The following is a 57,671-nucleotide window of genomic DNA, read 5'->3' as shown; positions in this document are numbered from 1 at the left end:
GCTGGCGTGAGAGCTGCTCATCCTTTTTCATCCTTCGCAGCCGGGATGGCTTATATTGCAGCTGCTCGGCAATGCTAAATATACGTGTCCGTGTTTCCTCACTTACCGCCAAGGTCACGTCATTATTCAAAACCCTGGATACAGTAGTAGATGAAACACCCGCCTCCTGCGCAATATCTTTGATCGTCGCCATACCACACTCCGAATTTAGTTAATATTTTTACTAAATAACAATTACAGTTTACCAGACGCTCCGCCCATCTACAAGCACTAATGCGACATTTGATTAAACTTTCCGTCTGTTTGGGTAATATGAATGCAAAGAATACAAAAGAGGTGACCGAATTTTGAAAAAAGGAATAGTATTCTTATTGCTATTGCTGCTTCTGTCCGCCTGCGGCTCAACTGTCAATCCAGACGATCCTTCAACAGATGGCGGAACAGCTGTGCCCTCCTCTCCAAGCACAAATCCGACTGAGCCTTCGCCAAGCGGAAATAGCGGCACTAAGCAACCTACTGACCCCATTGCCGCAGCTACGTCAGAGGAAGCGGCAGCGACAATCCTTTTAGCTTTAAAGCAGAGTGATATGACCACATTAAACGCGTATATCCACCCGGAGAAAGGCTTATTATTCTCACCTTACGCTCACATTGATACGAGTTCTGCCAAAGTTTTTCAAGCCAGTGGCTTGCCGCCATTTACCGATTCTACCGTATATAATTGGGGAGCCTATGATGGCTCCGGAGAACCTATTTCCCTAACTTTTAAGCAATATTACGAGAAATTTGTTTATGATAAAGACTTTCTTGCCTCAGAGAGCGTCGGCGCTGACGAAATAAAAGGAGAAGGAAATATGCTTGTTAATATTAAGGAGATTTTTCCGGGCAGCTTCGTGATGGATTATTATTTCAGCGGGTTTGACGAGCAAGATGCGGGGATGGACTGGGAGAGCCTCATTCTTGTACTTGAAGAATTAAACGGAGCTTGGTACTTGAGCGCCATTGTCCACTCGCAGTGGACAATCTAAATAGCAAGTGCTGCCTCCGGGGACGGGGGCAGCACTGCTTAAAAGTCTTTACGCACCATAACGGTCATGGCGCCAACAAATAATATCGCTGTATATACCGCACAATAGATTAAGAAAGAATTAGACGGAACATCGCTGATTGAGAAAACGCTTAGGTCCCTATTTAAATTAATCAGTCCATTTAGTTCCGACATGGAAAACAGCTCGCTCAGCATGCGCTGCTGCAATGTATCTGCCGGCATCACTAGCTTAATTAGCCCAGTAATGGTCTCCAGCGTCTGAAGTCCCTCCAGCTGTATTTTCCCAAGTCCCATAAACCGACCAATCGTGCTGCCGAGCCACCCCATGCCAAACAGCATCGTCATACCGATTCCATTGCCCAAAGGAGATAGGAAGCAAGAGCCAAACATCGTTAAGGATACGAGTAGCGGTACGACGGAAGCAAATAGCAGGTAGGCTTTCAGCAGGACAAGCAGGTTGTAAATGACGCCTGTTTCCATCCAGCATATTAGTATAATCGCAACAAATAAGACAAGAGCGTACATAGCTCCATAAGAGACAAAGCCCATCCATCTCCCCATAAACCATTTCCAGCGTGGAATCGGTCTAGCGAGCACCGATTGCAGCACGCCCTGCTCAGCTTCCCCCGTTACGGCAGCCACGGAGCTGAAGATAGCTAAAAATGCTATAGCAAACGCCCCAAAGAAAAAACCGAGCGTCAATACCATCGCGCTGCTAATAAATTTGCTAAATAAACCAATCGACAGATCGCCTGGGAAAGTCTGCGGCTCGCTTGCGATCGCATTCGCAACAAACCAATAAGCGACCAGAAAAACAACAGTCATCAAAGCCGCCATAAGCGTCACGCGCTTGCGGATAAGCTCTCTCCAGGTTAATCCCCATACCGCATTCATCGGCGTTCCCCCCTGTGTTCAAGGCCCGATACAGCCTGCAGAAACCATTCATCCAAACGCGAGGTTACTTTGCCAACTTCATAGAGCGTCAGTCCCAGCTCAATGAGAATATAATTTACTAAGCCTATCTGCTCATCATCCTCCAGCTCGATCTCCAGCCACACCGGATCATCGTCAGATGGTTGTTCACTTACAACGACATTCAAGCCCAATACTTGCTTTATCCGCTCGGCCGCTATTGAAGTATAGCCTCCGACCCTCAATCGCCAATTGGACTTGGATCGCAGCACGTCGGATACATGCCCTTCCATTAGAACTTGCCCATTGTTGAGCAGCGCTACCTTGTCGCATAGCAGCTCGACATCCTCCAGCAAATGGGAGTTGAGAAAAATTGTTTTCCCCTGCCCTCTCAGCCTTGCAAGCAGCTCGCGCACCTCATGCCTGCCCACGGGATCCAGCGCCGAGGCTGGCTCATCCAGAAAAACAATATCGGGATTACCAAGCAAAGCGCAGGCAAGCCCCAGCCTTTGCTGCATCCCTTTGGAATAGCCCTTCAGGCGATCCCTGCCACGGCTGCCAATGCCGACCTCATCCAGAAGCAGATGAATCCGCTGCCTTGAGGCAATACGATCCAGACCGCATAATTTAGCGTGAAAAGCTAAGACTTCTTCTCCGGTCAGCCAGTCCGGATAACGGAACAACTCAGGCAAATAGCCCAGTCTTCGGTTAGCCTCCATCGTTCCTGAAGCATGACCGAATATCTGAGCTTCACCTGAGGTTGGTGTAATTAATCCCGTCAGCATTTTGACGATCGTGCTTTTGCCTGCCCCATTAGGCCCGAGGAAGCCGAAGGCTTCCCCTTTCCTAATCGTTAAGGTGACATCGCGGCAGCCGCGTCCGTCGCCGTAATCTTTGCTTAAGTTTATCGTCTCAACAGCTGGAGTCGTCATGAACGGATCAGCTCCGCAATGACGGATTTCACGTTGGCTTCATTCCCATAATTGGAGAAATTAGCAGTCACGACATAGCCATGCTCCAGCCAGGTAGCCGCTGCATATTGATCATCCTGCCGCTCGACATAAACGTCTATTCCTTTTATTGCGACCTTCTCAGGATGGCCTCTCGTGATGAGCGGCATGGGGATTTCACCATCCTCCAGGCTGGACGCCTGTAATAGCGAGGTACGGATATGATCGGGCAAGGCCGGGAACCGAATAACCGCATCAAAGGCATCCTTAACCTCTACTGACGGATCAACGTTAACGGTTGGAACCTCCATATAGTTGACCATCACTCCCCTCCTTAAGGAATTGGCGTCTGTGCCTGCCGTTTGATAGGAAATTTGCGTCTGCTTGCCGGTATCAAAGTTAATTTTTTTGCCATCCACTGATAAGGGCAGCAGCTTATCCGCGCCGAGCTTGCTCATCGTACGGTTAATTTCGTTCACCTTCAGGCGGAAGGTAAACGTTTGGGTCGCGCTGGATGAGATATAAACCACCTGATTGTCGGCAACCTTTATGGAAGGAATATCGAAGCCCAATGCTTTCGCTGCGCCCTCTGGCGTAATCCTGTTCCATTGCCCGTGAGCGGTTTGCTCAAAATCACCAAATCGATTCGACAGCTCCAGCGTTTCGCCATCGTTCATAAAACTGTTCATTAGCGTAACCAGATCATTCTCTTGGACAACCATCACCTTATCCATACGGAATGTATTTAACCATGCGGCCAATGCCTGGTTCGTTGAAGGAGTCGCAATAACGACCGTCAAAAACACGGCTGCGCATACAGCTATGGTTTTCCCCATATTCTTCTTCATCCAGCGTCGCGCCGCTCCCCTCTGCGCAGGCTTGCATGCGGACTCGCTTGGCATGCTGCGCACCCGCCCGAGTGGCACGGCATTGCCTTGATCAAGTGCCGGCACCGGAAGAAGAGCATGCCCTTGCGTCGTTGTGCTCGCCTTGCTTCCTAATGCCGGCTCATCTGCGTTACCCCGTGCCGACCACCGCGCTGCCCCTTCTGCTTCCCATTGCTCCCAAAGGGGAGATGGCTCCACCTCTTGCAGCCTCGTCTGGAGCCGTGCCCAAGCGGCTTCTGTCTGCTCTTGTTCTTTCTTGCTCGACCTCTCGCTTGTTGTCATTTGGATTTCCTCCTCAAAGGTATTGACCTTGCACAACTAATCGTTGAACCGCCAAATGCCCTATTCCTGCGTGATTGCGCTCTCTGACTTTAAAGCCTGCCGCTTTAGACGCTCTCCCGCCCTGCGCAGCATGGTGCCGACTTGCGGCTGCCTCACTTGCAATTGCTGTGCGATCTCTGCATAGCTGTAACCCTCATATCGAAGCAGCAGCATCTGCTTATCCCGTTCCGGCAGCGTATCGAGCCAGCCTCGTACCCGTTCCTGCTCGTCCTTGTCGATAAGCTGTTGTTCATTCGAATCTATCGCCTGCGGCTGAGCGAGGACGTTTTGTTCCTGCTTTTGTGTTAGTGCGCGCTCACGCGCTTTCTTATCCATATAGTCATACGCTAATCTCGTCAGTACCCGGTGCAGCCAACCACCAATAGCTTCAGGCTGATCGGGTGGATTCCGGTAAAGCCTCAGGAAGGTTTCCTGCGCAAGGTCCTCAGCCGCTGCTTCATCGCGAATAAGCGCGATAAGTTTGCGTCTGACTGACGGATAATGCTGATTAAATTGCTGACGAAACAAATCCGGCGCCGAATGTTCCATTCCGTTCTCCTCCTTACCTATTTTGCTCAAGCTATAGGAAAGACGTAGCCATTCGCCATTTTGTAGCACCTTTGCCTAAATATTATTGTACCATTTGCAAAAAAACCGTCTCTCCGTTAGACGGGAGACGGTTCATTATTTAGGTTTCTTCTTTATTATGCTCCATGTAAAGCTGTACGAATTTTGGCGCCGGCACCGGAGGACTGTAAATATAGCCTTGAACAGCATCGCAATTATGATCGGTTATGATATCCAGTTCCTCTTGCGTTTCCACGCCTTCGGTCACCACTCTCAGGTTCAAGTTATGCGCAATGACGATAACCGACTTAAAGATCATTTGTTTCTTAATATCGCCAACGATTCCGCTAATAAACGACTTATCCAGCTTAAGCGTATGCAGCGGAATATTTTGCAAATAACTGAGCGAGGAATACCCTGTTCCAAAATCATCCAGAGAAAGCTTCACGCCGAGCTGCTGCAGCTCATGCAATATTTTAAGCGTATGCCCCGGATTTTCCATAAAGATCGACTCTGTGATTTCAAGCTCGATTTGCGCTGGACGAATACCGGCATCCGAAATAATCCGCTCGATTGTATGAACGATTTGCTTTTGCTGGAATTGGATCATCGACATGTTGACACTCACCGAAAGGGATGGCAGCCCCATCCGCTCCCACTCCCTGATTTGCTGGCATGCCGTGTAAAGAACCCACTCTCCAAGAGGGATGATGAATCCTGTTTTCTCCGCTATCGGAATAAAATCAAGCGGCGAGACCATCCCAAGCTCCGGGTGCTTCCAACGGATCAACGCTTCTGCTCCGTAAATGCTGCCGGTAGACATATCAATCTTAGGCTGGTAATACAGAACAAACTGGCCAAGCTCAAGCGCTTTGAACAAGCTGTTCTCCAGTATGAGCTCTTTCTTTGTCACATCATTCATCGATGGCGAATAAACCTTGCACGTATTTCTTTCTTTCTTGGCTACATACATCGCGATGTCGGATTCCTTCACAAGCTGATTCGCAACATCGGGAGTCCATTCATGAAGAACGCTCATTCCAATACTGGCCGTTATGTAAAAAATCCGGTCCTTCAGCTGAATCGGCTCAGCAATGACATTCAAAATCTCTTCTGCGATATGAAAGGCCTGATGCAAATGGGCCACGTTCTCAAGCAAAGCGATGTACTCGTCCCCGCCAAATCGAAAAACCTTCCCATAAACGCCAACCTTGGCTGCAATCCGCTCGGCCATTTGCTTTAGCAGTTGATCGCCCATAGCGTGATCAAGCTTATCATTTATCATTTTGAACCGATCGAGATCGATGAAGAGCAAGGCCAAGTGGCTCGGCCCCGTATGACCAGCTATCGACTTTCCTTCCATATACCGATGATAGGCGTAGCGATTGGGCAGGCCTGTCAATAAATCATGCGTAGACTGATATTCAATTAACTGCTCGGCTTCCTTACGCTGGTTAAGCATATTATTGAAGTGGTTCGCCATCGATTCGAACTCATCGTTCGTATAAATATTTAGCTGCTGGCCTTCGTTGCCGGCTGCGACCGCCGAAGTTGCCTGGATGACCTTATGGATGTTGACCAATATTATTTTCCGAACCAGCAAGCCCATAATGGCCGCCATAAAGAGCAGAGCAAGCCCTGTAATCAACAAGGATTCCCATAAACTTTTATAGTAATTCGACAGCATGTTTTTCTTCGGTATCACCGTCTCCATATGCCATAGAACATTATGGACAAGAATGGGATTAAACAACCGCAGTACGGTCCCTTCACCTCCGGGGTCTGACGTGTAGTTAAGACGCGGCTGAGTCCCCTTCATAGCTTCAAGCTCATCGGTGTTCGACCACATTTGGTACGTATGATTAACTAGCTCCGGATTCCGTCCGTTGGCGAGATATTTATTTTCCGTTGTTATAATGTTTGCGTAGCCGCCTAACGGCCGGAAGGTCTCAATATGCTTCTGAACCGACTCTAGCGAAATATCAGCGCCTACGACGCCTGTAAATTCGCCGTTTTCATCCAAAATAGGCAGCACAAGCGAGGTCATAAGCACGGAATTGCCGTCTACATCATAATAATAAGGCTCAATTAAGGAGAAGGACTTTGTCACCTTCGGAATTTGATAAAAGCTGCCCAACACTTTATCTTCGTAAAATTGGATCGGTAAGCTCTCAATGGCATTACCTTTGCGGAACACATACGGAATGAAACGTCCTGTAGCATCATCGTAGCTATTTTTGTTGCGATTAAGCTCGTCCTTGCCGTCATAGGCATTTGGCTCCCATATCGTGTAGACGCCTATGACTCCCGGATGGTTCTCCATCACCTGCTTCAGGAGGTCGACGATAAACTCACGATTTTGCAAATGCTCTTTATTCATCTGCTTCATCGTGGCTTCAAGCGTATCCAGCATGGTCACCGTCTGGTCCATAAGCAGGGAAAAAGGATGTATATTAGAAATCGATTGGGTTTGCGCAAGAAGCTCACTCTCTCGCAGATTCGACTGATAGAGCTTGATGAGGTGGCCGGATACCAAGATTACAAAGGAAAGGGTAACCAGCAGGCCAAGTGAAAATATTAATTTTTGTGCAATGCTTAGCCTAATCTTTCTCATCTCATCTATCAGCCCCTTGTTGTAGAGAAAGCAAAAATCGACGTATTCCGCCAAATTATGATTTGGTTCTAGTATACTTGACATTTTGCTCAAAGCACAATGATAAAGATAGGTTGAAAACACTATATCTTTCGACAAAAAACTACTTTAGGCACCTCCTGTTTTCCACTGCAAGAGTCGAGCGCCTCTATTTCTCTTTTATTCCTTTTGTAATATATCCCAAATACAGTTTTGAATTTATTTTTCATATGTATTACTACCCGTTTTGGAAGCTAATCATGCTGGTTTTAGGATCGCTTATCAGCAAAAAAAAGCTGTCCTCAAAGGGGGTTAGCCCGTGGGACAGCTTCGTTATCGTTATACCTGATTTTTCTTTTCGGTTCGCTGCTCTTTGTTGTTTTCATTAGCCCGGTCATGATCCTCGAGGCGATGAGGACGTTTGCCTTTGCCGCCATGCAGCAGGTAGAGCTCCTCGCGCAGTTGATCAGACGTTTTGCCTTCCGTCTTAATGCCATGCTCCTCCGCAATTTCGCGCAAATGCTCCAGCCGCTTCGCTTGATGCTCCGCTTTAAAGGCTTCCCACTTGTCCTTATTGGCCACCTTCGCAGACTCGACTTCCTTCTTCAGCTGTTCCGATGTTTTGCCATCGGTTTGGATGCCAAAATAGGTTGCCAGTTCCTTCAGCTTCTCCAGTCTGTACGCTTCAAAATCCTTGCGGGTCATTTGGCCTTTGTGATGCTTATGCTCGCTGTCCGCATCGGACTCGTTTGGGTGCTGAACCGCTAGTGAAGCATTGGCCATCGCTGACACCTGATTCGCTGCTCCAACGGGAGCTGACGAAAGCAATAGCACAAGCGTAGTGGCGGGTATGAACCATTTTCTAAACATTTGCTGCCACACCTTTCTATTCCAACGTGATGCAAGGCCATATAAGCCTTATCTGGATTATTTTGCCCAAGCACACACTTGAATAGACATAAAGACGGCAATTTTCGACATTTGCCTACAAGAGGCAGCCTACTGCTCTTTCCCCTCCGCCGCAGTCTGCTCAAGCAGCTTCAACTCATCTAGCAGCCAAGCCTTTGAGAAATGTTCCCCGATAAATACAGCAACATCATTCACATGACCTTGCGGATCGATTCTCATGAAATCGGATTCCTTAAACGCATATTGAAAAAGAAAGCGGCTGGGCGCATCCGTAAACGTAACGATCCCTTTCGCCCTGTAGATGTTGGACGGCAATCGCTGGAGCAGCGATTCGAATGCCTCACTGCTTACTGGATTGCTCCAGTAGTGAGTGACGACCATGACATGCTCATGCGAATGGTGGTGACCATTGTTATGGTCGTGATTGAGCTCTTCGTGATTGTGGTCATGAGCACTCTCATCCTCATGTGAACAGCCGTCTACTGAACAGGCTTTGCCTTCGCTAGATAAATGTCCCGTCGCAAGGTGAACGTCTGGTGATTGCAAAGCTGGTTTATTTTCTGGCGCATGCTTTCCAGTATCCGTAGCTTCCGTCTCATCGAGCCAGCTCCAATCGTCAATGGCACAGCGAACCGTCGCTATTATTTGAGCATGGGCATTCAGCTCCCGAAGCTGCTGCTGCGCTTCTACAAGTTGCTCTGGCTCAAGCTTATCCACCTTGTTGAGCAGCAGTATCGTTGCGCAGCGAATCTGCTCCTGCATCAGCTTGAAGGTTCTTCCTTTGCTCTCGCGGCTGCGCTCGAGCAGTGCCGGTCCATCTACGACCGTAATGACGCTGCGAAGGTCGATGGCTTTGTACATCGCCGCCTCCGTTACCCCGTCCAGCGTCTCCATCGGATTCGCAGCGCCCGTAGATTCAATAAAAATAACGTCCGGTTGATGCTCATTAATCAGTGTACTGATTTCCAAGCCCAAGTCCCCACGCATTGTGCAGCAAATACAGCCGCTAAGCATTTCGGCCATCGGAACTTCATCCTGAACGAGCTGGCCATCGAGGTTGATTTCGCCGAGTTCATTCATAATGACCGCTGGTTTTTTTCCTTGAGCGGTGTAATAGTCAAGCAATCTTCCAAGCAGCGTCGTCTTACCGCTTCCGAGAAACCCGGATAGCAAATGTACAGGTATATTTTGTTCTCTATTCGTCATCATTCGGTCTCCTGTGTAACTATATTTTAAGCAGGATGCTACTCTGCTATTATATCGTAATTGTTACGTTCTTTCACCTATTAAACATTTAATACATTTGTAAGATATCGATTTCATTTTTAATAATAGTTTATATTCCCTTAAGCTTTCCTTAATTACCCTGCAGGAATTATTTGCTACGATTTTAATAGACAGAAAAGGGGAGGCTTACAACATGAAAAACATGAAAATTTCACGAAAAATTGCGATGATCGTAGCCGCTGCTTTATTTTTTATTATTGCCGTAGGAGCAGGAGGTAATCTCTCCATTCGCCAGATGGCTAACTTGTCTAATGATATGTACGATGACAGCTTGCTGCCGCTTTCCTGGATTAAACAAGTTTCAGCTAACAACTATAAACATAATGCCTTGTTCTTAGAACTTATGTTCAATGAGGATAACACTCGCATCGATAGTCTAGTCGAGCAAATACATAGCAATTCAGATGAATCCAACGCGCTCCTTCAGCAATATCGCTCTACGGCGCGTACCGATAATGAAACTGCTTTATTGAAAGAATATGATGGACTGCTCGCTCAGTATAACGAACAAGAACAGCAAATTGTAGACCTCATGATGAACAGAAAAGTCGATGAAGCCTATACCCTTTATACAGGCCAAACGGCTAGCCTACGCGCAAGCATGACTGAACTCCTCACTAAACTGGCCGACTCTGCGGAGGAAACCGCTGCTTCAATGAATCTGGCAAGCGAAACGCGTGCTGCAAACAGCAACCTCATTACATTGCTCGGTACACTCGCAGCCCTGCTGCTGCTCATTCCGATTGCTATCGTTATGACTAAGCTGATTACAAAGCCGGTCAAATCGCTTCAGCAGCTCATGAAGCAAGCAGAAAATGGCGATCTTACCGTGAAAGGCAGCTACTTCTCCCGGGATGAGATTGGACAATTAACCGAATCGTTTAATACGATGATTGGCGGCATCCATGCTCTCCTTCAACAGGTTAGTCAAAGTGCGCAGACACTTACCGCCTCATCCGAGGAGCTCACGGCGAGCGTTCATCAAACCTCTGGTGCCGCAGAGCAGATGGCCGTAGAAGCATCGGGGCTGGCAGCTGGCTTCGAGCAGCAGACTGAAACCATCAATAGCCTGAGCTCGGCAGCAGACCATATGGTGAACCAGCTCGCCCACGTCGAGGTAAACGGTAAGGAAATGAAGCAGCTCGCTCACGACGCAGAGATAGCTAATCATACTGGAGCAGACGCTGCCTCGCAAATCCATGAACAGATGCTCGAAATTAAACAAACCGTGGAAGAAACCGAAGCGGATATCAATGCCCTTTATGAAGCCTCATCCACAATTGGCTCCATCGTAACTGCCATAAACGAAATCGCCGGACAAACGAACCTACTCTCCCTAAACGCTTCAATTGAAGCTGCAAGAGCAGGCGATGCCGGACGCGGGTTCACGGTAGTTGCGAGTGAGATTCGCAAGCTCGCGGATGATTCGGCGGCATCCTCAAGGCAAATTGCAGAACTCGTCGCACATATGCAGGCCAAAACCGAGGCAGCCGTTCATTCGATGCGCAAAGGGGCTGAGCGTGTCGATGCTGGCATACAGCGCAGCCTGCACGCCTCCGCTTCCTTTGTTCAAATTGAAGCCTCCATCTCCAAAACGGTAGATAAGGTCAATGAAACCGAGGCAGCGATTGCACAGGCTGCGGTTGAATCCCGCTCCGTCTCCTCTTCGATGATCATGGTGAATCGTATCACTAATGAGGGCAGCGGGCGCATTCAGGAAATATCTGCTGCTTCCGAGGAGCAAGCGGCCGTCATGGAGGATGTTCTGCACTCGGCGCAAAGCCTGGCCGAGCTCGCCGATGATCTTCATGCCTCCCTCTCCCGCTTCACGTTATGTCACTTGAAATAATTAAAACATCTTACCATACTTTTTTTTAGGTTAACAGATTTTTTGTTTGATTTTTCACAAAAGCCGTAGTACGATGTGGGCAATAAGTCAACAAGGAAAGCGGGACATTCATGGAATCAATAGCACAGGAGTTACTGTTTTTGACGGAGATGGCGAAAGGCATAACGGCGCAATTCGGCGATAATTGTGAGGTCGTCGTGCATGACTGGTCGAAGCCGGTGGACAGTACCATTGTCGTCATCGAGAACGGCCATGTTACGGGCAGAAAAATTGGAGACCCCGGCACCAATCTTGGCCTGGAAATTATGCGCGGCACGTCCGCGGGCGATAACCGCCACAATTACGTGACACAAACGAAGGACGGACGCATCCTCCGCTCTACCTCGATGTATGTCAAGAATAACGCCGGAACCGTTATAGGTGCGATGTGCATTAATTTCGACATCACCGATTTAATGGTGGCTGAGAGGACGCTGCAAACATTAACCGCGAGTGGGCTTCAGCCCGTGCGCGAATCCTTCGTCAGCAACGTAAATGATCTGCTGAATACGCTCATCCAGGAAGCGCAGGAGCTAATCGGCAAGCCGCCAGCAGCAATGAACAAAGAAGAGAAAATCAGAATTATTCAATTGCTGGATCATAAGGGTGCTTTTCTAATTAAAAAGTCTGGAGAGAAAATATGCAGTTATTTAAGCATTTCCAAATTCACGCTATATAGCTATCTGGAGGAATCCAAAGGCGGGGTAGGCGAAGAAGGAGCGGCGGAATGAGCGAGCAGGATGAAAAAGAGACAGACGCGACGTTAATAGGTGGAGTTCGAGAAAAGGAAACAAGGACTAAGAGGATTTGGGAAGATGATAGCGCGGAAAATGGAACACTCACAGATAGAAGCTTGGAGCTCGAAACCCCATGCGTAGTCATCAATAGCAGCATCGTCAACGCGAATATTGCTGCCATGGCAGAAGCGGTGGGCCGCTTAGGGGTCGCACTTCGCCCGCATGCAAAAACACATAAGCTGCCTCAGATGGCAGACAGGCAGCTCGCCGCTGGGGCAACGGGCATTACTGTAGCTAAAATCTCTGAAGCAGAAGTGATGGCAAGCGGTGGGATCCGCAATATCTTCATCGCTTATCCCCTCATTGCATGGTCCAAGCTTGAGCGGGCTGCACGCTTAAGCCGCTCCGGCGTTCGCTTGATCATCGGCGTCGATAGCTTGCAAGGGGCGCGTCGCATTTCCGAGGTGGCTGTCCGCGAAGGCGTGCAGCTGGAGGTCCGTCTGGAGCTCGATACCGGACTGCGGCGTACCGGCATTTCCTTAGGGCACGCCGTTAGATTGGCTGTACAAATTCATGCGCTTGACGGGATTAAGCTTAGCGGAATTTTCACCTATCGGGGTGCAATGCTTGGCGGCGCGGCTACACTTGATCTCAAAGCTGCTGGTCATGAGGAAGGCCTCCTGATGGCTAGTACGGCTGCAGCACTAAGAAGCGCCGGGATTCCCATTGAAGACGTTAGTGTCGGCTCTTCTCCTACAGCAAGGTTTGCCGCTGAAATTGAGGGCATCACCGAGGTACGGCCCGGCAGTTACATTTATCAGGACCGAATGCAGACTGCTTTTGGCCTATGTGCTCTAGAAGACTGCGCTGGCGTCGTGCTTGCGACCGTCATCAGCCGCCCATCCGACGACTTAATCGTTATCGATGGCGGAAGCAAAACGTTCGCCACGGATGTACAGCCGGGTACCGCTCCGCTATTTCTGAAGGGCTTCGGGCATATCCTCGGAGATCCAGACGCGGTGCTGGAGCGTATGAACGAAGAGCATGGCATGATTCGGATTCAACCCGATGCGCCATATAAGATCGGGGACGGCATTCAAATTATACCCAATCACATTTGCAGTACAATCAACCTGCACAGCTTCGTTTATATTAGCGATTCGTCAAGCCAGCTGGTCAAAACACCCGTAGCTGCGCGCGGCATGCTCGAATAACTCGCATAGGGAGGCATGTCACAAGCTCCATTTCCCTGTACGGCGCCTCAAATTTGGCAAGCGCGCGCTTCTTGTCTCTGGCTATGCGGAGGATAATACCGTGTTCGATCCTGCCTCCATTCGGGCAGGATATAATGACCTTTGAAGAGCCGCGTCGATCCCCTTCCGGTATCTCGCATGTTATCGTTGCCAGCCATCTTGCGCTGCAGCATGGCATGCATACACATAAGCGCAAGGCTTATCTTATTCGCACGCAGCGCTGCTGCACCCACTAATTGATTGATTAAAAAGGAGCCATCATCATATGTCATTAATCGAAAAACGTCTCGCTGAGCTAGGCATTGTTTTGCCCGAAACGACAAAACCAAAATTCTCCTACATTCCCGTGAACCAAACCGGCAACCTCATCTATACGTCCGGCTTTGACTGCCGCATCGACGGCATACTTATGTATGAAGGCAAAATCGGCTCTGATCTAACAATCGAGCAGGGCCAAGAAGCTGCACGCCAAGTGGTTATTAACCTGCTAGCCGCGATGAAAACCTATTTAGGCGACCTTGACCGCGTTGTCAAAATCGTAAAAATTCTTGGCTTTATCAACAGCGCACCCGGCTTTGGAGATCAACCTTACGTACTGAATGGTGCCTCTGATCTCTTAATTGAAGTGTTTGGCGAGAATGGACGCCATGCCCGTTCTGCGATTGGAACGAGTGACCTTCCGTTCCATACCCCTGTTGAAATCGAGCTGATTGCAGAGGTCCGCGACTAGCATAGGCATGCAAAACCCCCAGGGCTCAGGCACCTGGGGGCTCCCATACTATTTTAGTTTAGTGGAAACGCTAATGTTGACGATTTACAAGTAAGCGTATTTGCCTAGCACCAAGAGCGGGATATGATGACAAGCAAAATGAAAAGTACTAATATAATGCCAATTCCAGTACCTACTCCGCCAACTCCGCAACTAGCGCCTGCAACCGGATAAACGGGGCCGCAGTTTCCTGGACCTACGTTCGCACCTGCTACTCCATAGCTCATTTGTTCATCTCCTTTTTGTTAAGGTACAGTATCCTATGTCTCAGGAACAAAAGCGTATAGGCGATTGAACAAAATGTGCTCCTGCTCATTTTTTGTACTTCCCGCACAATCGAACGAGATGCTGGGCTGATGCTAGTGAAGTCTGGCTGCTTGTCTTTTTTCGGAAAATGAGAATCCCCAAGTGCCTACAGCCTTGGGGATTCTCATTTTATTTTTAGTTAGTGGACATCATAGGCGTCCGACTTGTTTGTAAGCTCCCGTGTGGTGATTACAACCAAGAACGAGAAATGATGACAAGTAGGATAAAGAGAACGAGGATAAATCCAATGCTGGAAAATCCACCGCCGCCGCAATTACTTACACCTGCAACCGGGTAAGGTGCGCAATTTCCTGGACCCACGTTTGCTCCTGCTACTCCATAGCTCATTTGGCCATCTCCTTTTGTTAAGGTACACTGTATCCTATGACTCAGGGGCAAAAGTGCATGGGCTTTAGGAGGAAATGAGCAGATGCCTAAGCAGGGGTATAGGTCTATTTTTGAACGGCTTAACCTGTTGTTAAGAAAGATACGTCTAATATAATCGCAACTCTCAATGCATCTCCTGCATGAAGCTTGGGCTAATACAGAATAAACATGATTCCCGCAGACTAATCGTCCGTGAGGATTTGCTATTTTCGCGAAAGAATAATCGTATTTAACCACGCCAGCTCGGATAAGGTTAAGGATCCCTGCTCCGCTTTTTCCTTCCACTTGGCATCTTGGAGCAGCTTTTGCTCCGTAAAACGACCAAGCGTCTCAACCAATAATTTATGCTCCCCGTCAGTTAGGATTAAATCCGATTTTGGGATGTCCATTTTCATTTGCATATTCTCCGATACCTTTATTTTAAAAGCAGCCCAGCCCGTCCATTTGCCTGCATCGTACATTAATCTCGGACAGATCTTCCCGCTCCAGTCATAATGCCGAAATAGACGCTCCGTCCCCCAGCCAAACTGCTTCAGCAGCTTCGCCGCTAGTTCAGTCGCATTGGCTAATGCTTTCGAGTAATCTCCGCTCTCGCAAATCTCGATGCCAATCGATGTACGGTTGCCGCTAGCCGTTCCGCTACCATCGCCAGCATGCCAAGCGTTTTCGTTTAGTGGCAAGCACTCGATCACCTCATGCTCGTCCACGACAAGATGATAGGATGCGGTCCGATTATTCGCTGGATTAGTCAGCCAGGCTCGCTCATTTTGCGCCGTGCTTGCCGAATTGCCCGTGTTGTGAATCGTTATCGATTGAGGAATTAGCAGGTGGCCAGGGCGACGGTTGCAGGGGGTTGTTTTGGGGATGTGGTTGATGGTGTATTTAAACATTATTTATTTTTCCTTTTTCAGTTGTGTCATGATTACCAAGTTCCTCATTAAATTCTGTTTTTGTTTCAGTACTCGCCCCCCTCTTGATTGACCGTTCCATTTTCGCTTTCAATTCACTATCAATATGTTCAATAACTGAATTAGGAATCCATTTCCCCCAACCCGCTCTATAGGCATTTGCAGTCAATGATTGCCAAGTATGATAAATAAGCCCTAATGTAATAGCATAAAAGAAAAGACCTGGCATCCCTAGCATGGAATCCAATAGATTTGCAAAAGCAGGTAGCGCCATAAGAAAAAAGGTGCGAAAAATACCAAACTTACCATATTCAGAAGAATATATTTTATCTTTATGTGCAACAGCTATCCCAGTTACCCAATCCAAAATTATTACGCATAATAAAAGAGCAACAGGTATTAAGCGTCCTGAACCATAAATTGAATCAATAATTGGGGCAAAAAAAGCCCCTAAACCTATGGCAACTATTTTTCCTTCTGAAAAGTAGTTAGAAAACAATTGTTTACTCATGGTAACCTCCTTATTTTATTTATTATTAAAAAAGAAAAGCACAAACAACCCATTTCTTGGCTAGAAATGGGTTGTTTGTTATTGTACTAATCTCACGGTTTATGAACTATTTTAATAATGCTCGTGTTCCTTGGTTGGTTCTGATTCGTAAAGGAGAAGCCTTAGCATCTGTAATTAGGCCTGTTTCAATTAAACCATACTCAAAAGTGTTGTCGATCTTAATTCTTAACTGCTTGTTAGCTAATAAAGAAACATCTGGAGGATAGACTGGAATATTTAAGATTCCTTTAGTTGTATTAACTTTAAGAGTGCGATAGGGAATTTTATTATGAACAAAAATCCGATCATAAAATACGTATTGTTGGTAGATATCGCTAATAAAAACAGGAAGATACGGTGCAAATCCATTTGTGGGAATGGAAACCTTAGACGAATAAATATAACCCGGGTGCATTTGAATAGGAGTTCCCCATACGCCACCATAAGGTTTTTTATTCATCCATATCTCTTGATACTGCCCTTTGTATACGATATAGGTATCATTTGTGTTCAAATCAGTGTACAAATGTCCATCTGAAAGAGCTTTACTACCATCCGTTTCCCCTCTTTGTACAACTAAAGCAGCACTAAGACTACTACCATCCCAGATCCTTGTATACGTATTTTGTAATGTTTCAGATCTTCTATATAATAACTCAACCTGACCCAAATTGTTAGATGTAATTGAGACTATGTCAGCCATTACTTGATTGTCGACCTGAAAATCACTACTCCATACGCCCGAAGTCCACATTTTAATTACTGCTAAGCCATTAAATACACTAAATACAGCGATTTGCCCATTAGAAAGGGCCGTAATTCCCGATGTAGTATTATAAATAGGAGGTAAAGATGGGGTTAACGTCCAATTTTCTAACGTCTCAGATGATTTATACAAATGACGCAGTCTCCAACTAGTAAAATCACCACCACTTTCATTTATATTAATAACAACATGTATACCACCATTTGTGTCTATAACTGCTCCTCTCAACCTTGTCATGGATCCCCCATCAATACTCCCATTCGAAGTTGACCAAGTATTTGAAAAAGGATTATAGACCTTGTATCTGATAACTACAGTAGCCACAGAGTCTACCCAAAAACAATGAATTTTGCCATCAGGAGCTGCCGTAATATTAATATTGTTAGCTGTTGCCGTTGCTGAACCCGCCGAAGTACCGCTAGAAGAATTAGAAATAGCTTGATATGTCTGGCCGTTATCTGTACTCTTCCATAATTGAATTGCTCCGTAATAAGGAGCAATATTATAAGACGTTGCTGTATAAACGGTACCATCTTGGGCAATACAGCTAGCTCTGCTACCGCTAAAGGTAATAAAGTTTGCCGATATTGGGCCTGAAATTAAAGGGTTAAACATTTATTTCCCTCCTTATAAATCTGTTCTAAGCCACATTTGCCCTACAACTGGGCTTACTGGATCAGAGCCAAATCGAGCCTCAATTAAAGATTTTCCTGCATGACTCACTGCATAAGAAGCCAAACCTGGTATTGTAAATATTAAATCACCTAAATTACTAACCTCTATTTTACGTTGTGTTTTAACATTTGAAGAATTTACATAATTTAAAACTAAACCAAGCGACCATGCATTCGCCGTATTGCTTTGTGCATCTAATGTTAAGTTTTGTGGCAATGCGTCTGATAGTGTATTTCTAACAAATGCTGTTGTGGCTAACTGCGTTGTGCTACTTCCAACTACCGCGGTTGGAGCAGTAGGTACACCAGTAAAATTAGGACTTGTTAAGTTCGCTTTTAAATTAACCGCACCATTAACAAATGATGTTGTGGCAATTTGTGTAGTATTCGTTCCCGCCACTGCGGTTGGTGCAGTCGGCGTTCCTGTTAACACAGGCGACACAAGAGGTGCACGCGTAGTGTCTATTGGAATATTTGCCCATGACACTGAGCCAGAGGTACTACCGGCTGTCAATACTCTTCCGGTATTGGTTGTCCCGGTTGCTGGAATATGAAGATTACCATCACCTGTAGGGTGCACATAAGCATTGGCACCCGCAGCCACTCCGGCCAGCTTAGTTTTCTCAGCCGCAGTATAATCATTTGCCGATAGTCCTTTTCCAGCCTCTTTATCCACCTTGCCCGCTACGGCCGTATCAATGATATCCGCATTGCCGTTCAGATCCGCAATATCTACTACATCTGTTCCTTCTGGCTTTTTCAAGCCTAAGTTTCCTGTTGTTTGCATAAAATCACACTCCCTCGTAAACTCTTAATTCACTCCACGTCTTGCCTTTGGCTTGATTCCACGTCAAAGCTTTTATCTGATTCCACACCGTGTAGGTGTATTTCAAGCTGTAGGCCAAATGAGCCGGCTTGATATCCTCCAGCATCCGGATAAAACCTGCCATATTCGGTGGAATACCCTTGGTCCCGACAAACACAACCTCAAATCGGCTCTCCGCCGGATACTCGACGACGTTTACTTCCCCGCCCGAAAAAGCAATTGCCGTTTGAATTATCTTGACTCTCGTTGTCGTTCCCGCACCGCGCATTTTGGCAATAATGCTTTCCCTGCGGCGGGCATTCGGCAGAGAAGGATCGCTGGCAAGCCCCATCATTTTTTCCCAGCGCGCTAGCCCCCAAGTCGAGGAATGAACATAATATTGTGCCAACATATCCTCAAAAGCTGCTGCCTGCTTCCCGATCTCCTCGCCTAACTGTCCCTGAATCAAACGCATCTCCAGCACCTGATGGTAATAAAGCGGCAAATACTTCATCAAATCGATTTCAGTAGGAGCGGTTTCTTCCCCACCTTCGTTGTCTGCCCCGTAGGCTTGAACTCCATATAACGTTAAACCATACGACAAAACCTACACCCCCTTTAGCTGGTTCCAGGTGACGCCCGGGCTCAGCTTCCCGCTTGCAAAATCATAGGTTAGCTTCACCGCATTCGCTGTAGCAGCCTGAACCGTACTGGTGCTGTTAACCGCATTATTGAGCTGAGCAACGCCAGCAGCGGTTATCGAAGCGGCAGGCAACCGGGATACAGCCACCGTCCCCGAAGTTATATCGGAAGCGGCATGCGCATGTGCAGCAGGGGCAAAGGTAGCAGGCTTTCCACTTACACCTGCCCAAGGCACCGCATCAGCCGCTTCCGCGCTGTCCACTCTCCCGTTATTGTTCGTGTCGTAAATGCTTTTGAGCATATCGCCCGTAGCCTGCTGCGCGGCGGCAAGCAGGATATTCCCGCTTGCCGTCCCGATATACAGTTTTTGAGTATCGGTACAATACCCCAGCTCACCTATCTCCAGCGAACCGATGCTTGCTTCGACTCCCCGCCTCAATTGAATGAGTACTTTTCGTGGCATCTGCTCACCTCCTTAGAACGTGCCGCCATCAATAACGGCAACCTTCAAGCTATTTCCGGCAGCCGTATCGTACACAATGCTCACACCATCAATATTAGCTTCAATACCTGTCGCATTGACCAAAACCCCTTTACCTGCCTTAGCGCTAACCGCTGAAGCAGCAACAGTAATTCCGTTCCCCGCGCCAACGCTGAGGGTAACCGAATCGGCTTGTCCCCCGCCCGTTAAGCCGTTCCCGGCTGTGATCGTTTGAAGAGCACCTCCGGTTCGAACCCATGCGGAACCATTCCAGCTATAAATTTTCTGCTCGTCATCCACATAGCAGGTCCATCCGACCTGCGGCGTATAAAAATCCCAAGCTACCCCGTTCCATTCCGCGATCTTGTTCAATTGCGATGCCCAAGCACCCGTCGCCCCTGCCGGAATAATGAAACGGTCAAAGGGTAAAGGCGTTGCTGGCGGAGAAGCCAGATCCTTATCCATGACCGACGCTTGTGGCTCAATATTACGTTTGGCGAGTTCAATTTCGTTACGAATCTTTTGCGCAGACCATAAGTCTGTTACAGAAGTGCTCGTATCGTTAATCAGGCGATGCTTGGTCGCATCGTCCAGATGCGTTTTGATTTCGGCTGCGGTATTAACGTTTACGCCATCGGAAACCTTATTCACGTGGCCAGAGGTAATATCTGCTTTTACCACCTTGGCGTACACAGTTCCTTCGGCTACATCGTCCAGCGTCCCGGTTAAATCGGTCAGCTTTTGGGCATTGATTCGTTTCCAAACTGCGCCATCGTCAAAATACAAATAGCCAACATTCGTGCCGCTGCTAACGTAATATAGCCTTCCCAACATCGCTGCGGCAGGCCTCGCTGCTTCCGTTCCCGACAGCGCCCGCCCTACGAAGCTATTCGCCGTTCCATCGCCAATATAAACTTCCTTCGTATCAGTGCAAAATCCCATCTCTCCTGGCAATAAAACACCATAAACCGCTAATTGCACCTTTGTTCCGCGCTTGATTTGAATCGTCTGCGCCATATAAGCCTCCCCTAAAATGTTCCTCCATCGATGTTTCCATTCGTTTTGTAACGTTCCACTTCCATTTGAATGGCCTCAATGCTTCTCTGCAATACGTTGATATCCCCAGCTTCCACCCGGTCGCCAGGCGTTTCATAAGTGACGAAAACCTCATTCACCTGTGAAAAAAGCTTTAAGCTAAGCTTCCATGGGGTTTCTAGCGAGGAAGACAAAAAATAATTCACTACTCTTTCTCCGCTTAGGCCCGCTCCCGTATAGATTTGGATGCTTTCCTTCCGGATATCGTCATGGGCCAGCTCGCCCTCGAATACGCCGCTCATGACAGCAAGCTTTTCTTCGATAACGTATAGCTCATTGTTATCCTTCTTGTTCAGTTTTTCCGTAAAACGATCCAGCTTGTCAGGGTATGGCATTCGCTACACCTCCAATTCCACAAGCCCTGCAACGGGCACTTCATCAATGTCTAACCCAATGTTGGCAGTACCGCCATTTAGCAAAAGCTCGGCGTAATCAATTACCCCAGGAATGTCTAGAAGCAAAGTGCCAAGCTTGGCGATGCTTACATAATTAATTTGAAACGCCGTTTCTTCCAAATAAGCGCTGACCACAGCGGTGAAAGCGGATTTGACCTGCTGAATCGTATAGCCCGCAGCGAGGGTAACGCTGGCGGCTACTGCAATTGGCACACTGATAGCAGAAACAACCGAAACATCTGCTCCAATTGGCCGTTGCTCGTTTAAATACGCTAGTACCTCTTGCTGTAGCAATTCGCTAGCTGGCTGCTTGTCGGCATTTACAATGACGACTTTTACGGTACCCGGGCCATCCCATAAAGGGAGCACCCTCGCCCCTCCCACACCAGCAACCGACGTCGTCCATTTCATATAATCGGACACATTGCCACTTGTACCCGGATTTTGCACCTCTGCCAAAAAACGCCGACGAAGCTGATTATCCGATTCTTCATCCTCGCCGGGCACCAGCACATCAACCAGCTCGGCACGCTCAAGCGAAGGAACATAATCAATTGGAAGCATGTCGCCGAACTGCTGATTCCCGGCTTCGCCTTCCAACTCGCTTTCGAGTATAAAAGAACCGGCGCTTAGCCGTTCTTTGACGACAAAATTAACCATGCTAACCGAATATCGGCTGCCAATGGGGACATCCACAGCCGTTCCGCCAGAGCCATAAAACTTGCCTAGCCGCTTTGCTCGCGTAGCCGCCTGCCTGTTAATACCAAAATCTGAGGTTCGCCTGGTCAGATATTCTCCGCTCGAGGTGTCAGCAAACGCGAGATTCATATTCACGTCGAGCTGGGCATACAGCTCAGACAGCTCTGCGGCTGCCGGGGCCAGCGCATCGTAAATGATGCTCCCCTCTCGCTTGTCCACCTCGCCAGCTACCCGGTCCAGCATCTGCTGCAGCAAATAACTATAGGTCATCTGTTCATACACGTTCCATTACCTCCTCTCCAAAACTTCCGAATTCCGATACGACGGTAAATTGAATGGTCGCAAAATCCTCCGTGACCTCGAATTGAAAATCAGTCACAGCGCTTATGCGGTCATCCTGCATCAAGGCCTCGCGGATTCTACGCTCCATCTCGGAGCGAACAAAGGAAGGAGCCTCGCCAACCAAGCCCTGCAGCTCAGCTCCATAATCCGCACTGTAAATGAAAAAATCGAAGCGCTCCGTCTGCAAAATTTTGAATACGGCTTGTTTAACCGCATCCAGACTATCCGTTTTGCCTACAATCCGGTTGTTGATCATATCGAGCTTGTAGGTGACGCTTGTCTCCGTGCCTTCATTCTCCACGTTCTCTGTCAGTCTTGCCCCTTGAGGAATCATGGCTTGACCACCTTATCCAGCACCACGAATTGCTGCCCGCCTTGCACGCGAAGCATAAGCACGGCATCTCCCGCTTCAAGGCCGCTCCGAATAAGCAGCTTCTCCGAGGAGGGCAGCACCGCTTCAAATCGCGTCAGGCTTTCTGGCACAATTAAAAAATCCTCTGTCAAGGTAAAACGTTGATCCACGTTTACCTCCAGAGGATTAATCTTCGTTACTTTTCCGATCATGACGGCCATCGGATTGCCAGCGGCATGAGCCGCAGCGCCTGCTTTTTTAATTGAGTCCAGCAATGCCATTAAATCACCCTCAATTCCAGCTTCATCGTATGCGAATCCGCATCAAACTTATGCGTGCATTCGTCCACGAGAAAATATTGATTGATATCCAATTCTTCAATAATGACCGGAACGTAGCTGCCCGCCCTGACCCGCAAGTCGCCAATCGCGTCAATGCTGATGCTTCGGCTCTCCCGGTTTTTCAAAGTCATGAGCTGAGTGAGCTGTTCCCCGATCTGCGCCTCATTCATTTTCTCGTCTGCCTGCTTGTACAACTGCAGCCGTCCCCACTTCGCCACATTCGCACTGTCCTGTGCACTATGAATATCGCGTTTGCCAGTTTCCTTATTGTCCTGATAAATTTTAATTTTGTTGTACGTGTCTCCGTCAATCGAACGCTTTAATCCATAATCGTACAAAAGGCTATAATCCCCAATCACAAAATCGACCTTCATATCCTGAATGTTCCGAACGGAAAGCTTGCCAAAATCATCAAAGAGCATAAAATTCCCGCCTTTATGGATCAGCGTCAAATCCAGTGCCTTGCAAATGATATCCAGCAGCTTCTGATTGTCCTCGACCATCTTCGGAATTTTATATTCCGTATCGGCAAGCAGCCCCGTCTTCAGCTCAAAATCATCCGCGATTTGCTTCACAATCTGTGAGGCGGTGACGTCTTTAAAAACATAAGTATCGTTCATAAGCAGGTAACGAATCTGATCATAGGCTTTAATCGACACACTCTCGTCCTTGCCAGAGCTGATTTCAAATACATAGCCATAAAAGACATCAAGATTATCATTTCTCACCGTGATGACATCGCCGCTATTCACTTCAAACGAAGCACTCTGGAACAAGCTTCCTCTAATAAACGTCAGATCAAGACTGGATGCAGATCCGATCCGTTTCGTCTTGTATGTGAGGGACGGGACCAGACTCGTTATATTCCACACCTTGCCGTTTCGATTATCGATTAAAATTTCCAGCATCTCATCACCCCGGCAGCTTGAGCAGCATTCCAATCGGCAGCTTCTTCAACTGCGAATCCTTAATGCCGTTCAGCTTCTGAATTTCTTTCCAGCGCCCTTCATTGCCAAGCTGGACCCTAGCCACTTTGATAAGTGAATCTCCAGCGACTAGCTTGTAAGTCTTAGGCTTTGTTTTGTCTGAAGGACGAGCCTGTGGCTTTACGCTGGCTTTGTCATTCTTGATAATGACTGGCCTAGCACCGTAGAAAGCAAATTCCTTTAGCGAGATACTATACTCAATATCGCCGGAGCCTGCGGCTTCCATCCATTCCAATTTTTCAATGCTCATCGGCAAATTGATATCGAATGTCGGTCCCGTGTAAATAAAACGGATGGGATATTTTTTCTCCATCCAGTCCTTAATGACGATGACATAAAAGACAGGGTCAATCCACGTTTTACTAGCTAAGAACGGATAGGCCTCCGCAGGAAAAAAACTCTCGAACGATATAGTCGTAAGCTTCGGATTTTGCAGTACGTTGATTTCTCCCAAACCCGATACCTCGTACGTTTTCCCGCTCGCTCCATCCCCAATCTTGATTTCCGGCGGATTCACTGGTATCCGAAGGTTTTGCTTCTGATCGCTGTAGCTCAGCCATATACTGTGTTCATGATTCCGATTCGTAATCATACGCTATACGTCCTTTCTGCAGAAGAGGCGATTTCCTCGTTGAGAGAGCGCTCAATTCGTCCAATGATGGTATCAATATCATAGCCGTTATTGATATCGCCAGTTTGCACACTAACCGTTGGCTGCAGTGAGACGAAATTCTGAATGTTCTTCATCTCCGCCAGCTCCCGCATCGTCTTTAGATCCTCACTGGAAATATCGACGGTTTCGTTAATGGAGCCCACCTCATTTACTCGGTTGATGTCTGGGGCTACACTCCCCATGCCGCCAGCGCCAGCGCCACCGAATCCGCCTGTCCCTGCGGCTGCCCCTACCTCCTCTATCGCTGGTTTTTTAAAGCCGGATTCCTTATTAAGAAAGCCACCCAATGCCCCCTCTTTCATATTAAATTTGTCCGTTAAACCCGCACCAAAATCATAACCTTTTTTGGAATAATCCCCGATATCCGTTTGTTCCATTTTATACTTTGAAAAGTCAACAACAGCCTTATCTGTTTGGGGCTCGAAGCTATCCAGTTTGCTTGTATCGACCTTTCCAATCATCTTAAACTCTGTACCCGTTATACTATTCACTTTCTCTAGAACCCAATTTAGTCCGTCAATAAAGGTGTCCATCATACCGCCAAAGAAACCAATCACATTTTTAGTAAGATCAAAAAACAATTTTTGAATCGCATAAACCGGATCATTAAAAATATTGACCAAAAATTCAGCAACGGAGACGACAATATTCCAAAAATAAGCAAATCCATTTTTCAGTGCCGCAAACAATCCAAAAAACAACCCCATGACAAATCCCACAACCTGCTCAACAGTTCCTCCAAAGTGTAAAAAGATGCCTACTAATACTCCGATAACAGCTATAATGAGCAAGATCGGCCAGAAAGCAAGTAACCACGCTCCAGCTTGTGCCAATATAGGAGCAACCATTGTCCATAAATAACCAAGGATAGTCGGAAGCAACACCAAACCAGTCAGCATCAAGATCGACAAAATTAAAGGCCAATTGTCGAGGAAGACACTGAATAACCAGAGTGCTGCCTCACCGACCACAGCAAGCTGGCTAGCCGCAAACGTCAGCCCTTGTTCAAACAAAGCAAAAAACGCTTGGAATCTCTCACTGGCTACGAGCTCGTTTAGCTTTTCAAGTAGCGGAGACATCGCTTCCACCGCGCCCATCCCCGCTGCAGCAAAGCCAGCTTTTATCGTATTTTGCAAGGTAGCAATTTGATTCAAAGGACTGCTTCCTACCGTTTTGAGTGCTTCCGCACCCATATTTGCTTTTTCTCGCATCGTATCAAGAGCATCAAGAAAACCATCCATGTCGTTAGCCTGTTCGAAACCTACGTTTTGAAAGGCTTCCTCGCTAATGTTGAACTGCTCCATCAAGCCCGAATAGTCTCCAGTCATCGCCGATTTAATTGAACCGGCTGCATCTTCAGAGCTTCCTCCATTCGGATCCAAAATCGACATCTCCATCGCCATTGTCGTCATCCGGTCAAGTTGAGTCGTATCCTGAGCAGTTGGCATGAGCGATAATGCGGTTTTGATAGCCTCATTAACATCAACGCCATTTTTAACTGCATTCCCTCTTATATTCTCATATAGGGGTTCTCCAATCTTCTCCCCTCCAGACCTTGCAATGAGCAGCGCTTTGGATTGATGCTCCTCCATGGCACCGGATATCGCCATAACAATCATATCTTTCAGTTTTTCTCCCGCACCTAGAATGGCAGATTGCCAAAGCGCGGCTTTTCGCTCAGCGGGATCTGTTATAGACCCGGGATCAGAGCCAGAATCAGAATTGGATTCTGAACAACATTTGGACGGATCAGAGGAGTTTCCTGAACCTGAATTATTGTTTTGCAATAATCCCTTAGCCGCTATAAAGAATTGCAAAGCAGTATGACATGCAGTTACAACATTTTTCAAAATCGTAGATATTTTCAAAACATCATCTAATCCACCACCTGGACCACCACCTGGACCTGGACCTCCGCCACCATCGGCTGCTTCTCTTAACCTTTTAACTGAGTCAGTCAGTTCGTTCATTGATATTGTTGCCCGTTTCAATCCATTGTCCAATTGCACTGATTCAACCCGCATCTGGTCAAATGTATTAATCAATTTTTCGCCTTGCTTCGTTGCTTCTATGAAACGAGCATTCAGACGATTCAAAAATTGAATAAAGGCAGTCGCTGATCCACTATTGGGACCCGAGTCAGAAGGCCCTCCATTCACAATAATTGGGGATCCACTCGCCATCTTTCCACCCCCTTCACACGGGCAAGAGCGCCCCCTCATGGGAGCGCTGCCCGTCCTTATTTTCGTTTTACTTTGGCGCGCTGCTTCTTCTCGTTCTCGATGCGGACATCGATCATCGCGTAGATAGCCGCTTTTTCGCGCTTGGTCATGGCCATCAGCACATGCGGCAGTATGCCGAGCTCGTGGAGGGCGTAGTAAGCGTAATTCGCTTCCCCGTCGCCCTCTTTAATTAGTTTTTTACTTCTTCGGCCAGCTCGTTCAGGCTTTGGTTGAAGCCGTTAATTTCCTGTACGCGCTGAACGAGGGACGCATACTCGCCTGGCAGCAGCATTTTGCGCAGCAGGTTTTCGGCGCCTAATGTACCGTACGATTTTTGCAAATCGGCATCCTTCAAGTTAGGAAACTGAATGCTGCTCACGACGAGCTTGGCGAGGTATTCATCGGTATTAGTTTCCGGTACGAAAACGCCGTTTTTCCCCTTCACCTTGCGGGTGGAGGACTTGCGGCATTCCTCGTTCTCAGCCTCAGTCATGCTGCGCAGCTCCCAAGCCACGGCTTGTCCTTCGGCGTCCTTGAACCGATCGGATACGATAAACGGCTGCGTCGACTCGACTGCCGCATTTTGTGCAAAAAATACGCTTAAATCACCCATTGATAAAGCCTCCATTTCAATCTATGTTAAATTAGCCCAACGAAAGCGCTGTAAAGTGGTCCTGAATATCTACGCCCTCGAAGGTAAACTCGATCTCTTCCTCAAGCGCTTCGCTCTCGGTATCCAGCTTGCCGATGATGACCTTGTTCAAGTTGACCTTATTCAGGACAACCGTTTGCTTGCCCGTCGCAGAGGAGGAATCCTCATTCATAATGACGATGTCAAAATAAGCATCCACGCCGGTTTTCACGTAATCGAGCATCATTTGGCGGAATTTCGTCGTTACATAATAGATGGTCATCGTCCCTGTACCTGACCAGCCTGTTGCTTTGTGCTGCAAGCCCCGGTGGCCAAGCGTCTTGATTTCCGCCTTTTGCTTCTCGATGCTGGCTTCCAGCGTCTTCACGTAAAACATTTCTTCCTGCGAGTTGTTAATTACCGTAAAAGCCCGGCCTTCGCGGCCCGAAATCGTATCTCCTGCGTTCAAAAATGCCATATTACTTCACCGTCACTTTCATATATACTTTTTCTACGCTATCTACTGGTTGAATATGAACGTCAATCACAAGGCTATCGGAATCCGTGCCGGCAAGCACCGACAAATCCGCCTGCGAGTCGAAATTTTGAATCGCGCCAAGCGCCTGAATACTATTCAAATACTTCGTGCACTCATTGCGAAATAGACTGCGGCCATCAGCGTTATTATCCACTTTGCCGATATAAAAGGTTTCGAAAATTCGTTTGAAGTCATTAGCAATGCCGTCCAACACGCGAATGACCCGATTTTTCGAGAAAGCTTTTCCTTTTTCGAGCGTATAGCCGGTAAACGTATTGATATCCTGCTCGACAATGACACGTCCGCCGCTAACGGTAAACAGAAGCTCACCAGCCTGCAGCGCCGCAACCGTCTGCGAATTCGTATAACGAACATCGGCATCGACTGCCTCCTCATAAGCCTCGTACGTCAGCGATTGATTGATCGCTGCGCCCGCCGTAGCAGCGGCCACCCATACTGTCGCTTTTTGTGCATCGATAACGGTGCCATCCTGCAGCTTCACACCATTTTTGACGCTAATGACGCCCTCATGGTCGGCAGACGGATAGTTTGCAAGCACAATCTGGATTTTTCGGCCTTCCTCCTCGCGCAAGCGGCGAGCAAAGGCAGCATAGACCGCCTTTAGCGAAGCATCACCGGATACAAGCGCAACCGTGTTAAAATCCTGCAGCTCGATCTGAGTCAAATAATCGGTGTGGTCCTGATTCGTCACCGTACCGTTAGCGCCGCCTGCAAGGGGAACGCCTGCTGCTGCAGTCAATACCCCTGTACCGCCAAAATCAACATAAGCATTACCGCTTAGTGCTGCAATAGCAGCTACCGACTGCGTATCTACCTCTGCATCAGCAACATAAGTGATGACATCAAACAGCTCAACGTCGTCAACGTTTTGCTTCACGGCAACCTTGATATCATTGCCTCGAACGCCGCCATATTTGGCTGTAAGCGTCAGGCCGCCAATTGTTGCTGCTGCCTTCGTCCCTTCATTAAGACGATATAGTAGCAAGGTTTTGGCTTTCTTGAGCGCTTCACGCACCAGCAAGAGCTCCGGTGTGCTCACTTCATAGCCGAGCAATCCGCTAAGATCATCGCCCGCCTGAATCGCGATCACCGATTTTGATTTTCCCCAATTCAGGGTCAGCGCCGCTGCTACCGTTCCGCGCTCGCCGATACTGCCCACCGTTTGTTTTTCTCCTACCAGATTAATATATACGCCTGGACGCACCTTATTTTGTGATGTATAAGTTCCTCCTGCCATGTTCTACATGACCTCCTTTTTCAAATAGGCTGTTATCCGAGATAACGCTTGTTCATGAGTGCATTTGTCTTGCTCATCCATTACCGCTGAGAGCACATCCTTCTGTGCTGGCGTATACCGCCTCGCTGCGAGCAATTGCTGCTTGCTGAAGCCGGCCTCTTTCCCATTAGCATCCTGCCATGCTTTCTGCTTCATCCCATCCATCCTCCGGCTTCCTTCTTCGTTTGAAGCGGCTAGCCCATCTTGCGATCAGCCTTGCCGCCTGCGCACTTTCACCTCTGCACCTACATCTCAACCACCTCCTTTCCTTGGCAAAACAAAAGGGACGCTCGGTATAGTCCACCGCTCGTCCCCGGTTATGATCTCTTGCACAATATCATAATATCACGGTTATTTGAGCAAAAACGGACATTAGGCGGACAGAAAGCGGACAACTTCCGCAAGAGCCTTTTGCTTCCATCTTCGAAACGTCCGATCGACGATTCCAAGCTCCGAAGCAACAAACTCTGTAGGCTTTCCTTCTATAAAGCGCAGTCTCAGCAGCCGCGCATAATCGGGCTCATAAGCCTCCAATGCCTCCAGCGCTTGGTCAACGGTTTGCAGCTGCTTCTCGATATCCTGAAGCTCGCTAATTTTATCGATCACGCCCATGTAGCCTTCGTAGCCTCTGGAGCCGGTACGGGCTTCAAGCACTTTTTCTATCTTTAGCTCCAGCTCTCGCAGCAGATGTTCATCCTCCGGGCTTGCCGCTGCCCGGCTTTTGATGACCTCGCTGAGCTGCGCCCTCGTTCCAAGCGGATATTTGGACAGGTTGGCGTGTGCGGCTGCTTCAATTCGCTGCTCTTGTTCATCTAAGTACATCGATGAGGGCAGCTTGCGCAGCTCCCGGTGTAGCTCCTGCAAATGATCATCCTCGGACATATTGCTTAATCTAACTCCGGGCCCTACTGAAATTCCCTCTAGCTGTTTCTTTCTAGCCTTTAACCGTTTATAAGCTGTTAATTGATCAATAATGTGCTGTTCTTCTTTCATCGCAATACCCTCCTGTTGGTTATCATTTAAGGTTGAGTATTTAAAATACCGTTCTAATCAAAAAAATATAATGGAGTTCTCGGTATTGACAATACTCTCGAACAAAAATATACTAGCTTTGAAGTATCTAAAATAGCGAATCAACTTTACTGATAAATAGTGATACTGTTCGTCTGATGAATCTCATTGTATTCGGTATTTTAATTACCGTCAAGTATTTTAAATACCGATACTAAAAATGGAGGGTATTTATAATGTCATTAGGAACGAGAATAAAACAGCTGAGGATAGAGCGCGGGTTAACGCAGCAGGACGTCGCCTCTAAGCTTGAGATGGGCCGGTCAAATTTCGGGCATATCGAGAATGACCGGGTAACGCCAACCAGCGAAGATCTGCAAAAAATGGCCGATATTTTAAATACGACCACAGATTATTTGCTCGGACGCGAGGTTTCTACGGCAACAATACCCGATTGGGCGACGTATAAGGATAAACGGGATTTTAAGAAGCTGCTGGAGGAAGACGGGGAAATTATGTTTGACGGCGTACCGATGAGCGGAGCCGATCGCCAAAGAGTGATGGACGTACTGACAGGCCTGTTCTGGGAAGCTAAGCAAATGAATAAGCACAAAAAAAATACCGAGCCGAAGGATGCGACTCCTGATGATGCCAAAGGGTAGGTGCTGCTATGGATAAAATGATTTTGAAGCTCATCCGCAAATACAAAACCAATGATCCTTTCACCATTGCAGAAGGCCTTGGCATCCATATCCGGTATGCGGATCTCGGCGAAGGCACGCGCGGACTTTACTTCAAAAAGCTGCGAAGGCGATTTATCGTCATCCATGAGACGCTGCCAGACAACTGGCGGCGGTTCGTCTGCGCTCATGAGCTTGGACATGATCGATTGCATCCTGGATTCAACCGTTTTTGGATGGATGAACAATCGTTCTTTAACGTGGGAAAGTATGAGCGGCAAGCGAGCAAATTTGCCGTTCGCCTGTTAACGGCAGGCGATGCCCCTGCTCGCAGCGAGACGCTGGAGCAGCTGCTCACACGCAACGGCGTGCCTGCGGAGATGCAGAAGTTTTATTTTTAAGGTTTTTTATGGATGCTAGCTGCCTTCTTATAACAAGCAGTCTGGAGCGCTCTGTGCGTTTCAGACTGCTTGTTTTTTTGCAGTAAACAAAGTAAACCCGTTTTCGCCTTCACAATAGCGTTCAAATCCGCCAACCAATTAAGCTTATTTGGAAACTTTTCCAATTAAAAGACGTCTCATAGTAGAGGAGAGTGAAAAATGCACAGAAATCAGAGCAGGTTCATAAAAAATGTTAAATGGATGATTTTATCGATTCTATCCCTATCGTTAATTGCACTATGGCAACCGCCACATCAAGTGCAGGCCGCCGCTTCCGCTGGCAAGCTACTGGATTCCATCGTAAACATTTCTGGAAACATGGCGCTTGATAAAAATGGCATATTATGGCGTTGGAATGACGAAAAATACCAAGCTAAGCCTATCCTTGATCAAGTAAAATCATTTTCTGGGTTTAACTCCAATACTAACTATGCGGCCGTCAAAAAAGATGGAAGTGTTTGGATCGGCGGCTACTTTACCAAAAACGTGCTGAACAGCAAGACCAATGAGTTTGAGTTTACTGGCTATACACATGAAGAGCCTGTAAAAGTAGAAGGGCTTCCACCTGCTCAAGCGGCTAACAGTAAGTATGCGCTGGATACCTCCGGAAATGTCTGGGCCATCGATTCACAAAAACTGACCGCATCTAAAATGGCCGGCTTGTCTAACATCGTATCGCTGGACAGTTATGACTATGACAGCGCACTCGATAAAGACGGAAACGTCTGGGTATGGGAATTCACACCCGCAGGACGGACTGTATTTAAACCGGAAATCTTTTATACGAAAGTAAAACAGCTATCGGGAGGTGTCGCCATAGACAGCGAGTGGAATGGATATTTACTGAGCGGCAGCATTTATATGTATAAGCACGGCGGACCTAATAATTATCCCCATTTCAATGTTACGGCGTATTCCAGTGAAATAAAAGCCTTATCCGGTGCGAATGTAGACATGGGTATCGATTTCTCCCTTCTTTTGAAAAAGGACGGTTCGGTCTGGTCTTGGAGTTTCAGCAATGACTTCAACAGAAAGATTCAGCAAATCAAAGGAATCTCCCAAGTTTCGCAAATTTCCGCGAAGGCCTATGGCGGCACAGCGCTCCATGCAGACGGCACTGTTTCATCCTGGAAGGTAAAGGAAGGAGCTTTATTAGACAAGCCTCCTGCTTCTGTAAAACCGGTGAAAGTGACCAAAGCGATTCAGGTATTACTGAACGGCAAGACATTAAAGCTGCCTGCTGATCCCCTATTATATGAAGGGCGCATTTATATTCCGGTTCGCGGCTTGATTGAAACGCTTGGTGGTACCGTTCATTATGCTAACGATAAAGTTACGCTTCGCTATGGTGATCGCTATGTGGAATTAACAGTATGGAGTAAGGATGCTGCCATTGATGGGAAAAAGGTCACGCTTGACGCCCCGGCGCGCATCGAGCAGGGAAATACCGTCATCCCACTCCGTTTCACAGGTGAAGCACTCGGAATTGAAGTGAAATGGAATCCAACTAACCAGACCGTTGAGCTCAATCTTCCCGCTTAAAACTAAGGTACCCACCTTTACGGTGGGTACCTTAGTTTTAAGCATTATGAGAACAAAGATCGGCTGATCCCGGTCAGCTCTTCGCTGTTTTAGTTTTAGTACTCTCCTCCAACATCGGCTCCTACATCATAATGGCTTGCCAAAATAGATCCTCAAGCGACTCCGGCGGATAGGCTTCATTATTGTCATTTCATCCCATTCTCCCTGCGATTATCTTTTGATCCTGCCGCTCCTAAAGTAAATAGTTGTTCAAAAGAAGCTGCACCGCTGAAGCATGTTTATCCAACCACTCATTTCTGGTCATAAATTGATCTAGGATATAGTGGAAATTTTGCTCAATATCTCTTCCGTCAAGATGCTGTCCAATATAAATATGAAGAATGGCAAGATGGTAGATTTGAGTTAATAGCTGCAGTTGCTCTATTTCCTCTGTTGTATGTTTGCATGAGTGAGCGTATCCCTTTAAAAATTCTTCTATCCTATCTATAGATCCATCCGTCAATTGAGCAAGATGGTTAAAACTAATTACAAACTCCATAAACCCAACATCTACAGACGTAAAATCAAAATCAAGCACGCCCGTAATACCATTCTCCTCAGCCAGAAGGTTAAAAATTAGCAAATCATGATGTACCAACTGTTTAGGCAAGGCTTGCACATGGATTCGGTTCATTTCGAACGTTGCCATCATCTTATAATAAAAACGTTGCTTTGGCCCAGGTATCGAAAACGGCGGCTTTTCAAAAAAAGAGGCCACTGCTGAGCGGTTTGCAAGTGGATGAAGCTTATCGATTTCCAAAAAAGATACTCCGCTATATTCGGATTCCTTTATTTCGTATCCACCAAGGGCAGAAGCAACTTGCCCGACAACTCTGCCAAAATCATTGGCTTCACCTACACTTGTTATTGCTGGAACAGCACCTGAAAGAAAGTTTACTACAGCGCCTAAAGTTCCATCCCCAAACTTATAATAGCTATCACCTGCAAATGAGCTAAGGAATACAGGTACTTTCAAGGTTTCCAGCTGTTCATTTAAATAGGAGGTTAGCTTGACTTCAAATAAAAGCCCTTCCTCCGATTTGGTATGGCGATTGTAAATACGCATCACATACTTTTCCTCTTGGAGCGTTATCACTTGAGTAAGATTAGTCAGTCCAAACGGAACAGGCTCCAATGAATAATCCAACTGGGGAAAATAAAAATGAATAAGCTCCTTCATATGTTTTTCCAATACGACCTCCATGTTTCCTCTTTTATTTTTATTCTCATTTTCTCATAGAAAGATAACGATCCGCTACAAGCAAAAAAGCCCCAGACTCCAGAGCAACTACTGCTCAGGAATCCGGGGCTCATCATCTAATCATGGAAGACTGCGGCAGCCTAAATCGCCCAATTGCCGCTGCGGAAGATGGCCTCACTCTTGCCATCCGGAGTAATGCCGTCGATGCTCATGTCCGGTGATCCGATCATAAAATCCTCATGGACGAGGCTTCTGTTCGCGCCTTGAGCGAGAAGTTCCTCTGGCGACATTCCCGTGCCTCCCTTGAGATTCACCGGGTAAGCTTGGCCTAGAGCCAAGTGACAGGAGGCATTCTCGTCATACAACGTATTAAAGAAGGTCACATTAGAATTCGAGATGGGCGAGTCGTGCGGAACTAACGCCACTTCCCCTAATTGTCGCGCGCCATCATCTGTATTAAGCAAATTTGAAAGGGCCTCGTAACCTTGTTCTGCGGAATAATCGATAACTTTTCCGTCCTTAAAGGTCAAGGAGAAGCCATTGATCACCTGGCCATTATAATTCAATGGCTTGGTGCTGCGTACGGTTCCATTGACTCCATCCTTCAGAGGCATCGTAAATACCTCCTCCGTTGGCATGTTGGGATTAAACAGTACACCCTTCGAATTCGCTTTAGCGCCGCCGAGCCAAATATGGTTCTCCGGCAGCTCAATCGTGAGGTCTGTTCCTGGAGCTGTATACTTTAACTCCTTGTATCGCTTGCCATTGAGCAGCTCGACCATTTGAAGCAGCTTCGCATTATGTTCTTTCCATGCCTGAATCGGATGTTCCAATCCGATCCGGGTAGCGTCAATGATCCGCTCCCAAAGCTTCTGAACCGCTGCTTCTGCCGAAACCTCTGGAAACACCTTAGCTGCCCATTCCGGTGTGGCATAGGAGATAAGTGTCCAAGCATTCGTGTGGTTCATTAACGATCCGCGGTATCCACTAAGTGCAGTAGATGCTGCCTTGGATGCCGTTGCCACCCGAGCTGAGTCTACGCCGTTCAGCAAATCGGGGTTAGGGGAGTATATTTGAATAAACGCTGCTCCCTGCTCTACGAATTGCTCCCATGCTTTGGCGCGCCACATCGGATATTCGCTGAAAGCCTCCTCCGGGGCATTTTTGTATTTAATGAGAGAGAGTTCCTCATCGTTATACTCCACATGCACGTTTTTGGCACCGGCTTCATAAGCCTTTAAAGCAATTAGCCTTACTAGTGGTGCGGAGCTAATTGGCGCCATTACAACGACAGTCTGTCCTTTCTGTACCGAAACGCCGACATTCACCGCAAGTGATGCATAGTTTTCTAATTGCTGCTGAGTAGGATACATGTATGTAAATTCGCCTCCATTTTCATTTTTTTATAGGAATAGCAAAGCCCCCCGTCCGCTCAATATTCAAACGGAGGAGAGCTTTGGTTCAAACTGACGGATTAATAGGGGTTTTCTACCTTCATAATATCCAGAAAAGGGATCTTCGTTACACTCCCCATATATTCCACGTGAACCTTCTTTGTTCTGGAATCGAGCACAGTAATCACGCCTCTTACCTGCTCCTCCGCTGCCCACACCGTGAGCAGAAGCTCCGTTTTTTCCTGCTTAGCCTCCACCAATCGCTCGCCCAGCTCTTCAAGCTCAAACTCATCTCTTGTTGGCCGTTTCGGTCCTTTTGCCATCCTAATCCCCTCCTGCACGATATATGGCAACCCGAACACTCCATAAAAAAAGGGCCCCTCCGCTCCGAGGAGACCCCATCCCTATCTATCTAAGTTACACGAATAACTCTATTATACCATGATGCCAAGGAGTCTGTTAGCTGCGTTTTCGCGGAATATAGGACCAGCCTAACAATAAAATAGGCATAAGAAGGCAAACCGTCAGATCAAACATAGACCAATAGTTCTTGATCATCTCATTATAAATGACGATATTAGGCGTGCTAACCACTGAGCCTACCAATAAAATCATCGCGAGAGGTACCGTAAGCATCTTGCTTTCTTTCAACCGAAACAATTGCTCCAGGCTCTTCGTTAGGGCAAAAAAGATCAGCAGCGTTTTAAAATATACCGTAATGATCCACATAAAAGTGAGAATTGCCTCCATCCGTTCGAGAAAGTTGCCCACCGTTATTTTTTGGGCAAGGATAAAAGTAGGATAATATTTCGTTTCCATAAGATTCGCGCCAAGCACCAGTAAGCAGATCAGCACCGTTATGAATAAAAATAGTCCCCCAATGCCAGTGCCGATAAGGAATGGCTTAAGCGGTTTCTTTTTTCCTGTAATATGGGGGACTAGCATCAGAATGACAATCAGCTCCGTAAATGGGATTGCAAAAGCGGTAGGTACCCCTTTCATAATCGGCAGCATTCCGTTTGCCATAATCGGCTGCAGCTTGTCTACTTCAACCTGGGGAAGCAGAAGCACAACCATGAATATAAACAACAGCATAAAGATTGGAAAAAGCAGCTCGCCCATGCGAGCAAAGGCTTCAACGCCTAGCCGATATGCAATAATGACGACCGAAATAAATAGGATAAAAATCGCGTTGTTCGGCGTTTCAGGCATTAACTGCGTGGTCATAAACTGGCTCATTTCGCTAGTCAGCGTAATATGAAGATAAACAAAATACACAATGAATACGATGCTCATCAGGCTGCCAACTGCTTTCCCAAGCGATTGTTGTACGAAAGCGATCAGACTGGCACTCTGCATTCTCATCGCAAGCCAACCGTAAAGTGCGCCTACACCGATTCCCATAGCCATGCTGATCAGCATCGTAATCCACGCATCCTCCTTGGAGGCTGAAGCTATAATCGTCGGAAGGATCAGGATGGAATCGCCGATTGTGCACAAAATAATGAGAATCATAAATTGTCTAGCCGAGATTTTTCCGTTATCACTTGATATGCGCTTGCTCATCATCACGTTCCCCCTAACCCTAACGCACGATTCATGACATGATTGGACCAAAAACGGCTTTGATCAGGAGAAAAGGATTCGGTATTTTTGCATGCAAGGTCAGCGCTCCGTACAACCCCGTACCGATAAGAAGCAGTGCCATGAATAGGAATATTTCCTTCCTTCTTTTTCGCTTAATCAGCCCCGGCAGCTCCCACCAAGCAACGCAGACCGCTACTGCTATGACACCAATAAAGGATGACAACGCTTCAGCTCCCTCATTCTATCCGTTATTTCATAGTTGAATTGCCGATCGTTCCTATCTTGCGAATATGCACTTTAATATGGTAGTGAAGCTTCAACATTTGAAACCCATCCTCGTCCCAATTATATTGGAGCTTTTTCCATAGGGCAGGATGCTGCCTTTCAACCGTGCTCCCTAATCCAAAAATATCAGATTTCAAGCTTTTCGCCCGCTTTACAGAAGCTTCCGCATTGCTTTTCATGACCTTCTCAACCCGGTGCTCCAACGTTTCAATTGCAGCTGGATCGGAGAGATCCACATCTTTACAGGAGCGGTCGACCACATTTGCTTCCGTCTGAAAATAGATATGTGCTTCCGGCATGCCGTCCTTCATTTTCATTACAATATGCGAGTCTGAAGAGGTAATCTCGATTCCCATATATAAGTTCCCGCTGCATAGCAGCTCGACGGATGTGCTATCCAGTTTATTCGTTATATCCGTAAATCCCTTGCTTTCCTTTTCATTAAGCCAGCCGATGAGCTTATCGTCTTTAAAAGCCGCGATTCCCGTATAGCGAAAATGGCTGCTTGGAAGAAAGGTTTCCACGTTTTGCTTTTTTTCTGCTAATTGCTGGTTGCCGATTACCTGAATGCCCGTGAGTGCTAGCTCCCGTCCATCCTCGGATAATATGTCAATAATATCATCCATCGTCACCGAAACCGTCGGTGCCCATGAACGCTCGGATGTTTGTAGGGAGCGGAGCATATTTTGAGTAGGCAGCTTCTCCATAGGCGTGAAAATTTTCAAAATATCCTCGGCCTTCGTTCCCTTTGCGACAACGACATTAAAATCCATACGTGCTTCATTGTCACGCAGCGTATTATCAAGAAAAGAGGAGATGCCCATCCGCGCCAGTTTTTCTCCGATAATAAAAATTTGCAAATGGCCAATGTACACTTTCCGTGGCGCTTCTGCAGTTAAGAAACGTGCGGCTTCAAACATAGTTTTGCCTCGCCCTTGGTAGAGCGTGCCCGGTGGACGGTCGCCACCTCGCTGCTGAGCAGAAATCTCACTCGGGTTAACCACCTGAAAGGATACCAAATATTCGCCATCCTCCCAATCCACCGCAACGCCGAGCACAATCAACAGCTCATTGAGCTCGCGTCTGCTCCAGCAGCCGGTAAGAAGCAGCAAGCATAAGCTGATCATTAACGCTTTTTGCAGCATCCCGTACCGCTCCTTTCCTGCTTTTCATCTAACTCTTTTGCTGTCGGTTGCGGTTGCTTTTTTGCGCACTGCTTGGCCGTTTGAAATAAAGCCACCTCGGCATTCGGATGAGAGCATCCTCCTGCTCAGTCGCAATAAACGGACTGAGCGGCGCCATATACGGCTCCCCAAAGGAGCGGAGTGAGCATAGATGAAGCAATAAAGTAAACAATCCCATAATGATGCCGAACAACCCAAAGCTAGCCGCCAATCCCATAAATGCAAAGCGAAGAATGCGTACCGGAATAGACATGCTGTAGGCAGGCACAGTAAAGGTTGCAATTGCCGTTACCGAAACGACGATAACCATGGCTGCGGATACGATTCCCGCTTCGACAGCAGCTTGTCCGATGACGAGTGTCCCTACAACCGAAACGGCTTGACCGATGGCTCGCGGCATACGAAGCCCCGCTTCCCTTAATATCTCAAAGGTCACCTCCATCGCCACCGCTTCAACGAAGGCCGGAAACGGGACGCCCTCCCGCTGGGCAGCAAGACTGATTAACAAGGACGTCGGCAGCATGTCCCGGTGAAAAGTCGTAATGGCGATATACAAGGAAGGGAGCAGTAGTGAAATAAAACCGCTAATAAACCTTAGTATGCGGAGCAAGCTCGCATAGACGGCCCTTTGGTAATAGTCCTCGTTCGATTGCACAAAGCTGACGAATTGCGTTGGAACAACAAGAGCATTTGGCGTGCCGTCCACTAGAATCGCTACCTTCCCTTCCAACAGCTGCGCCGCAACGTTATCGGGAAGTTCTGTGTTGAATACGGTGGGAAAAATCGAATACTTTGCATCCTCGATTTGCTCCTCGATATATCCGCCTTCCAGTACGCCATCTATATCGATAGCATTCAAACGCGAGCGGACCTCATTAATGACAGAAGGTTTCGCTATGCCGTTCAAATACATCATGGTTACATCTGTCTTCGTAATGCGCCCAATCGCGATAGTCTCCAGCCAGAGCCGTGGGTCCTTGATTTTCCTCCGCACTAGCGAGGTGTTCACACGCAAGGTTTCGGTAAAACTTTCCCTTGGACCCCGAACTGACGTCTGATTGGTGGATTCTGTTACATCGCGTCCCTTCCACTGACGAATATCAGCACGATACGCATGATCGCTCCCATTCAAGAGAATGATGGCTTCACCGGATAACAAGGACTGATAAAGTTTTCCCATTTCATGAACGCTGCTAATCGACCCTATGCCCGATAATAGCTTTTCAGCCAGTACCTCTGGCTCTGTTTCATGCTCGGAATAATCCGACACATTCAGCATCGAGCGCATAAGGACATCAAAAATATAAGTATTAATAATTGCTGCATCCGACATCCCGTCGATATAGACAACTGCCGCTGATAGAGCTGCGCTTCCATCGCTTCGGATCTGTCGAATAATAACATCGTCGCTGTCACCCAAATCACTTAAAATCATTTTTATATTTTGTTCGATATCTGCGATAAGCAGAACATCCGTCGATGTTGACTGATTCGTTCCATCGGATGCGTGCTGAATAGGCTTGGTCATAGGTGATCGTCTCCGGTTCCATTGTCTCTTCCCATTATCACCATCGAAGTTTGCTGTTAAACCCTTGTGACAGAGCGGAAGCCACAACAAAAAGAGCTGGCTCGGAAGGATTTATTCCTTAAGTGCCAGCTCTTGCTTGTTCAATTTCCCATATATAGGTTACAGTTGAAGTCCCTATAACTACACATTTATAAATTAAAACACCAATATAAATTGAATTTAATTTACTGAAACATTCAAAGGTAAGAATCCGGCTACAAAGGCAAACTCTTCGTTTTTCCTGAACGATCTCCTCGCACAGCGACCCTATCGTGATTTTCCAGATCGATTAATAGCTGTTCAGCCCTCCCCCTCCGATTGCACCCTGCGCTTGACCTTGAAACAATCAAAGAATAAAGCAAAAAGGAGCTGCACAAGCAAGACAAATGTCTTGCTCATGCAGCCCCCTCTATGAAAAATTACGAACGTTTTACACCAATCGTCAAAATCTCGCAAGCGCCAACCGGAACTTGGTAACGTGACTCGCCTGCTGAAGCAAGACCATCGCCCTGCTGCTCGAGCACATCACTCCGATAAGCCTGTCCGAGTGTTGGTGCAGCCTCGCCAGCCAAGAGCTTAAGCTCCGATGCTGCTGGTTTCATGTTGTACCAGCGGAGTAAGAAATCGCCTGAAGTCTCATTAACCTTCAAGGAGGAGAATGCCAGGCTGCTGCCTTCCCAGTTGAATAGGGAGCCTGCTGAAGCCAGCTTGCCCTCATGGACTCCGGTTTGTGCAACCGTCCAAGGCACTTGGAACTGATAAGCGGATGCATAAGCACCCGATTCAACTCCGTCGCCACTGTGCGGAAGAATCAACAGGCTGAAGCTTTGCTCGCCAAGACACTGCGCTTCCGGAGTAGGGAATACGCCCCAGTCGCCAAGCTCTGCTACGGCACGAAGCAGCGTAACCGCAATCGTGTTGCGCCCATCGCGCAATACTTCATATTCGTTCAAGCCGAGGTTTGCTACCGTCATCCCCGCTTGCTCGCCGCTCACATCAACAAAAGCCTGCTGATGCTGCGCGTTGCTTGGGTTGATCCATTCTGCTGCCGGTTCGTTATCACGCTGAGCAATTTCGAAGATCGAATCCGCATGATGCACGTTTGCAGCCAAATCCGTTGGGAACAGGACGCGTACGCGGTGATCCTTCGCTTGGTTATTGAAGAAGGATTTCCATTCTACGCCTTGCCCATCACGGCTAAGTCCAATTTCAGTACGGATCGTCAGCGGAACCGTTTGCTCCGTACGCTGCGATTTACGCTCAGGGAAATATACCGCCTCGCGCTTCTCTACTTCAAAATACTCATCAGCCGAAGCTGGCACCGCCCATTCGTGCACGATCTCGAACACGGCATGGTACGCATTGTCCTCTTTCAGACGAATGCTTGCCGGCACGCCTTTCGTCGTTAAGGCTTGCTCGCCTGTAGGCTGCTTGTACATATACTCATTCCCAATATCACCGGTGTTTTCATATACGCCAAGATCGCAATACACTTGGCCCGTGCGCTTGTCCGTAAGCTGGAATGAGCCGTCCTCTGCGAGGTCAACACGCAGCCATTCATTCTCAAGCGCATGTGTTCCCGCCACGAGCGAAGCTTGCGGCTGCACAGCCGTTTTCGCATCAAGAACCCAAGCAAATGACGCCAGGCCGAGTGCTGCAATCTGCTCTGCTTCGAACGACAAGCGTATTCTGCGGCTCATATAAGGTTGGCGGAACTTGTCATTCGGCAAATCATAACCGAAATGCAATCCCATATCGACAACCGAATGAGCAACCGCCGAACCATTGCGGTCGACGAGTGTTCTGCCGGTTACATCAATGCCGTACATTTTCTGATTCATTTCGTTCAGTGTTAAGCCGTCACGGAAATAGATCCGAGCCACATCCAGCTCGACTTCAATCACGCCGCTGCGCTTCCAGCCCGTCGTATTGTATACGACAAACGGAAGGGCATCTCTGCCGAATTGCTCAAACACAGAAGTATCAACCGCATCCGCAATGGCTGTTTTGCTCTCATCAATAATCGCTTCCGCGATATGGCGGCTCTTATCGAAGCGGGTCACCATCTCGCGGTGAACCTCGTCCACGCTGCAGCCGCAAATGCTGTCATGCGGATGGTTCTGCATGAGCGTTTTCCAAGCATACGTAAACAGATGATGTGGATACTCATGACCAAGGGAATAAGCAAGGGAAGCCAGCGGTTCTGCTACCTTCTCCAGCATCGCTTGGCCAAGCTGATTCATTTGCTTCAAGTATACGCGTGCAGAAGCCGTATTCACCAACGTTGACCAGCCGTCCGTGCGCTGGCTGCGAAGCTCGCCTTTTACAACGGAGAGCTCGCGGGTCAAGGATTCATTGACCGAAGCCAGATAATCTTTGAAATTGGAATGAACAAAATCCGTGTCTGGGAATAAACGTCTTGCCGTATCAAGCGCCTCGGACAAATCCTGCTGGATCGGTTGATGATCGCAGCCGTTCATGAACAGGAGCTGGCCGGTAGCCGCGTATTTCTCTGCCTCGGCAAGCTTGCGCTCCCAATATTCCTTGGCAACCGCTTCTTCCGTCGGCACTTCCATTCCGTTGCAGTACCAGTTGGCGAACAATACGCCGAGCACGCGCGAGCCATCCGGGCCTTCCCAGATCAGCTCGGAGAAGGACGATTCATAATCCGAATCCGCAACCGTATTGTTGAAGCCTGTCGGCTTCACGCCTCGGCCGAACACAGCATTATCAATGCCCGCTTGCTTCAAAATTTGCGGCGCTTGGCCGATATTTCCAAATGTATCCGGGAAATAACCAACCTTCGCAATGGTGCCGTAACGGCTCGCATCCTGATGGCCAATTTGCAGGTTGCGGATATTCGCTTCGCTGCTGGTCAGGAACGCATCCTGCAAAATATACCAAGGCCCGATTGGAATGCGGCCCTCTTTAATGTAACGCTCCAGGCGCTCCCGGTTTTCGGGACGAACCTGCAAATAATCTTCCAAAATGATGGTCTGGCCATCCAAATAGAAGCTTTTGAAATTGGGATCGGTATCGAGTGTATGAAGCAGCGTATCCATCAATTTTACGAGCAGGACGTGATGCTTCTCATATGGTAAATACCATTCGCGGTCCCAGTGGGTATGCGAGATGATATGAGCGGTTCTCTTTTGGGTCATCGTTGTACACCTCTTCTTGTTAGTGGTCGTTAGAAGGCCGTACCGTTACTTCCACCTGATCTGGCCGATATACGGACAGCAATTGTCCCTTGTTATCCACCGCAAATAATACGGAGCGTTCCTTCTCCAGCAGAAAGGCGTATCGAATGCCTGTCACCGGATCTTGAACCTCAATCTCTACATCCAAGCTAAATTCGGAGACGAAAGTGAACAGCGCGCCGCCTTCAAAGGTCAGCTTGCGTCCATAAACGCCAGGGAAATGCCCGCCCTTTACCCATTTCAGCTCTTCACTGCAGCCAGCGGTTGCAAGCGCATGTTGGTAAATAGCCGATATCGGCTCGATGCGGTCATTTAGCTCTACCGGCAGCGGACACCATAAAATCCGGCCCTTGCCATGCTTGAGCTCAATCAGCTGATCGGCATTCGCTTCAGCGGCGCCAGCCATCGCTTCTTTCCATACCTGCGCAATCCGCCGGTTGCTATAAGAGACGGGCAGCATCCGATTGCCGATGTGAAGCAGCTCCTCGCGGCGCACATTGACGAGCTCTCTCGTTCCAAGCAGCTCGGAATGACGATTTACGGGACGCCAATAGGCATCCAGACTCGTCGGGCCCGTAATAAGGAGCGTTGCCCCCGACTGCTCGGTATAATCGAGCAAACGGTCAAATGCAGCATCATCTATGTTATGGGCGCTCGGTACGATTACAAGCTTAGCCGGATTTGCTTCCAGCTCATGCAGGTGATATTCCGATACGCCGCGGAACGGTTTGTTCAGCTCATAAGCGAGTACACGCGTCGCTTTGGTCGTCGCATCGAAAGCAAGCTTCCGGTTAGAGAAATCATTCGAGTAAGGGAACACCACAACCGTGTCCTCGAGCTCCCGGCCCGTGAACAAATCTCTGATCTCAGCCATAAAGCTTCCGAAATCATAAGAAACGTCTGCCTCCGGCTTCTCTGTACCATCGGCCCGGAGCGCGCCGATATGGGATTCATTCGCATTGTCCATATAGAAATTCGTATTCCATATCCACTGGACCGCACCGGCCCCGCCAGTGGCGAAAGCATAGGCGTACTTGCGCTCGAGCATGCTTCTAAGCTCTTCTTCCGTACGCTTTGCACGGCCCTCAGGCGTCTCGACATACATGATGCCCGTTTCCTGTACAAGGTTAGGCTTGTCTGCCGTCTTTGCAAATATACTGTCCCAGATCAAATGATCGTTCAGCCACCACGAATGCACAGTCGTATAATCAACCGCTTCTCCATAGAAGAATGGGGAAGGCCTTTGCGCGCCAAGCGCCTCGTCCTGACCGACTGTAACCATATGGTCCGGGCATTCTTCTTTGATTGCCTCGTAGAGCTCCTTCGCCCAGCGGTTATGCATGTCCATCGAGAAAAGCGCATAATCGAGCCAGCGCGTGCCCTTCTTGCCTTGATGCATATCCTGCACGTCAAAGTTAATCTCTTCTGGCTCTGGAGGCAGTGCCGCTTCAAAACTTGGCAGCTGCTCCGGCGTCATGTTCCACAGCTGCTGAAGCCGCTCCACCGATCCGTGACGCTCCTCCAGCCATGCCGCATAAGCAGCCTTCTCGAAGGGATCGCGCGCAGATCTTGGGCCGTCGGAAAAAATCCGCGGCGGATCGAACATCGAGGGCTCATTGATCAAATCCCAGTCCACATGCTTCGATTGCTTGTGGCGCGAGATAATCGCCCGAATGAACCGTTTCTGCGCTTCGACGCTGCGCGGATCGAGATAAGGGTTCTGTCCTTCCCACGTCTCCGGCGTAAAGGAGAAGAACGTGAAGGTCACCTGCAAATCATGGCGCTTCGCCGTTAGCAGGAACGCATCAATTGAGCGCAATACCTCTTCCGACGCATGCCCGTCCACCTGCATCACGTTGCGGTAAGCCGTCCATATGCCGGTTCTAATCCAGTTAATGCCCGCATTGCGCATCTGGGCCATGTCCCGCTCCCAGACTGCAGTATTTGGCAAAAATAAAAACTTGCGCGCGACGTCTGAAGTCATGTAAGTCATGCCGACAACCGGCATCGGACGTCCGTCCTTCACAAAATAATCCCGTTCGCTCGTAACTGGACTGCCTTCCTCAAGCAGCGCCTGATCGAAGCCCCAGAAGCCTTGGCGAAGGATCCGAACTTCGCTGCTCGTCGATTCCGCTTTACAGGTTACCTTGTAGTAGCCGCTCACAAGCGTAAGCGGAACGGGAATACGGACGATCTGCTGCTTAGCCGCAGCATCCAGCTTCAAGCTGCTCGTCCAGCGCTGCTCCTGGTCATTGTCGTGCTCAATTTCAATCGTAAAGCTCCAATTCGCAGCAGGTGCCGCTTGATCCGCATTGCGGCCAAGCTGCTGCATCTGCAGCGTCAGCATGGCCCGCTCTCCCGGCTCGAAGGAAGCATAATTCGGCTTCAGCCACAGCTCCGTAACGCCTTCCGCACAATAATCCGCCCAGCGGCGAAGCTCCTCCGCTCCGCCAGCCTGCCAGAACGATTCCGTTAGCGGCAGGTTGACAAACAGCCAGCGTGCGCCCGCAAACGAGCCTTTCATATTCTCCCATAGCAACACGGGAGCAGCTACCTCGCGCCCATCCGCTGAAATGCCCTTCAGCAGCGGATACAGCTGCGCGTCCATCGGCCCAGCCGATCCCATCTGATGCGGTAAATCGCTGCTTTTCGTCACATGAGGCACCAGGTTCCAAGTGCTAGAAACCTCGAACATCGCTTCTTTGCCTTGCAGCATGGAAAGGTCGGCATGAGCAGATAATGTCTTGATTGGCGCTGCGCTTACCGGCAAACTCTCATGAATATGAAGCTCACGGTGGTAAGCGGTTTGCTCGTTCTCGATCTCCCATACTCCGGCTTCGTTCTTTGACACCGGGCGCTTGAACGGCGCGCCGCCAATGCTGATAAGGCCGCCGCCACGTTTGAGGAACGCCAGTATCTCGCCCCAAGCCTCCTTGGGGAAGAACGGAGCATGCAAATTCACGAAGCTGCCGCCGTTCGCCTCGCGGAGCGCCTTGGCAAGTCCGCTCGCACGGACCACGTTGCCCTGTTGAACAAGCTGCCCCTCCGCATCTGCGCTGAGCCGCCCATCTATCGGAAATGAAGAGTCATAAAAAATAATGGTGCTCATGCTCATAGAATGTCATCCTTCATCGCCTTGTAGACAAGCTGCGAGAACAAGCTGTTCGACCAAGCGAACCATTTGCGTGTAAATACAGTCGGATCATCCGAATGGAAGCCCTCATGCATATATCCCGTATCCCCATCGGTTGCTTCAAGCATGTCGATCAGCGCAAGCTTCTCTTCCTTGCTTGATGCCGTAAGCCCCTGCATCGACAAAGCCATATGCCAGATATAACCTGGAGGCGTATGTGGGCTGCCGATGCCTTTCGCTGCTTTGCCCTCGTAATAGAACGGGTTATGCTTGCTCAGCGCAAAGTTGCGTGTATTTTGATAAATCGGATCATCCGAAGTCGTGTAGCCAAGGTAAGGAATCGACATCAAGCCTGGCGTTCCTGCATCATCCATCAGGCAATAGTTGCCGAAGCCATCTGTCTCGTAAGCGTAGATTGGGCCAAATTCCGAATGCTGATAAATGCCGTACAGCTGAATGCCGTGATCGACATCATCTTCAAGCTTTTTCAGCTCCTTCACGAAGTCCATGTCACGGAAAACCCACTCGGCGATTTCTCTCATCTGGCGCAGTGTAACCACGGCAAACATATTCGCAGGTACGTTGTAATGGAAATCACAAGCATCGTCGCTGGAGCGGAAGCCTGACCAGATCATGCCCGTGTAGTTCACAGGCATCCCTAATCCGTCATTGCGCAGGGAATCCGTAGGAATGCCGTTATCGCGAGTGAAACGGTACGGCGATTTTTCGAAATGGCGCTGCTCAGTTTTCCATAGCTCAACAATCTTGCGCATCGCTGCTTTAAAGCCGGAATCGAAAATATCGGTCAGCTCGGTCTCTTTCCAGTAAGCATGTGCAAGGCGCATGGAGAAGCAAATGGAATCCAGCTCGAATTTACGCTCCCATACCCATGGCGACATTTCTGTCTCATCCGTGGTGTTCCAGTGCCAATCGTTAGCCGACTCATTGAACGCATTCGCGTAAGGATCGATTTGAATATAAGAGATATGGCGCTTAATCAGACCGCCGATAATCCGCTGCAAATCCTTGTCCTCTTTGGCAAAAGGAACGTAGTGAATGACCTGCTCCACGGAATCGCGCAGCCAAAGCGCAGGAATATCGCCCGTGATGACAAAGGTTGTCCCATCATCCATCAGCTTCGTTGTTGTTTCGAGCGTGTTGGGGAAACAGTTTTTGAACAATTGCAGCAGCTTCGGGCGGTGCGCAAGCTTCTGCTCCGCTTCCTTCAGCACGTCTTGAACCGCATTCGGCAGCGTCAGCTCCGGAAGCGGGATTTTTGGTAATCTAAATTGCTCCATATCGTATATGCTCCTTTAGCAATAAGTCGTCTTTATTCTTTAACGGCACCAACCGTCAAGCCTTGAATGAAATATCTTTGGAAGAACGGGTAAGCGAATACGATCGGTCCAGTCGCAAGCACGACCATCGCCATACGCGACGTATCCTGCGGCATCGATTGCAGCACGCCTACACTGAGTGAAGCATTTTGCGAGTTTTGCATAATGAACTGCATACTATTTTCAATCCGCATCAGCATCGACTGAAGCGGCACTAAATTCGGCGTATTAATGTACAGCAGGGCGTTGAACCAATCGTTCCAATAGCCGAGCGTACTAAACAAAGCTATGGTGGCAAGACCAGGCAGCGATAATGGCAGCACGAGCTTGAAGAAAATGCCGAACTCGCCAGCCCCATCGATTTTGCCCGATTCGATAATCGCATCCGGCACCATGGTGGAGAAGAACGTGCGCAAAATCATAATGTAGAAGGCGTTGACCGCAAGCGGCAAAATTAACGCCCAGATGGAATCTTTAAGGCCTAGAAGCTGCGTGACAATAATATACGTCGGCACAAGGCCACCGTTGAACAGCATCGTGAAGAAGGCAAAAAAGGCGAAGAAATTACGGTATTTAAAGCTGTGGCGCGAGATCGCGTAAGCGAAAAGCGCGGTAAAAACAACACCGATCACCGTACCGATCACGGTAACCATAATCGTAACCCCATAAGAGCGAAGCAGTTGATCTCCAGCTTTGAACAAATAGGTGTAAGCTTCTACGCTCCATTTTTCCGGAAATAGCTGATACCCGTTTCGGGCCAGCGTCGTCTCGTCCGTAAAGGAAATAATCGTAACGAATAAAAAAGGAAATACGCATAGTAGTGCAAAAATACCGGCTACGGCATGAAAAGCGATATTCCAAGCGGTCGTCAGCCTGTGAAAATCACGGCCTTTCGTCGTTTGAGCGGACACAACGATTTTCCTCCCTTCGCAATGCTAGCTTGTCTGGCTGTCTGATCGTGATGACTAGAACAATGCATTGTCTTTGTTGAATTTACGAACGATTCCATTCGATGTAATAACCAATACAAAACCAATGAGTGACTGGTACAAGCCTGCAGCTGTACTCATGCCGATCTCGCCGGTTGATTTAAGTCCCCGGTACACATAAGTGTCGATAACGTTCGTGACGCTGTAGAGCGTTCCTGAATCGCGAGGCACTTGATAAAATAATCCGAAGTCCGCGTAAAAGATTTTGCCGATCGCAAGCAGCGTCAATATGGTAATGAGCGGCGTCAGCATCGGAATCGTAATGTTGCGGATTTGCTGCCATTTGTTGGCGCCATCGATCATCGCTGCTTCGTAAAGCGATTTATCGATACCCATGATAGCAGCCAAATAGATGACGCTGTTATATCCTACCGATTTCCAAAGGAAAACGACGACGATAATAATCGGCCAATAAGTCGGATCGGAGTACCAGTTCACCGGATCGATGCCGAACCAGCCTGCTACTTGGTTTACAACGCCGCGATCAAGGCTTAGGAAGCTGAATACGAAATAGCCAACGATTACCCAAGATAGGAAATAAGGCAGGAACATCCCTGTCTGATACACCTTCGCCAATCGTTTGTTCGTAATTTCGGCTAGCATGATCGCCATCGCAACGGCAATGACAAGGCCGAGCACGATAAAGAAGATATTGTAGACTACGGTATTGCGGGTAATGATATAAGCATCATTGGTGCTGAACAGAAACTTGAAGTTTTGCAAACCAACCCACTTGCTTTCAATAATGCTCGCAAGAAAGCCGTCCCTGCTGTACCGGTATTCCTTAAACGCGATAACCATACCCGCCATTGGCAAGTAAGAGAAAAAGATAAACCATAACGTCGCTGGCAGTACCATGATCAGCATTGCCGCATTTTTGTTAATATTTTTGAAAAATCGCCCAAAGGCTCCCACGTGATCACCTCTCTGCTGTCAATTTAATGAGAGAAGGTATGAATCGAATGCCGAGCATTCGCCTCATACCTCCCGCTTTCTTACTTGTTCGCGGCTCTCCACTCGTCTAGTTGGCGCTGCGCTTCAGCCATAATTTTATCCAAACCGGCTGCCTTGAATTTGTCGTTAGCACGGGCAAGGTATGTCTCAGGATCTACTGTACCTGTCATGAGTGCTGCCCAGTATTCTTCCTTCACGTTTTGAACGGAAGCGATTTCTGTCGTTACCTTCGAAGTATCGAAGTTGAAGCCAAGAAGCGGAGCTGATGTACCAGCATCATTGAATTTCTTGAACTCTTCCCATTTGTTCGTTGGGTCAGTCGTGTTGAGGTACGTAAGCATAACATTGCCTAGTGAGAACGTTGGCATATCGTAGTTTTTCGACTCGTCTAGGTTTTCCATCACATTGTCGCTAGCTTTCTTGTAATGAACGCCTTCAATTCCAGAGTCAACCATGTTGCGAAGCACAGGATCTGTGTTAAGCAGGTTCAAGAACTCCATGGCTTTCTCAGGGTATTTCGAGTTCGCCGAAATGGATTGCATCGAGCCCATTACCGACCAGTTGTAAATCATTGCATCGCTTGCAGGTGTGGATACAACCGGGTAGCCGTAGCTTGCCGACCATAGGTTATCTGCGAAAGGCTGTGAAGTTGCGCGGTCCGCGAACCATTTGCCAGTCGTTTGCACATCTGTCATCGAATCCATCGTAGCGGCTTCTGTTGGAATGTAGCCTGCTTTGTAGTATTTGTGCATCGTATTCAAAATTTGTTTCATTTCTGGTGTATCTAGTACATTAACGATCTTGTAATCCGTTGTATCAAGCGATACCGCCATTGGCAGCTTCTCAATTACGTAATCGTAAGGAACGTAAGGCATTTGGTTTTTGTCTACAGCAAACGGATAAACATCCGGCTCGTTTTCTTTGATCGTTTTGAGCAAAGGCTCCAAGCTCTCCAAGCTGTAAACGTTAGAAATATCCAGTTTATATTTGTCTACAAACTGCTTATTGAAACGCCATACCTCTTGAGCAGGAAGCTCCTTATTAGCTGGAACGCCGTAGTTGTGGCCATCGACCTTCGAGCCTTCCAAAAATGCAGGATCAAGTGTATCAACAATGCCTTTTCCTTGCTCTTTCAGCAAATCATCGATTTGCATGAATGCGCCTTTTCTAGCATTTTGAACATAATCGAATGCCCATGATGAAGTGAACATCATGTCAACCGCTTCGCCTGAAGCCGTCATCACTTGAAGCTTCTGGGAATAGTCACCCCAGTCGATCATGCTCATTTTGACTGTTACGCCGATTTTCTCAGCTGTATATTTGCTCACTTCCGCCATGACCTTGTCTACATCTTTTTGCGGTGTACCAATGGTGTACCAGATCAGTTCAACCGGTTTCTCAGCTGTACCTTCAGAGTTGTTTTTGCCGCCTCCGCAAGCGCTTAGCACAATGGACATGGCAAGCAGCAGCGAAAGGGCTACTGTAAAGCTGCGTTTCTTTCTAATCATTAAGTAAATCCTCCCCGTGTTGTGTTTCGAAGCAGAATCCAAATGCGTAAGCATACGCTTACTTTATTTCCGTGCCCTTCGCGCGAAGCGTTTTAGGGCTAACTTAAAAATACCGGATGTAACGATTTTCAAATAGGCAACAAATTAAAGGTATGGTGTACAAATTAAAGAAAAAAAGACTACCCTAGCTTGCATTAGAGCAGTCCTTTGTAATCCGTGGGCGAAATGCCAACGTATTTCTTGAATTGTTTATAGAAATAACCGGTCTCCCAGTATCCCACCTTTAATGCGATCTCCTGTACCTTCAGCTGCGTTTCCTTCAGCATTTCCTTCGCTTTGCCGATTCGGTATTTGTTGATATACTCAGTAAAGGTCTCGCCCGTCTCCTTCTGGAACAGATGGCCGAGATAGACCGGATGAATATTATATTGCTGACTGAGCGATTTCAAAGAGAGCGCCTCGGCATAGTTTTCATGGACATAATTAAGCAGCAGCTGAATAATCGGACTCTTCACATCGCGCATGAGTGAGTCCACGGTTAAAGTTGCCGCTTCCTTCACGACTGCCGCGAGCCCCTCAATCGTTTCGGCCTGCATAATTTGCACGAAGCCAGCTTTGTATAGTTCGGGCTGATCCGCCTGTTTAATCTCCTTCAGCTCCATCTTAAAGCGAATCATCAGCTCGATCGCCATGCTTTGGATATACGCGGGGGTAACGCCTTCAAGCGATTGGTAGCGCTCGAACTCTGCATCAATCATCTCATGCAGCTGACCCAGCTCCTTCGCCTTGATTAGCTTGGAATACGGGGGCCAGTCTAGCGGCTCGGCAGCCGTATTCTCAATGCTGTTCTTCTCGGAGAGCAGGTCATAATCCAATATGGCCGGTTCATCCAGCAGCAGAAAATATTCCTGGGCCTTCTTCGCATGGGCATAGCTGCGCGGTGCCCCCTCGCCCATTTCCTGCACACTACCTAGTGATATTCGCATCGGGCTTGGAGCCAACCGTTTCTGCATATTATCTAGCTGGCTCATCGCTTTTATTTTACCTTCAACTTGATCTTCAAGCAGAAAGACGATGACGAGATCGCCGTCAATATCAACAAACGGGAGCATCGATGAATCTTGCATTGCAAGCCGCTGCGCCGCTTCGTAAGACGGCTCGAACTGACTTTCCGTCCGCAGCACGGCCGTCACCAAATAGGGCGCATCGAGCTGGATGTCCAGCATATCCGTTCGCTCGAGCAGCTCATTTGGCGCAATTCTGCCGGTCAGCCAGCGATACAATATATTATCCCTAAGAATACGAATATCATAATCGCTAAATAAACGGTCAGGCCTCGTTGTGTTCAACTTGTCGATTGTATTAGCCAACGTCTCCTGCAGCTCGTCAATGTTAATGGGCTTGAGCAAATAATTTTCCACACCAAGCTTGAGGCCTGACTTAATATATTCAAAATCATTATAGCCGCTCAAAATAATGACCTTTAAGTCCGGCCGGAATTTTCGGGCTTCGCCGATCAAGGTCAGGCCGTTCATGATCGGCATCGAAATATCCGTCAGCAAAATATCAGCCGCCGAATCCCTGAGCGCTTCCAGCGCGTCCTGTCCATTCTCCGCTGAACCCACGATCTCAAGGCCAAACGCCGACCAATCGATAATATCGTATAACCCCTCAATGATGAAGGGCTCGTCATCAACTACAAAAACTCTATACATGCGGTGCCTCCTCGATGTCCGGAAACTCAAGCGTGACCATCGTTCCCACGCCTGGCGTACTCTCGATGACGAGTCCGTAATCCGTCCCGTAAAGCAGCTTCAACCGTTCATGAACGCTTCGCAGCCCGAAGGACTCACCAGTCTCCTCCAATGAATCCATCGCTTCGCGAATCGATTCCAGCCGCTCCGGCTCAATGCCAATGCCGTTATCCTCAGCCTGAATGCGAACTCTGCCATCGAGCTGCAGAGTGGTGATCGTAATCCGGTTATCTTCTCTTTTTGGCTGCAATCCATGAACGACATAATTTTCGATAATGGGCTGAAGCGCCATCCGCATAATTTTGCGGCCCGCCAGGCTTTCATCACAAGTGATTTCATAAGACAGCTTGTCCTTGTAACGAATGCGGAATAACTCCAAATAAAGTCGTGACGTCTCGAGCTCATCCTTAAGCGTATTCTCCCCCTTCGGCTGCACGAAGCTTTTGAACAGGACGGATAGGCTGTAAATCATTTCGCCAACATCCCGTGCTCCTTGGGAGACCGCCCGCATTCGAATAACCTCAAGCGTATTGTAAAGGAAATGCGGATTCACCCTAGCTTGCAGAGCAGCCAGCTCCGTATGCTTTTGCTTGATTTCTGCTTTGTATACACGATCAATATGACGAGTCAGCTCGTCCAGCATATCGTTAAAGCTTCTCGATATTTGCCCGAGCTCGTCCTCTTTGTCATCTTGAATTCTCGCCGACAAATCACCACTCTCGACCTTGCGCATAAAGCGAATAATTTTATTGGTTCGCTTCGCGAAGTTGCTAACGACCAAAATCGGGACGAGCAGCACCATGACGATGCATACTGCGCTAATAATCATAATCGTACGCTTTAGCCCTTTATACGCAGCTGCAACCTCCGATTTAGGCGCTACGCCAACGACCAAATACCCCGCCTGATTTTGAGTGAGCGTCGTGACATAGGACTCTTCCTCCATCATTGCGGTATCATATAGAGAGTCGATTTTATCGGCATAGGGATAACGTACGCCATAATAACGATCAGAGGAGTCGAACAGCACTTCGCCCGAAGGGCCCAGCACCACAATGTAGCCTTTTAATTGCTCATGGTAGCTATCCAGCGCGTTGCTAATCCGGTCTGAATTAAAATAAACGAGCAGCTGCCCTAAATTTTTGAGCGTATTTTTATCATTAATGGGCACGCGCATGGAAAACAGCTTCGGCTCATACTGATTTATCGCACTGCGTACCCATGCATTCGGTACCGAAACCATCGTATTCTCCAGCGCCATGGCATCCGGGATATAAGAGCGCGAGGCATTGGTTGATAATAAACGGGTCACATGCCCCTGCTTATAGGCAAACAAAAACTGTTTTTCCGAGCTGTACAGCATTAAATTTGCGATATCGGTATCACTGTCGAGCTTATTTTCGAAAAAATCCAGCCCTTTCGGCACATCCGTATTCGACTCGTCAGCATATTGATCGAGCTGGTAATTCATATAATCCTCAAAGGGATGCTGCAAGAAATAAGCGAGATGCAATGACAGTGATTCATTCCGGTACACATCGAGCATAATCGATTGCACGGATTCGTATTTGCGTGTCATATAGCTATTAACGCTTTCCATCGCTTTTTTCTGATTTTCAAGCTCATTGCGCACGATAGATTGCGACATCACATTAAACATAAAATAGGAGAACGTAACGATCGTAACCGTTGTAATCAACGCGAACAGCAGGATCATTTTCATGAAAAGATTATTTTTCACATAGTTGTCGTACAAGCTTTTTCCCTTCAAAATAAACTCCTTCCCGTGAAGCATCGATACTTCCCTACACATGATTTGCGTTACAACGTTTAATCATACTCCACGATGATTTGCGGACACAAGTAGGCAGCGCATTGCCGAGTTGGTTTCTATATACATTATCGGAAATGAGGTGTGGTTGAATGACTAAGCCAGCAAGGCATATAATGAAGAAGTGAGGAAATCAGCAAGGAAGGGAGATGAGAGCATGACACTTGGTAAAATGGTACGCAATATTTCAGTAGGACTTATATTCGGAATACTCGCAATTGGTTTGCTGCCGTTTCTCGTTATTTTCAACTGGGCGGAGATGCTCAATCTCGTTGAGCTGGAAGCCTCGCCGTTATTTTTAATTTTTGGCCGCATGATCGGCCGAACCCCACAAAGGGATAAAGCAAACAAACCGAAGCAGCAAAATTTTGATCAGTAACCGAACTTATGCCGACTTATCGTTCTCAATGAACGCTAGGCCCGAAAGGCTATACCTTGGTAAAGGTGCAGCCCTTCGGGCCTTTCTTTCTCGCTTAAAGCGCCATTCTATAGTAAAATAGGGCAAAGCAACACTATACGATTATGAGGTGCTGGAATGTCCATAAGCTTTACAACGTCCATTATAAGCCGGTTAAAGAGAGAAATCTCCGACCTACAAAAGCAAGGCGCCGCCGACAAGAGCAAGAAGGATAAGGCGCTCGCCAAAATAAAACAGCTGCAAAAGAGTGTGAAGCTAAGCTCCTCACCCACAGATCTAAGCAGCAAAATGACGCAAATAACAAAGCTGAATGAAGAAGTAGCCCGACTGGATGCTGCTCAGGTTGCTTTCGCCAAGCAACTCACAGCCAAAAACGCTGAGCTTAGGCAGCAGCAAGCTAAGGAGCAGCCGAAGGGGTAAAGCGTAAGCTTCTCTACGTCAAACGACCTGCGACAATCTCATTAGAGACTGCCGCAAGTCGTTATTTATTAATTCAAAAATCCTTCCAGTGCAATCGTTGGCTTGCCATCCGCTTGCCAAGCTCCTTTGTTATAGCCTCCGTTATATCCAGGCGTCGCTTGCGGCTCCCAATAAAACACACCGAGCCCTTTTCCTCCAGAAATATTGCGCACTTTCGTTTTGATGTCAGTCACAAAATTTTTGGCAGCAGCCGGCTGGTTGTAATCCATTCCGATTTCTGTAATCATAACTGGCTTTCCGTAACGTGTGATCATATTGTTTGAGTTGCTGATCGTTTGCGTAACCTTGCTGGACCAATCGGTTGCAGCAGGATATAAGGACATGCCGATAATATCGAAGGTTGCCCCGTTAGCGATTAGACCGCCGATATTCCAGACAAATAAGCCGTTGTCATAGCCGTTCGCCAAATGGACAATCGTCTTGGTAGCCGTGCTGATCGACTTCACGGCGTTGTTGCCCGTATTAATCAGCCAGGCGTAGTTTTGCATGTTTAGCGAGGCCCTGCCATCATTCCAGAGCATGCCGTCATTCGTTTCGTTGCCGATTTGTACCCAATCCGGCGTAACGCCTTTGGTTTGCATGGCAGTCATAACGTCTCGGGTGTGATTCCAGACAGCATCCATCAACTGCTGAAATGTGTAGCTAGCCCACGCAGCCGGCTTCGTCTGCTGGCCGGGATCAGCCCAAGAGTCGCTGTAATGAAGCGTAAGCATAACGCTCATGCCTGCATCCTTCGCCCGCTTCGCCAGTGTCGCCGCCCGCTCCTTGTTCATATACCCATTGCCATAGCTCGAAGATGGATTAACGAAAACGCGAATGCGCACAGAATTGATCTGATAATCCTGCTTTAAAATTTGAATAATGTCTCTCGTTACGCCATTTTTGTCTTTCGAGCTATAGCCCTGCGCCTCCATCCCAGGAACCCAGCTGATATCCGCTCCTTTGGCGAATGTCGGCGCTGCGCTTACCTTTGACGGAATACCCTGATTCACGCCAAAAACACTCATTACCAGCAATAGTGCGAGTACGACACAACAAATTCTTTTCCACATTGTTTTGCCTCCTTAGACTAGTTTTGTCCATCATAAACGTTATTTTGTATGCGCTTCCATTTGTGTGGCTTAATTATAAAATTTACCGAAGTATTCATATAGGATGTAATGTCAATATTTTCAATGTTATTGAAACCGGTTTAAGGCTGCCCTACATAAAGCATAACATCTGTGTGCATAAGAAAAACGGCGCTGCTGTCATTTTCATGACAGCAGCGCCGTTTTTCTTAAATTATTGAAGAGGCTTATTTTGCAAAGCATTTGCAGCCGTTTTGGCCTCTTGAAGCTTTTGTTGTGCCTGCTGAATATCTTGATGCTCTTTCTTTACTTGCTCTTGCGCCTGCAATACATGATGTATCTCCAATTGCAGCAATTGCTCCGCTTCTAGCAGCTCTTGATTTTCTTCTTGCAGGTGAAAATGTGCTTCTTGCACTTCATGCTGGGCAAGCTGCAGCTGTTGATTTTCTTGAAGATCGGCAGCGATTTGCTGCAGGTTTCGATTAACCATCTCGTGAGCCTCCATCATTATGATTGTAGATCGTTATTGACCAACCATTATGGTGCTCTTATGAACGGTTTTTATGCTCCGTATGACTGGAAAGAATTCCAATATAGTAAGGAGCTGATGTGCTATTTCTTCTTTAAAAAGCACGCCGTCTCACTCTAATACTTACAGTTTTGAATATAGAAGGAAGCAACGAGCTTACATGTTGTTCTTCTGTGATAATGTCATCCCATAACTGTTCTGAGATAATGTCACTATGGGACAGGAGACAATTACATTGACCAGAGAAGAACTGAAGAAGATCCGCGTCGTGCAGAAAATAGTGGATGG

The 57,671-nt window shown here is 47.8% G+C and carries 57 protein-coding genes (1 of these 57 running past the window's edge); 10 read left to right on the top strand and 47 right to left on the bottom strand.

Annotation, left to right across the window (positions count from 1 at the left end):
- Positions 1–193 carry the start of a LacI family DNA-binding transcriptional regulator gene (locus E0496_RS15430; RefSeq protein ID WP_141502691.1) on the bottom strand. The gene continues 854 nt to the left of window position 1, outside the view, so the window shows 193 of its 1,047 coding nt (coding positions 1–193); the start codon lies at positions 191–193; its stop codon lies beyond the left edge, outside the window.
- Between the two features lie 154 nt (positions 194–347).
- On the opposite strand from E0496_RS15430, the gene E0496_RS15425 reads away from it, so the two are divergent.
- Positions 348–1,028: a hypothetical protein gene (locus E0496_RS15425; RefSeq protein ID WP_141502690.1), complete on the top strand. Its 681-nt coding sequence runs from the start codon at positions 348–350 to the stop codon at positions 1,026–1,028.
- 38 nt (positions 1,029–1,066) lie between these two features.
- Here E0496_RS15425 and E0496_RS15420 read toward each other — a convergent pair whose 3' ends face one another.
- The 7 genes from E0496_RS15420 to E0496_RS15390 form a co-directional block, all read right to left on the bottom strand.
- On the bottom strand, positions 1,067–1,942 hold the full coding sequence (locus E0496_RS15420) for an ABC transporter permease subunit (protein WP_141502689.1): 876 nt from the start codon (positions 1,940–1,942) through the stop codon (positions 1,067–1,069).
- Complete coding sequence (locus E0496_RS15415; protein ID WP_141502688.1) at positions 1,939–2,892, bottom strand: ABC transporter ATP-binding protein; 954 nt, start codon at positions 2,890–2,892, stop codon at positions 1,939–1,941. The genes E0496_RS15420 and E0496_RS15415 overlap by 4 nt, the downstream gene beginning before the upstream one ends.
- Positions 2,889–4,079, bottom strand: coding sequence for a hypothetical protein (locus E0496_RS15410; RefSeq protein WP_141502687.1), 1,191 nt, complete (start codon positions 4,077–4,079; stop codon positions 2,889–2,891). Before E0496_RS15410 ends, E0496_RS15415 begins: the two co-directional genes overlap by 4 nt.
- 60 nt (positions 4,080–4,139) lie before the next feature.
- Entirely contained in the window at positions 4,140–4,667 is a 528-nt protein-coding gene (locus tag E0496_RS15405) for a sigma-70 family RNA polymerase sigma factor (protein ID WP_141502686.1), read from the bottom strand.
- Between the two features lie 139 nt (positions 4,668–4,806).
- Positions 4,807–7,299 (bottom strand): EAL domain-containing protein, encoded by a 2,493-nt coding sequence (locus tag E0496_RS15400; RefSeq protein WP_161601435.1) that lies wholly within the window; start codon positions 7,297–7,299, stop codon positions 4,807–4,809.
- Positions 7,300–7,656: 357 nt separating this feature from the next.
- Complete coding sequence (locus E0496_RS15395) at positions 7,657–8,187, bottom strand: hypothetical protein (protein WP_141502684.1); 531 nt, start codon at positions 8,185–8,187, stop codon at positions 7,657–7,659.
- Positions 8,188–8,316: 129 nt separating this feature from the next.
- Positions 8,317–9,432, bottom strand: coding sequence for a CobW family GTP-binding protein (locus E0496_RS15390; protein ID WP_141502745.1), 1,116 nt, complete (start codon positions 9,430–9,432; stop codon positions 8,317–8,319).
- A gap of 214 nt (positions 9,433–9,646) precedes the next feature.
- Between E0496_RS15390 and E0496_RS15385 the strand changes: the two genes are divergently transcribed.
- The 3 genes from E0496_RS15385 (at position 9,647) to E0496_RS15375 (ending at position 13,352) form a co-directional block, all read left to right on the top strand.
- Positions 9,647–11,362: a methyl-accepting chemotaxis protein gene (locus tag E0496_RS15385; protein WP_141502683.1), complete on the top strand. Its 1,716-nt coding sequence runs from the start codon at positions 9,647–9,649 to the stop codon at positions 11,360–11,362.
- Positions 11,363–11,472: 110 nt separating this feature from the next.
- Complete coding sequence (locus E0496_RS15380) at positions 11,473–12,132, top strand: helix-turn-helix transcriptional regulator (RefSeq protein ID WP_141502682.1); 660 nt, start codon at positions 11,473–11,475, stop codon at positions 12,130–12,132.
- Positions 12,129–13,352, top strand: coding sequence for an alanine racemase (locus E0496_RS15375; RefSeq protein WP_141502681.1), 1,224 nt, complete (start codon positions 12,129–12,131; stop codon positions 13,350–13,352). Before E0496_RS15380 ends, E0496_RS15375 begins: the two co-directional genes overlap by 4 nt.
- 47 nt (positions 13,353–13,399) lie before the next feature.
- On the opposite strand, the gene E0496_RS15370 is transcribed toward E0496_RS15375, so the two are convergent.
- Positions 13,400–13,663 (bottom strand): hypothetical protein, encoded by a 264-nt coding sequence (locus E0496_RS15370; protein WP_141502680.1) that lies wholly within the window; start codon positions 13,661–13,663, stop codon positions 13,400–13,402.
- Between E0496_RS15370 and E0496_RS15365 the strand changes: the two genes are divergently transcribed.
- The gene (locus tag E0496_RS15365; RefSeq protein WP_141502679.1) at positions 13,657–14,121 is read left to right on the top strand and encodes a RidA family protein; all 465 of its coding nucleotides are present in this window, start codon (positions 13,657–13,659) and stop codon (positions 14,119–14,121) included. The two genes, E0496_RS15370 and E0496_RS15365, sit on opposite strands and share 7 nt — an antisense overlap.
- Positions 14,122–14,225: 104 nt before the next feature.
- Here the strand turns inward: E0496_RS15365 and E0496_RS15360 are convergent, their stop codons facing one another.
- The 21 genes from E0496_RS15360 to E0496_RS15260 form a co-directional block, all read right to left on the bottom strand.
- On the bottom strand, positions 14,226–14,387 hold the full coding sequence (locus E0496_RS15360; RefSeq protein ID WP_141502678.1) for a sporulation protein YjcZ: 162 nt from the start codon (positions 14,385–14,387) through the stop codon (positions 14,226–14,228).
- A 268-nt stretch (positions 14,388–14,655) separates the two neighbouring features.
- Positions 14,656–14,787, bottom strand: coding sequence for a sporulation protein YjcZ (locus E0496_RS15355; protein ID WP_420799822.1), 132 nt, complete (start codon positions 14,785–14,787; stop codon positions 14,656–14,658).
- A gap of 269 nt (positions 14,788–15,056) precedes the next feature.
- Positions 15,057–15,743 carry a peptidoglycan recognition protein family protein gene (locus E0496_RS15350; RefSeq protein WP_141502677.1) on the bottom strand — a complete coding sequence of 229 codons (687 nt, stop codon included), beginning with the start codon at positions 15,741–15,743 and terminating at the stop codon, positions 15,057–15,059.
- The gene (locus E0496_RS15345) at positions 15,736–16,272 is read right to left on the bottom strand and encodes a phage holin family protein (RefSeq protein WP_141502676.1); all 537 of its coding nucleotides are present in this window, start codon (positions 16,270–16,272) and stop codon (positions 15,736–15,738) included. Before E0496_RS15345 ends, E0496_RS15350 begins: the two co-directional genes overlap by 8 nt.
- A 106-nt stretch (positions 16,273–16,378) precedes the next feature.
- Positions 16,379–17,692, bottom strand: coding sequence for a hypothetical protein (locus tag E0496_RS15340; protein WP_141502675.1), 1,314 nt, complete (start codon positions 17,690–17,692; stop codon positions 16,379–16,381).
- Between the two features lie 12 nt (positions 17,693–17,704).
- Complete coding sequence (locus tag E0496_RS15335) at positions 17,705–18,538, bottom strand: hypothetical protein (protein ID WP_141502674.1); 834 nt, start codon at positions 18,536–18,538, stop codon at positions 17,705–17,707.
- A gap of 4 nt (positions 18,539–18,542) precedes the next feature.
- Positions 18,543–19,160 (bottom strand): putative phage tail protein, encoded by a 618-nt coding sequence (locus E0496_RS15330; RefSeq protein WP_175598065.1) that lies wholly within the window; start codon positions 19,158–19,160, stop codon positions 18,543–18,545.
- 3 nt (positions 19,161–19,163) lie between these two features.
- Positions 19,164–19,661 carry a tail fiber protein gene (locus E0496_RS15325; RefSeq protein WP_141502673.1) on the bottom strand — a complete coding sequence of 166 codons (498 nt, stop codon included), beginning with the start codon at positions 19,659–19,661 and terminating at the stop codon, positions 19,164–19,166.
- Between the two features lie 12 nt (positions 19,662–19,673).
- The gene (locus E0496_RS15320; protein WP_141502672.1) at positions 19,674–20,696 is read right to left on the bottom strand and encodes a DUF2793 domain-containing protein; all 1,023 of its coding nucleotides are present in this window, start codon (positions 20,694–20,696) and stop codon (positions 19,674–19,676) included.
- Between the two features lie 11 nt (positions 20,697–20,707).
- Positions 20,708–21,109: a phosphoglucomutase gene (locus E0496_RS15315; protein WP_141502671.1), complete on the bottom strand. Its 402-nt coding sequence runs from the start codon at positions 21,107–21,109 to the stop codon at positions 20,708–20,710.
- Positions 21,110–21,112: 3 nt separating this feature from the next.
- Positions 21,113–22,150, bottom strand: a complete 1,038-nt coding sequence (locus E0496_RS15310; RefSeq protein WP_141502670.1) for a baseplate J/gp47 family protein — start codon at positions 22,148–22,150, stop codon at positions 21,113–21,115.
- Complete coding sequence (locus E0496_RS15305; protein ID WP_141502669.1) at positions 22,143–22,544, bottom strand: DUF2634 domain-containing protein; 402 nt, start codon at positions 22,542–22,544, stop codon at positions 22,143–22,145. The genes E0496_RS15310 and E0496_RS15305 overlap by 8 nt, the downstream gene beginning before the upstream one ends.
- Positions 22,541–22,843, bottom strand: a complete 303-nt coding sequence (locus E0496_RS15300) for a DUF2577 domain-containing protein (RefSeq protein WP_175598064.1) — start codon at positions 22,841–22,843, stop codon at positions 22,541–22,543. The genes E0496_RS15305 and E0496_RS15300 overlap by 4 nt, the downstream gene beginning before the upstream one ends.
- The gene (locus E0496_RS15295) at positions 22,843–23,811 is read right to left on the bottom strand and encodes an XkdQ/YqbQ family protein (protein WP_141502668.1); all 969 of its coding nucleotides are present in this window, start codon (positions 23,809–23,811) and stop codon (positions 22,843–22,845) included. The genes E0496_RS15300 and E0496_RS15295 overlap by 1 nt, the downstream gene beginning before the upstream one ends.
- A 4-nt stretch (positions 23,812–23,815) precedes the next feature.
- Positions 23,816–24,481 (bottom strand): LysM peptidoglycan-binding domain-containing protein, encoded by a 666-nt coding sequence (locus E0496_RS15290; protein ID WP_141502667.1) that lies wholly within the window; start codon positions 24,479–24,481, stop codon positions 23,816–23,818.
- Complete coding sequence (locus tag E0496_RS15285; protein ID WP_141502666.1) at positions 24,478–26,745, bottom strand: phage tail family protein; 2,268 nt, start codon at positions 26,743–26,745, stop codon at positions 24,478–24,480. Before E0496_RS15285 ends, E0496_RS15290 begins: the two co-directional genes overlap by 4 nt.
- A 229-nt stretch (positions 26,746–26,974) precedes the next feature.
- The gene (locus E0496_RS15280; RefSeq protein WP_141502665.1) at positions 26,975–27,397 is read right to left on the bottom strand and encodes a phage tail assembly chaperone; all 423 of its coding nucleotides are present in this window, start codon (positions 27,395–27,397) and stop codon (positions 26,975–26,977) included.
- 31 nt (positions 27,398–27,428) lie between these two features.
- Positions 27,429–27,893: a phage tail tube protein gene (locus tag E0496_RS15275; RefSeq protein ID WP_139992642.1), complete on the bottom strand. Its 465-nt coding sequence runs from the start codon at positions 27,891–27,893 to the stop codon at positions 27,429–27,431.
- A gap of 1 nt (position 27,894) precedes the next feature.
- Positions 27,895–29,211: a phage tail sheath family protein gene (locus E0496_RS15270; RefSeq protein WP_141502664.1), complete on the bottom strand. Its 1,317-nt coding sequence runs from the start codon at positions 29,209–29,211 to the stop codon at positions 27,895–27,897.
- A 3-nt stretch (positions 29,212–29,214) separates the two neighbouring features.
- Entirely contained in the window at positions 29,215–29,406 is a 192-nt protein-coding gene (locus E0496_RS15265; protein WP_141502663.1) for a hypothetical protein, read from the bottom strand.
- Positions 29,407–29,622: 216 nt separating this feature from the next.
- Complete coding sequence (locus E0496_RS15260; protein ID WP_141502662.1) at positions 29,623–30,243, bottom strand: ECF-type sigma factor; 621 nt, start codon at positions 30,241–30,243, stop codon at positions 29,623–29,625.
- A 254-nt stretch (positions 30,244–30,497) separates the two neighbouring features.
- On the opposite strand from E0496_RS15260, the gene E0496_RS15255 reads away from it, so the two are divergent.
- From E0496_RS15255 to E0496_RS15245, 3 genes are all read left to right on the top strand, one after another.
- Positions 30,498–30,923, top strand: a complete 426-nt coding sequence (locus tag E0496_RS15255; RefSeq protein WP_139992650.1) for a helix-turn-helix domain-containing protein — start codon at positions 30,498–30,500, stop codon at positions 30,921–30,923.
- Positions 30,924–30,931: 8 nt separating this feature from the next.
- Positions 30,932–31,342, top strand: a complete 411-nt coding sequence (locus tag E0496_RS15250) for an ImmA/IrrE family metallo-endopeptidase (RefSeq protein ID WP_139992652.1) — start codon at positions 30,932–30,934, stop codon at positions 31,340–31,342.
- Positions 31,343–31,540: 198 nt separating this feature from the next.
- Positions 31,541–32,923, top strand: a complete 1,383-nt coding sequence (locus E0496_RS15245; protein ID WP_141502661.1) for a stalk domain-containing protein — start codon at positions 31,541–31,543, stop codon at positions 32,921–32,923.
- 232 nt (positions 32,924–33,155) lie between these two features.
- Here E0496_RS15245 and E0496_RS15240 read toward each other — a convergent pair whose 3' ends face one another.
- From E0496_RS15240 to E0496_RS15170, 15 genes are all read right to left on the bottom strand, one after another.
- Positions 33,156–34,154 carry a phosphotransferase enzyme family protein gene (locus tag E0496_RS15240; protein WP_206669782.1) on the bottom strand — a complete coding sequence of 333 codons (999 nt, stop codon included), beginning with the start codon at positions 34,152–34,154 and terminating at the stop codon, positions 33,156–33,158.
- A 149-nt stretch (positions 34,155–34,303) separates the two neighbouring features.
- Positions 34,304–35,536, bottom strand: coding sequence for an aminopeptidase (locus tag E0496_RS15235; RefSeq protein ID WP_141502659.1), 1,233 nt, complete (start codon positions 35,534–35,536; stop codon positions 34,304–34,306).
- 101 nt (positions 35,537–35,637) lie between these two features.
- Positions 35,638–35,880: a YolD-like family protein gene (locus E0496_RS15230; protein WP_141502658.1), complete on the bottom strand. Its 243-nt coding sequence runs from the start codon at positions 35,878–35,880 to the stop codon at positions 35,638–35,640.
- A gap of 136 nt (positions 35,881–36,016) precedes the next feature.
- Complete coding sequence (locus E0496_RS15225) at positions 36,017–37,123, bottom strand: GerAB/ArcD/ProY family transporter (RefSeq protein WP_206669781.1); 1,107 nt, start codon at positions 37,121–37,123, stop codon at positions 36,017–36,019.
- 31 nt (positions 37,124–37,154) lie between these two features.
- Entirely contained in the window at positions 37,155–37,367 is a 213-nt protein-coding gene (locus E0496_RS15220; RefSeq protein WP_141502656.1) for a hypothetical protein, read from the bottom strand.
- 25 nt (positions 37,368–37,392) lie between these two features.
- Positions 37,393–38,574 carry a Ger(x)C family spore germination protein gene (locus E0496_RS15215; protein WP_141502655.1) on the bottom strand — a complete coding sequence of 394 codons (1,182 nt, stop codon included), beginning with the start codon at positions 38,572–38,574 and terminating at the stop codon, positions 37,393–37,395.
- A gap of 28 nt (positions 38,575–38,602) precedes the next feature.
- The gene (locus tag E0496_RS15210; RefSeq protein WP_141502654.1) at positions 38,603–40,141 is read right to left on the bottom strand and encodes a spore germination protein; all 1,539 of its coding nucleotides are present in this window, start codon (positions 40,139–40,141) and stop codon (positions 38,603–38,605) included.
- Positions 40,142–40,599: 458 nt separating this feature from the next.
- Positions 40,600–43,341, bottom strand: coding sequence for an alpha-mannosidase (locus E0496_RS15205; protein ID WP_141502653.1), 2,742 nt, complete (start codon positions 43,339–43,341; stop codon positions 40,600–40,602).
- A gap of 19 nt (positions 43,342–43,360) precedes the next feature.
- Complete coding sequence (locus E0496_RS15200; RefSeq protein WP_141502652.1) at positions 43,361–46,495, bottom strand: alpha-amylase family protein; 3,135 nt, start codon at positions 46,493–46,495, stop codon at positions 43,361–43,363.
- Positions 46,492–47,811, bottom strand: coding sequence for a glycoside hydrolase family 125 protein (locus tag E0496_RS15195; protein ID WP_141502651.1), 1,320 nt, complete (start codon positions 47,809–47,811; stop codon positions 46,492–46,494). Before E0496_RS15195 ends, E0496_RS15200 begins: the two co-directional genes overlap by 4 nt.
- Positions 47,812–47,843: 32 nt before the next feature.
- Entirely contained in the window at positions 47,844–48,761 is a 918-nt protein-coding gene (locus E0496_RS15190; RefSeq protein ID WP_141502650.1) for a carbohydrate ABC transporter permease, read from the bottom strand.
- A 54-nt stretch (positions 48,762–48,815) separates the two neighbouring features.
- A complete protein-coding gene (locus E0496_RS15185) occupies positions 48,816–49,754 on the bottom strand; it encodes an ABC transporter permease (RefSeq protein WP_238403930.1) in 939 nt (312 codons plus the stop codon).
- Positions 49,755–49,834: 80 nt separating this feature from the next.
- Entirely contained in the window at positions 49,835–51,301 is a 1,467-nt protein-coding gene (locus E0496_RS15180; RefSeq protein WP_141502649.1) for an ABC transporter substrate-binding protein, read from the bottom strand.
- A gap of 194 nt (positions 51,302–51,495) precedes the next feature.
- Entirely contained in the window at positions 51,496–53,016 is a 1,521-nt protein-coding gene (locus E0496_RS15175) for a response regulator transcription factor (protein ID WP_141502648.1), read from the bottom strand.
- Positions 53,009–54,850, bottom strand: a complete 1,842-nt coding sequence (locus tag E0496_RS15170; RefSeq protein WP_241674816.1) for a cache domain-containing sensor histidine kinase — start codon at positions 54,848–54,850, stop codon at positions 53,009–53,011. Before E0496_RS15170 ends, E0496_RS15175 begins: the two co-directional genes overlap by 8 nt.
- Before the next feature lie 193 nt (positions 54,851–55,043).
- Here E0496_RS15170 and E0496_RS15165 point away from each other — a divergent pair, with 193 nt between their 5' ends.
- Together E0496_RS15165 and E0496_RS15160 are read left to right on the top strand one after the other, a co-directional pair.
- Positions 55,044–55,265: a hypothetical protein gene (locus E0496_RS15165; RefSeq protein ID WP_141502646.1), complete on the top strand. Its 222-nt coding sequence runs from the start codon at positions 55,044–55,046 to the stop codon at positions 55,263–55,265.
- Positions 55,266–55,421: 156 nt separating this feature from the next.
- A complete protein-coding gene (locus tag E0496_RS15160; RefSeq protein WP_141502645.1) occupies positions 55,422–55,724 on the top strand; it encodes a hypothetical protein in 303 nt (100 codons plus the stop codon).
- 68 nt (positions 55,725–55,792) lie between these two features.
- Here E0496_RS15160 and E0496_RS15155 read toward each other — a convergent pair whose 3' ends face one another.
- Both E0496_RS15155 and E0496_RS15150 read right to left on the bottom strand, forming a co-directional pair.
- Complete coding sequence (locus E0496_RS15155) at positions 55,793–56,791, bottom strand: glycoside hydrolase family 53 protein (RefSeq protein ID WP_241674822.1); 999 nt, start codon at positions 56,789–56,791, stop codon at positions 55,793–55,795.
- Positions 56,792–57,068: 277 nt separating this feature from the next.
- The gene (locus tag E0496_RS15150) at positions 57,069–57,344 is read right to left on the bottom strand and encodes a hypothetical protein (RefSeq protein WP_141502643.1); all 276 of its coding nucleotides are present in this window, start codon (positions 57,342–57,344) and stop codon (positions 57,069–57,071) included.
- Positions 57,345–57,671 lie beyond the last annotated feature (327 nt).

It is taken from the genome of Paenibacillus luteus (assembly GCF_006542765.1).
GTDB classification, from domain to species: domain Bacteria; phylum Bacillota; class Bacilli; order Paenibacillales; family Paenibacillaceae; genus Pristimantibacillus; species Pristimantibacillus luteus.
The sequence above is the reverse complement of the archived record's forward strand: the minus strand, read 5'-3'. Positions and strand labels throughout refer to the sequence as shown.

Bases quoted from the DNA above. Each gene is read 5' to 3' on its own strand.
- E0496_RS15385 (WP_141502683.1), top strand. From the start codon at position 9,647: ATGAAAAACATGAAAATTTCACGAAAAATTGCGATGATCGTAGCCGCT.
- E0496_RS15375 (WP_141502681.1), top strand. From the start codon at position 12,129: ATGAGCGAGCAGGATGAAAAAGAGACAGACGCGACGTTAATAGGTGGA.
- E0496_RS15260 (WP_141502662.1), bottom strand. From the start codon at position 30,243: ATGAAAGAAGAACAGCACATTATTGATCAATTAACAGCTTATAAACGG.
- E0496_RS15295 (WP_141502668.1), bottom strand. From the start codon at position 23,811: ATGCTGGAAATTTTAATCGATAATCGAAACGGCAAGGTGTGGAATATA.
- E0496_RS15275 (WP_139992642.1), bottom strand. From the start codon at position 27,893: ATGGCATTTTTGAACGCAGGAGATACGATTTCGGGCCGCGAAGGCCGG.
- E0496_RS15340 (WP_141502675.1), bottom strand. From the start codon at position 17,692: ATGTTTAACCCTTTAATTTCAGGCCCAATATCGGCAAACTTTATTACC.
- E0496_RS15285 (WP_141502666.1), bottom strand. From the start codon at position 26,745: ATGGCGAGTGGATCCCCAATTATTGTGAATGGAGGGCCTTCTGACTCG.
- E0496_RS15215 (WP_141502655.1), bottom strand. From the start codon at position 38,574: ATGCTGCAAAAAGCGTTAATGATCAGCTTATGCTTGCTGCTTCTTACC.
- E0496_RS15410 (WP_141502687.1), bottom strand. From the start codon at position 4,079: ATGACAACAAGCGAGAGGTCGAGCAAGAAAGAACAAGAGCAGACAGAA.
- E0496_RS15225 (WP_206669781.1), bottom strand. From the start codon at position 37,123: ATGAGCAAGCGCATATCAAGTGATAACGGAAAAATCTCGGCTAGACAA.
- E0496_RS15230 (WP_141502658.1), bottom strand. From the start codon at position 35,880: ATGGCAAAAGGACCGAAACGGCCAACAAGAGATGAGTTTGAGCTTGAA.
- E0496_RS15415 (WP_141502688.1), bottom strand. From the start codon at position 2,892: ATGACGACTCCAGCTGTTGAGACGATAAACTTAAGCAAAGATTACGGC.
- E0496_RS15360 (WP_141502678.1), bottom strand. From the start codon at position 14,387: ATGAGCTATGGAGTAGCAGGTGCGAACGTAGGTCCAGGAAACTGCGGC.
- E0496_RS15420 (WP_141502689.1), bottom strand. From the start codon at position 1,942: ATGAATGCGGTATGGGGATTAACCTGGAGAGAGCTTATCCGCAAGCGC.
- E0496_RS15195 (WP_141502651.1), bottom strand. From the start codon at position 47,811: ATGGAGCAATTTAGATTACCAAAAATCCCGCTTCCGGAGCTGACGCTG.
- E0496_RS15270 (WP_141502664.1), bottom strand. From the start codon at position 29,211: ATGGCAGGAGGAACTTATACATCACAAAATAAGGTGCGTCCAGGCGTA.
- E0496_RS15235 (WP_141502659.1), bottom strand. From the start codon at position 35,536: ATGTATCCTACTCAGCAGCAATTAGAAAACTATGCATCACTTGCGGTG.
- E0496_RS15205 (WP_141502653.1), bottom strand. From the start codon at position 43,341: ATGACCCAAAAGAGAACCGCTCATATCATCTCGCATACCCACTGGGAC.
- E0496_RS15320 (WP_141502672.1), bottom strand. From the start codon at position 20,696: ATGGCGCAGACGATTCAAATCAAGCGCGGAACAAAGGTGCAATTAGCG.
- E0496_RS15160 (WP_141502645.1), top strand. From the start codon at position 55,422: ATGTCCATAAGCTTTACAACGTCCATTATAAGCCGGTTAAAGAGAGAA.
- E0496_RS15255 (WP_139992650.1), top strand. From the start codon at position 30,498: ATGTCATTAGGAACGAGAATAAAACAGCTGAGGATAGAGCGCGGGTTA.
- E0496_RS15280 (WP_141502665.1), bottom strand. From the start codon at position 27,397: ATGGGTGATTTAAGCGTATTTTTTGCACAAAATGCGGCAGTCGAGTCG.
- E0496_RS15250 (WP_139992652.1), top strand. From the start codon at position 30,932: ATGGATAAAATGATTTTGAAGCTCATCCGCAAATACAAAACCAATGAT.
- E0496_RS15305 (WP_141502669.1), bottom strand. From the start codon at position 22,544: ATGATTCCTCAAGGGGCAAGACTGACAGAGAACGTGGAGAATGAAGGC.
- E0496_RS15155 (WP_241674822.1), bottom strand. From the start codon at position 56,791: ATGAGTGTTTTTGGCGTGAATCAGGGTATTCCGTCAAAGGTAAGCGCA.
- E0496_RS15165 (WP_141502646.1), top strand. From the start codon at position 55,044: ATGACACTTGGTAAAATGGTACGCAATATTTCAGTAGGACTTATATTC.
- E0496_RS15200 (WP_141502652.1), bottom strand. From the start codon at position 46,495: ATGAGCATGAGCACCATTATTTTTTATGACTCTTCATTTCCGATAGAT.
- E0496_RS15395 (WP_141502684.1), bottom strand. From the start codon at position 8,187: ATGTTTAGAAAATGGTTCATACCCGCCACTACGCTTGTGCTATTGCTT.
- E0496_RS15315 (WP_141502671.1), bottom strand. From the start codon at position 21,109: ATGCCATACCCTGACAAGCTGGATCGTTTTACGGAAAAACTGAACAAG.
- E0496_RS15405 (WP_141502686.1), bottom strand. From the start codon at position 4,667: ATGGAACATTCGGCGCCGGATTTGTTTCGTCAGCAATTTAATCAGCAT.
- E0496_RS15210 (WP_141502654.1), bottom strand. From the start codon at position 40,141: ATGACCAAGCCTATTCAGCACGCATCCGATGGAACGAATCAGTCAACA.
- E0496_RS15345 (WP_141502676.1), bottom strand. From the start codon at position 16,272: ATGAGTAAACAATTGTTTTCTAACTACTTTTCAGAAGGAAAAATAGTT.
- E0496_RS15300 (WP_175598064.1), bottom strand. From the start codon at position 22,843: ATGGCATTGCTGGACTCAATTAAAAAAGCAGGCGCTGCGGCTCATGCC.
- E0496_RS15335 (WP_141502674.1), bottom strand. From the start codon at position 18,538: ATGCAAACAACAGGAAACTTAGGCTTGAAAAAGCCAGAAGGAACAGAT.
- E0496_RS15400 (WP_161601435.1), bottom strand. From the start codon at position 7,299: ATGAGAAAGATTAGGCTAAGCATTGCACAAAAATTAATATTTTCACTT.
- E0496_RS15150 (WP_141502643.1), bottom strand. From the start codon at position 57,344: ATGGTTAATCGAAACCTGCAGCAAATCGCTGCCGATCTTCAAGAAAAT.
- E0496_RS15290 (WP_141502667.1), bottom strand. From the start codon at position 24,481: ATGATTACGAATCGGAATCATGAACACAGTATATGGCTGAGCTACAGC.
- E0496_RS15180 (WP_141502649.1), bottom strand. From the start codon at position 51,301: ATGATTAGAAAGAAACGCAGCTTTACAGTAGCCCTTTCGCTGCTGCTT.
- E0496_RS15325 (WP_141502673.1), bottom strand. From the start codon at position 19,661: ATGCCACGAAAAGTACTCATTCAATTGAGGCGGGGAGTCGAAGCAAGC.
- E0496_RS15380 (WP_141502682.1), top strand. From the start codon at position 11,473: ATGGAATCAATAGCACAGGAGTTACTGTTTTTGACGGAGATGGCGAAA.
- E0496_RS15370 (WP_141502680.1), bottom strand. From the start codon at position 13,663: ATGACATATGATGATGGCTCCTTTTTAATCAATCAATTAGTGGGTGCA.
- E0496_RS15245 (WP_141502661.1), top strand. From the start codon at position 31,541: ATGCACAGAAATCAGAGCAGGTTCATAAAAAATGTTAAATGGATGATT.
- E0496_RS15265 (WP_141502663.1), bottom strand. From the start codon at position 29,406: ATGAAGCAGAAAGCATGGCAGGATGCTAATGGGAAAGAGGCCGGCTTC.
- E0496_RS15390 (WP_141502745.1), bottom strand. From the start codon at position 9,432: ATGACGAATAGAGAACAAAATATACCTGTACATTTGCTATCCGGGTTT.
- E0496_RS15350 (WP_141502677.1), bottom strand. From the start codon at position 15,743: ATGTTTAAATACACCATCAACCACATCCCCAAAACAACCCCCTGCAAC.
- E0496_RS15365 (WP_141502679.1), top strand. From the start codon at position 13,657: ATGTCATTAATCGAAAAACGTCTCGCTGAGCTAGGCATTGTTTTGCCC.
- E0496_RS15170 (WP_241674816.1), bottom strand. From the start codon at position 54,850: ATGCTTCACGGGAAGGAGTTTATTTTGAAGGGAAAAAGCTTGTACGAC.
- E0496_RS15175 (WP_141502648.1), bottom strand. From the start codon at position 53,016: ATGTATAGAGTTTTTGTAGTTGATGACGAGCCCTTCATCATTGAGGGG.